Source organism: Streptococcus downei MFe28 (assembly GCF_900459175.1).
Taxonomy (GTDB): Bacteria; Bacillota; Bacilli; order Lactobacillales; family Streptococcaceae; genus Streptococcus; species Streptococcus downei.
This window is the reverse complement of record NZ_UHFA01000002.1, coordinates 1612061-1669731: the sequence shown is the minus strand read 5'-3', so window position 1 is coordinate 1669731 and position 57671 is coordinate 1612061. Positions and strand designations below refer to the sequence as shown.

General features: G+C 44.2%; 52 protein-coding genes and 3 pseudogenes (2 of these 55 running past the window's edge). 50 read left to right on the top strand and 5 right to left on the bottom strand.

The window, feature by feature from the left end; translation table 11 throughout:
* Window positions 1–2150, top strand: the 3' portion of a protein-coding gene (locus tag DYE66_RS08005) for a cation-translocating P-type ATPase (protein ID WP_002998360.1). Its footprint begins 622 nt before the window's first position; the window shows 2150 of its 2772 coding nt (coding positions 623–2772); the start codon falls outside the window, past its left edge; the stop codon is at window positions 2148–2150.
* 310 nt (window positions 2151–2460) lie between these two features.
* On the opposite strand, the pseudogene DYE66_RS08000 reads toward DYE66_RS08005, so the two are convergent.
* Window positions 2461–3325 (bottom strand): annotated as a pseudogene (locus DYE66_RS08000) (IS982 family transposase).
* A 429-nt stretch (window positions 3326–3754) separates the two neighbouring features.
* On the opposite strand from DYE66_RS08000, the gene DYE66_RS07995 reads away from it, so the two are divergent.
* From DYE66_RS07995 to DYE66_RS07935, 13 genes are all read left to right on the top strand, one after another.
* On the top strand, window positions 3755–5782 hold the full coding sequence (locus DYE66_RS07995; RefSeq protein ID WP_002998348.1) for a carbohydrate-binding domain-containing protein: 2028 nt from the start codon (window positions 3755–3757) through the stop codon (window positions 5780–5782).
* Between the two features lie 1297 nt (window positions 5783–7079).
* Window positions 7080–8129, top strand: coding sequence for a histidinol-phosphate transaminase (gene hisC / locus DYE66_RS07990; protein ID WP_002998507.1), 1050 nt, complete (start codon window positions 7080–7082; stop codon window positions 8127–8129).
* Between the two features lie 26 nt (window positions 8130–8155).
* Window positions 8156–9130 (top strand): ATP phosphoribosyltransferase regulatory subunit, encoded by a 975-nt coding sequence (locus DYE66_RS07985; RefSeq protein ID WP_002998457.1) that lies wholly within the window; start codon window positions 8156–8158, stop codon window positions 9128–9130.
* On the top strand, window positions 9127–9774 hold the full coding sequence (gene hisG, locus DYE66_RS07980) for an ATP phosphoribosyltransferase (RefSeq protein ID WP_002997939.1): 648 nt from the start codon (window positions 9127–9129) through the stop codon (window positions 9772–9774). Before DYE66_RS07985 ends, hisG begins: the two co-directional genes overlap by 4 nt.
* Window positions 9771–11054 carry a histidinol dehydrogenase gene (gene hisD, locus DYE66_RS07975; RefSeq protein WP_002997680.1) on the top strand — a complete coding sequence of 428 codons (1284 nt, stop codon included), beginning with the start codon at window positions 9771–9773 and terminating at the stop codon, window positions 11052–11054. Before hisG ends, hisD begins: the two co-directional genes overlap by 4 nt.
* Window positions 11041–11688, top strand: coding sequence for a phosphoserine phosphatase SerB (gene serB / locus DYE66_RS07970; protein WP_002997868.1), 648 nt, complete (start codon window positions 11041–11043; stop codon window positions 11686–11688). Before hisD ends, serB begins: the two co-directional genes overlap by 14 nt.
* Before the next feature lie 198 nt (window positions 11689–11886).
* Complete coding sequence (hisB, locus tag DYE66_RS07965) at window positions 11887–12471, top strand: imidazoleglycerol-phosphate dehydratase HisB (RefSeq protein WP_002998544.1); 585 nt, start codon at window positions 11887–11889, stop codon at window positions 12469–12471.
* Between the two features lies 1 nt (window position 12472).
* The gene (gene hisH / locus DYE66_RS07960; RefSeq protein ID WP_002998522.1) at window positions 12473–13099 is read left to right on the top strand and encodes an imidazole glycerol phosphate synthase subunit HisH; all 627 of its coding nucleotides are present in this window, start codon (window positions 12473–12475) and stop codon (window positions 13097–13099) included.
* Window positions 13077–13796: a 1-(5-phosphoribosyl)-5-[(5-phosphoribosylamino)methylideneamino]imidazole-4-carboxamide isomerase gene (gene hisA / locus DYE66_RS07955; RefSeq protein ID WP_002998186.1), complete on the top strand. Its 720-nt coding sequence runs from the start codon at window positions 13077–13079 to the stop codon at window positions 13794–13796. The genes hisH and hisA overlap by 23 nt, the downstream gene beginning before the upstream one ends.
* Window positions 13797–13799: 3 nt before the next feature.
* Complete coding sequence (hisF, locus tag DYE66_RS07950; protein ID WP_002997709.1) at window positions 13800–14558, top strand: imidazole glycerol phosphate synthase subunit HisF; 759 nt, start codon at window positions 13800–13802, stop codon at window positions 14556–14558.
* A complete protein-coding gene (gene hisI, locus DYE66_RS07945) occupies window positions 14555–14875 on the top strand; it encodes a phosphoribosyl-AMP cyclohydrolase (protein WP_002998366.1) in 321 nt (106 codons plus the stop codon). Before hisF ends, hisI begins: the two co-directional genes overlap by 4 nt.
* A 116-nt stretch (window positions 14876–14991) precedes the next feature.
* The gene (hisE, locus tag DYE66_RS07940; protein ID WP_002998414.1) at window positions 14992–15306 is read left to right on the top strand and encodes a phosphoribosyl-ATP diphosphatase; all 315 of its coding nucleotides are present in this window, start codon (window positions 14992–14994) and stop codon (window positions 15304–15306) included.
* 168 nt (window positions 15307–15474) lie between these two features.
* Complete coding sequence (locus DYE66_RS07935) at window positions 15475–16092, top strand: CPBP family intramembrane glutamic endopeptidase (RefSeq protein ID WP_002998181.1); 618 nt, start codon at window positions 15475–15477, stop codon at window positions 16090–16092.
* A gap of 264 nt (window positions 16093–16356) precedes the next feature.
* Here DYE66_RS07935 and DYE66_RS07930 read toward each other — a convergent pair whose 3' ends face one another.
* Window positions 16357–18510, bottom strand: a complete 2154-nt coding sequence (locus DYE66_RS07930; RefSeq protein ID WP_115325104.1) for an LTA synthase family protein — start codon at window positions 18508–18510, stop codon at window positions 16357–16359.
* A gap of 117 nt (window positions 18511–18627) precedes the next feature.
* On the opposite strand from DYE66_RS07930, the gene DYE66_RS07925 reads away from it, so the two are divergent.
* From DYE66_RS07925 to DYE66_RS07895, 7 genes are all read left to right on the top strand, one after another.
* Complete coding sequence (locus DYE66_RS07925; RefSeq protein WP_002998313.1) at window positions 18628–19788, top strand: class I SAM-dependent rRNA methyltransferase; 1161 nt, start codon at window positions 18628–18630, stop codon at window positions 19786–19788.
* A gap of 6 nt (window positions 19789–19794) precedes the next feature.
* Window positions 19795–20472, top strand: a complete 678-nt coding sequence (aroD, locus tag DYE66_RS07920) for a type I 3-dehydroquinate dehydratase (RefSeq protein ID WP_002998289.1) — start codon at window positions 19795–19797, stop codon at window positions 20470–20472.
* Window positions 20462–21328 carry a shikimate dehydrogenase gene (locus tag DYE66_RS07915; RefSeq protein WP_115325103.1) on the top strand — a complete coding sequence of 289 codons (867 nt, stop codon included), beginning with the start codon at window positions 20462–20464 and terminating at the stop codon, window positions 21326–21328. Before aroD ends, DYE66_RS07915 begins: the two co-directional genes overlap by 11 nt.
* An 80-nt stretch (window positions 21329–21408) precedes the next feature.
* On the top strand, window positions 21409–22476 hold the full coding sequence (gene aroB, locus DYE66_RS07910; protein ID WP_115325102.1) for a 3-dehydroquinate synthase: 1068 nt from the start codon (window positions 21409–21411) through the stop codon (window positions 22474–22476).
* Entirely contained in the window at window positions 22477–23643 is a 1167-nt protein-coding gene (aroC, locus tag DYE66_RS07905) for a chorismate synthase (protein ID WP_115325101.1), read from the top strand.
* 132 nt (window positions 23644–23775) lie between these two features.
* Entirely contained in the window at window positions 23776–24879 is a 1104-nt protein-coding gene (locus DYE66_RS07900; RefSeq protein WP_115325100.1) for a prephenate dehydrogenase, read from the top strand.
* A 12-nt stretch (window positions 24880–24891) separates the two neighbouring features.
* Entirely contained in the window at window positions 24892–25233 is a 342-nt protein-coding gene (locus DYE66_RS07895) for a YlbF/YmcA family competence regulator (RefSeq protein WP_002997846.1), read from the top strand.
* A 158-nt stretch (window positions 25234–25391) separates the two neighbouring features.
* Here the strand turns inward: DYE66_RS07895 and DYE66_RS07890 are convergent, their stop codons facing one another.
* Window positions 25392–26474 (bottom strand): DEAD/DEAH box helicase, encoded by a 1083-nt coding sequence (locus tag DYE66_RS07890; protein WP_115325099.1) that lies wholly within the window; start codon window positions 26472–26474, stop codon window positions 25392–25394.
* A gap of 202 nt (window positions 26475–26676) precedes the next feature.
* Between DYE66_RS07890 and udk the strand changes: the two genes are divergently transcribed.
* The 16 genes from udk (at window position 26677) to DYE66_RS07805 (ending at window position 41015) form a co-directional block, all read left to right on the top strand.
* Window positions 26677–27303 carry a uridine kinase gene (gene udk, locus DYE66_RS07885; protein ID WP_002998163.1) on the top strand — a complete coding sequence of 209 codons (627 nt, stop codon included), beginning with the start codon at window positions 26677–26679 and terminating at the stop codon, window positions 27301–27303.
* Window positions 27304–27573: 270 nt separating this feature from the next.
* Window positions 27574–28089, top strand: coding sequence for a hypothetical protein (locus tag DYE66_RS07875; protein ID WP_241208442.1), 516 nt, complete (start codon window positions 27574–27576; stop codon window positions 28087–28089).
* Between the two features lie 391 nt (window positions 28090–28480).
* Window positions 28481–30034 (top strand): 2-isopropylmalate synthase, encoded by a 1554-nt coding sequence (locus tag DYE66_RS07870; RefSeq protein ID WP_002997737.1) that lies wholly within the window; start codon window positions 28481–28483, stop codon window positions 30032–30034.
* Between the two features lie 46 nt (window positions 30035–30080).
* Window positions 30081–31118: a 3-isopropylmalate dehydrogenase gene (gene leuB / locus DYE66_RS07865; protein WP_115325098.1), complete on the top strand. Its 1038-nt coding sequence runs from the start codon at window positions 30081–30083 to the stop codon at window positions 31116–31118.
* Window position 31119: 1 nt separating this feature from the next.
* Complete coding sequence (locus DYE66_RS07860) at window positions 31120–31407, top strand: DUF1294 domain-containing protein (protein ID WP_002998338.1); 288 nt, start codon at window positions 31120–31122, stop codon at window positions 31405–31407.
* Window positions 31385–32773, top strand: a complete 1389-nt coding sequence (gene leuC, locus DYE66_RS07855; RefSeq protein WP_002998227.1) for a 3-isopropylmalate dehydratase large subunit — start codon at window positions 31385–31387, stop codon at window positions 32771–32773. Before DYE66_RS07860 ends, leuC begins: the two co-directional genes overlap by 23 nt.
* 13 nt (window positions 32774–32786) lie before the next feature.
* Window positions 32787–33380, top strand: a complete 594-nt coding sequence (leuD, locus tag DYE66_RS07850) for a 3-isopropylmalate dehydratase small subunit (RefSeq protein WP_115325097.1) — start codon at window positions 32787–32789, stop codon at window positions 33378–33380.
* Between the two features lie 108 nt (window positions 33381–33488).
* The gene (locus tag DYE66_RS07845; protein ID WP_115325096.1) at window positions 33489–34274 is read left to right on the top strand and encodes an L-threonylcarbamoyladenylate synthase; all 786 of its coding nucleotides are present in this window, start codon (window positions 33489–33491) and stop codon (window positions 34272–34274) included.
* A 627-nt stretch (window positions 34275–34901) separates the two neighbouring features.
* Window positions 34902–35705, top strand: a complete 804-nt coding sequence (locus tag DYE66_RS07835; RefSeq protein ID WP_115325095.1) for an alpha/beta fold hydrolase — start codon at window positions 34902–34904, stop codon at window positions 35703–35705.
* A gap of 7 nt (window positions 35706–35712) precedes the next feature.
* Window positions 35713–36288: a GrpB family protein gene (locus DYE66_RS07830; RefSeq protein WP_002998474.1), complete on the top strand. Its 576-nt coding sequence runs from the start codon at window positions 35713–35715 to the stop codon at window positions 36286–36288.
* Window positions 36278–36544: a hypothetical protein gene (locus DYE66_RS10820; RefSeq protein ID WP_164785577.1), complete on the top strand. Its 267-nt coding sequence runs from the start codon at window positions 36278–36280 to the stop codon at window positions 36542–36544. The genes DYE66_RS07830 and DYE66_RS10820 overlap by 11 nt, the downstream gene beginning before the upstream one ends.
* 208 nt (window positions 36545–36752) lie before the next feature.
* Entirely contained in the window at window positions 36753–37331 is a 579-nt protein-coding gene (locus DYE66_RS07825) for a class I SAM-dependent methyltransferase (RefSeq protein ID WP_002998318.1), read from the top strand.
* 178 nt (window positions 37332–37509) lie between these two features.
* Window positions 37510–38184: an MIP/aquaporin family protein gene (locus DYE66_RS07820; protein ID WP_002998247.1), complete on the top strand. Its 675-nt coding sequence runs from the start codon at window positions 37510–37512 to the stop codon at window positions 38182–38184.
* A gap of 168 nt (window positions 38185–38352) precedes the next feature.
* Window positions 38353–38850 carry a GAF domain-containing protein gene (locus DYE66_RS07815; protein WP_044123799.1) on the top strand — a complete coding sequence of 166 codons (498 nt, stop codon included), beginning with the start codon at window positions 38353–38355 and terminating at the stop codon, window positions 38848–38850.
* Window positions 38850–40550: a DNA polymerase III subunit gamma/tau gene (gene dnaX, locus DYE66_RS07810; protein WP_002997718.1), complete on the top strand. Its 1701-nt coding sequence runs from the start codon at window positions 38850–38852 to the stop codon at window positions 40548–40550. Before DYE66_RS07815 ends, dnaX begins: the two co-directional genes overlap by 1 nt.
* A 243-nt stretch (window positions 40551–40793) precedes the next feature.
* The gene (locus DYE66_RS07805) at window positions 40794–41015 is read left to right on the top strand and encodes a DUF3272 family protein (RefSeq protein ID WP_277422187.1); all 222 of its coding nucleotides are present in this window, start codon (window positions 40794–40796) and stop codon (window positions 41013–41015) included.
* Here DYE66_RS07805 and birA read toward each other — a convergent pair.
* A complete protein-coding gene (gene birA / locus DYE66_RS07800) occupies window positions 40990–41931 on the bottom strand; it encodes a bifunctional biotin--[acetyl-CoA-carboxylase] ligase/biotin operon repressor BirA (RefSeq protein ID WP_002998016.1) in 942 nt (313 codons plus the stop codon). The genes DYE66_RS07805 and birA overlap by 26 nt on opposite strands.
* 265 nt (window positions 41932–42196) lie before the next feature.
* On the opposite strand from birA, the pseudogene DYE66_RS07795 reads away from it, so the two are divergent.
* From DYE66_RS07795 to DYE66_RS07745, 11 genes and pseudogenes are all read left to right on the top strand, one after another.
* Window positions 42197–45193: pseudogene (locus tag DYE66_RS07795) on the top strand (type I restriction endonuclease subunit R, EcoR124 family).
* Window positions 45194–45315: 122 nt separating this feature from the next.
* A complete protein-coding gene (gene relB, locus DYE66_RS07790; RefSeq protein ID WP_002997994.1) occupies window positions 45316–45537 on the top strand; it encodes a type II toxin-antitoxin system RelB family antitoxin in 222 nt (73 codons plus the stop codon).
* A complete protein-coding gene (locus DYE66_RS07785; RefSeq protein WP_002998538.1) occupies window positions 45538–45801 on the top strand; it encodes a type II toxin-antitoxin system RelE family toxin in 264 nt (87 codons plus the stop codon).
* Window positions 45802–46051: 250 nt separating this feature from the next.
* Complete coding sequence (locus DYE66_RS07780) at window positions 46052–47164, top strand: ImmA/IrrE family metallo-endopeptidase (protein WP_002997951.1); 1113 nt, start codon at window positions 46052–46054, stop codon at window positions 47162–47164.
* A complete protein-coding gene (locus DYE66_RS07775) occupies window positions 47161–47664 on the top strand; it encodes a DUF4411 family protein (RefSeq protein ID WP_002998175.1) in 504 nt (167 codons plus the stop codon). Before DYE66_RS07780 ends, DYE66_RS07775 begins: the two co-directional genes overlap by 4 nt.
* 102 nt (window positions 47665–47766) lie before the next feature.
* Window positions 47767–48225 carry a type II toxin-antitoxin system HicB family antitoxin gene (locus DYE66_RS07770; RefSeq protein WP_002998207.1) on the top strand — a complete coding sequence of 153 codons (459 nt, stop codon included), beginning with the start codon at window positions 47767–47769 and terminating at the stop codon, window positions 48223–48225.
* A gap of 137 nt (window positions 48226–48362) precedes the next feature.
* A complete protein-coding gene (locus DYE66_RS07765; protein WP_115325094.1) occupies window positions 48363–49214 on the top strand; it encodes a DUF6161 domain-containing protein in 852 nt (283 codons plus the stop codon).
* A gap of 92 nt (window positions 49215–49306) precedes the next feature.
* A complete protein-coding gene (locus DYE66_RS07760) occupies window positions 49307–50872 on the top strand; it encodes an RNA-directed DNA polymerase (RefSeq protein WP_115325093.1) in 1566 nt (521 codons plus the stop codon).
* An 8-nt stretch (window positions 50873–50880) separates the two neighbouring features.
* Complete coding sequence (locus DYE66_RS07755; protein WP_115325092.1) at window positions 50881–51471, top strand: hypothetical protein; 591 nt, start codon at window positions 50881–50883, stop codon at window positions 51469–51471.
* A 13-nt stretch (window positions 51472–51484) separates the two neighbouring features.
* On the top strand, window positions 51485–52612 hold the full coding sequence (locus tag DYE66_RS07750) for a restriction endonuclease subunit S (protein WP_115325091.1): 1128 nt from the start codon (window positions 51485–51487) through the stop codon (window positions 52610–52612).
* Between the two features lie 27 nt (window positions 52613–52639).
* Window positions 52640–54169, top strand: a complete 1530-nt coding sequence (locus tag DYE66_RS07745; RefSeq protein WP_167410116.1) for a P-loop NTPase fold protein — start codon at window positions 52640–52642, stop codon at window positions 54167–54169.
* A 457-nt stretch (window positions 54170–54626) separates the two neighbouring features.
* Here the strand turns inward: DYE66_RS07745 and DYE66_RS07740 are convergent, their stop codons facing one another.
* Window positions 54627–54845 (bottom strand): hypothetical protein, encoded by a 219-nt coding sequence (locus DYE66_RS07740; protein WP_019775018.1) that lies wholly within the window; start codon window positions 54843–54845, stop codon window positions 54627–54629.
* Between the two features lie 162 nt (window positions 54846–55007).
* Between DYE66_RS07740 and DYE66_RS07735 the strand changes: the two genes are divergently transcribed.
* Both DYE66_RS07735 and DYE66_RS07730 read left to right on the top strand, forming a co-directional pair.
* Entirely contained in the window at window positions 55008–56609 is a 1602-nt protein-coding gene (locus tag DYE66_RS07735) for a type I restriction-modification system subunit M (RefSeq protein ID WP_115325089.1), read from the top strand.
* A gap of 19 nt (window positions 56610–56628) precedes the next feature.
* Window positions 56629–57671: pseudogene (locus DYE66_RS07730) on the top strand (oxidoreductase); it runs 34 nt beyond the window's last position.

Here is a 57671-nt window from a genome sequence, read left to right as displayed (position 1 = left end):
CTCGTGTTGTGGTGACCGAGATTGCCATGCAGACTGAGTTTGGGAAGATTGCTGACTTGACTCAGACAGTAGCTGATGAAAAGAGTCCTCTGCAAAAGGAAGTAGATCGCCTAACCAAGCAGATTTCGGTCATTGCTATGAGTGTTGGTATTTTCTTCTTTATTGCGTCTGTCTTCTTTGTCAAAGAGCCTATGGCTAAGGCCTTTATCTTCTCTTTGGGGATGATTGTCGCCTTCATTCCAGAAGGGCTCCTGCCAACCATTACCCTATCGCTGGCTATGGCTGTTCAAAGAATGGCTAAGCAGAATGCTCTAGTAAAGAAGCTCTCATCTGTTGAAACGCTGGGAGAAACCTCAGTCATCTGTTCAGATAAGACAGGAACTTTGACCAAGAATGAAATGACCGTTCACAACCTCTGGACTCCTAAGAAAGAGTACAAGCTGACAGGCCTTGGCTATGCTCCAGTTGGCCAAGTTCTTCTTCACGGCCAAACAGTAAGAGCCAGTCAGGATACTGATCTCAATTGGCTTTTGCGGGGAGCTACGCTCTGCAGCAATGCCAAAATCAGCAGTCCCAATGCTGATAATCCTAATTATACTGTTCTGGGGGATCCGACCGAAGCCTGCCTGGAAGTAGCTGCGCAGAAGGCTGGGATTGATTTATCGGACAATGAAGCAGAAAACTATCGCCTTAAAGAACTGCCCTTTGATTCGGACCGCAAGCGGATGACCACCTTTAATCATCTGTCAGAGGCCATTGATGGTAAAGAAACAGCCTCCTTCACCAAGGGTGCCCCAAAAGAAATTTTGGAGCTCAGTTCCTATGTTCGTGAAAATGGTCAAATCCGTCAGCTTAATGGGCAGGAAAAATCAGCCATTCTTCGAGCCAACGATGCCTACGCCCAAAAGGGCTTACGGGTCTTAGCTCTGGCCTGTCGGCTCTATGATGATGAATCTCGTATTCAGGCTGCAGCGATTGACACGGCTGAAAAGGATATGGTCTTCATGGGACTTTTGATTATGCAGGATCCTCCGCGTGAAGGAGTCAAGGAAGCTGTTGCCAAGTGTCATGCAGCGGATATCCGGATCATCATGATGACAGGTGACTATGACCTGACGGCTGTCAGCATCGCCAAAAGTATCGGCATTGTTAAGACTGAGCAGCCGCGGGTTATCAGCGGCCGTATTCTGGCTGATATGTCTGATGTGGAACTGCAGGAAGCTCTGAAAGATGAGGTCATCTTTGCTCGGATTGCCCCTGAACAAAAGTTCCGTATTGTTACCAATCTGCAGGCTCTGGGTCATGTTGTCGCTGTGACAGGCGATGGTGTCAATGATGCTCCTGCCCTCAAAAAGGCCGATATCGGTGTTGCCATGGGGATTACCGGTACAGATGTGGCCAAAGAATCGGCAGATATGATTCTGACCGATGATCACTTCACCTCCATCGTCAGGGCCATTGAAGAAGGCCGAGCCATCTACAGTAATTTACGGAAGTTCCTCAGCTATATCTTCAACAGCAACACATCGGAAGCTGTGCCTTCGGCCGTCTTCCTCTTTTCTAAAGGTCTGGTGCCTCTACCCTTGAGCGTGATGCAAATTCTGGCCATCGACCTAGGGAGTGATATGATGCCTGCCTTGGGATTGGGCGTTGAACAGCCAGAAGAAGGCATTATGAATCAGCCGCCACGAGCCAAGACAGACCGGCTCATCAATCCCAAGATGTTGGTCAAGTCCTTCCTCTGGTATGGCGGTATGGAAGCCTTAGTGGCCATGGCTGCCTTCTTTGCAGTCTTTGCTCTGCATGGACAAAGCCTAGTTAACCTGCCCGCGAATGGAGAGCTCTACCGAGAAGCGACCACTATGACTTTGGGTGCCATCATCTTTTGTCAAATCGGTCAGGTCATGAACTGTCGGACCCAAATCCAATCCATCTTTAAGCGCGGTTTCTTTACCAACCGCACCATCAACTTGGGGCTGGCTATTGAAGTTCTCCTCTTCAGCCTCTTGGCTTATGTCCCTTTCCTTAATGATCTCTTCAGCACTGCACCAATTACCAGCTTAGAATGGGGCATCCTTATCCTCTGTCCTGTCCCAATCTTCCTCTTAGAAGAAATCAGGAAGGCATGGCTGCGGAGAAAGCAGACTTGATAGATCTATCTAATACTCAATGAAAAAATCAAAAGGAGGCAAGGAACAGAGACCCCAGCTGCTAAGGAGCTCAGGTTGCAGTAGTTGACGGCTGTCTTGGTACCATTTTGAGGTACAGAAGGACAGCCAATCACCCTTGCTGGGGTAGTCAAATAGTCCGGTGGACTATTTTAGCCCGACACTTGAAATTAGAAAGTGAGGGACCACGAAGGTTTTGACGACTGTCAAAGCCTTTTTTTTTCTGTCTGACTCCCTAACGGCAACCGTCCTGGCAGTTTCCTAGCACCCTCACTAACTAGTACCCGTGGTGCTAGTTCACAATAAAATAGCTCAGATTATAGGTTAGTATAATTTGTTCTAGCATTAGCTGAATCCCAGCTAGACCTCTGGCTCATGTATGCTCGATTCCAAACAAACTACAGAGCTCGGAAAAGCGTGTCTCAATGGTTCTACGCATGGCTAGTAACTTCCAGTTGTTGTGTTCAGTTGAACCCTGCATATTTTGTCGCCAAGGTGTCCATAAGTGATAGCCCCTCTTGTTTAGTTCCTCTTTAAGGGACTGACTAAGGTAACCTCAATCTCCTAGAATAAACGGTTGCCTACAGTTTTCAAGTAATTCATCAACAGCTCTGATATCATGAACAGAGGCTGGCGTGACAACATAGTTCAAAATATAGCCCGATAAAGTCACTAACATGTGAACTTTAAAGCCATAAAACCACATCTGCTTGGAAGCATTGTAGCCAATATCCGCTAACCCATTGAGGAGGATTTTGACCCTATATTGCGAACGGGTTGACAAAGAGGCAAGGAAAGCTATCAATAATGACAATGGAATCTGCTGGTATTTGTTGGTTCAAGCCTTGTCGAATCAACTGAATGAGCCAAATCAGATTTTGGGATCGACGATTGAAGCGACTTCTTTTGAGTCTCTTTTCCAAGCAAAATAGATGACACATCTGGTAAAAGTGATGTTGTGACTTAATTCCCAGTTCTGCTTGTAGGACAAGTAAGGTTAAGAGGGACTCATCGGAGACATGAGCTAATTTGACATTATGTCGGTGCTTAATAGCTTCTGGACAATAGTTTTGATAGAACCAATGACAAATTTTGGACAATTGCTTCACCTTGTATTGTAAGTGATGACAATTAGCGGTATACTGTAAGTGGCTCATTTGGACAACCTCCTGTTTGATTTTTGCACTTACAGTATAGTCCAATTGGGCTTTTTTCGTAACTTTTTAACTAGCACAACGGGTAACTAGTATAAAATAGTATGAATAACTATTTTATACTCAATGAAAATCAAAAACAGACGAGGCAACGAACTGCAGACAGTACTGACGTACGGCAAAGTGAGTTAACAAAGTATCTTTTTGATTTTAGAAGAGTATTAGTTAATGTCTGAAGAAGGACAACTGCCTCTATTCATTAAAAACAGCGGATTATGGGTCTTTCGCAGGATGATAAGAGCTGATCTATCACCTAAGATGTCAAAGCTGTCATCATTTTGTTTTCACTTTGTTGCCGGACGTTTAACTTCTTGTAAATTATCCCCGTTAAACTGGTAACAACACTTTTAGAAAGGGTTAAGACATTATATTATGAATAAAAATTACATTTTCAACCGATCTGCGTTTTCTCAGAGCAAGGGACATGACATTAAGCGCAAGTCCTCAAAAGGCTTGGTAACAGGTCTTGTCCTAGCTGGCACCATTGTATTACTCGGAGCCAGTCAACCTGCCTCAGCTGACGAGGCAACTGCTGCTAGTGACAGCAGTGATAAGGTGGTTTCTGTAGAGGAAACCCCTACAGCAGCTGACAGCCAAACAAGCGCTTCTGATACTGAAAACACTGCAGCATCCGATCAAACAGCTGATGCTGCTGACATTGACACCGATACGGAATCTGTTGCTGCCGACACAGACAGCCCTAGCAGTCAAACAGCTGATTCAGCTATAGATTCAGATGTCATCAGAGCCGATGCGGCGCATTACCATGAGAGATACGACTGGGATGAAGCACGTGGCCGCGATAAAGATGCACAAAGAGCAAGGGTGATTACCTTTGCTGATGCCAATGCGCAGTCTAACTCGTCAAGGGTCTCCATTGATGGGAAAACTATTACCATCAATCAAGCAGGCACTTATACTCTGACGGGTTCTGGCAATGGATATAGCATCGGAATTGCAGACAATGTAACTGATGCAGTAACCTTCAATCTTAAAACGCTTGATTTAAAGGACTCTAATATTTCTGCTCGCAAAGATTTGACGCTCAATATCCTCTCGGACAGTTCTCTGGCTTCTTCAACGGCAAACACGATTGAAGCAGGAGGGGCTCTCTATATTTCAGGTAAAAATAAAGCAGCCTTGGCACTGAAAAGTACAGCAGGGCATGCCATCAAGGCAGATAACCTAAAAGTTAAAAAAGTCAACCTTGATTTAACATCTGCTAAAGACGGCATTCATGCTACTAAAAAGGTTACTATTGATGGCTCTGCCATCACGATTAAATCTGATGATGACGGTATTAAAGTTAAAGATGAGAGCGATGTCAATTCAGCAGATCTAAAAATTGAAGATTCAACCCTAACAATTAACGCCCAACATAAAGGACTGGCAGCTTACGATGAGGTAACAGTAGATGGCGCATCGACTATAACCATCACTTCTGGTCATGAAGGGATTGAAGGCCGCTTTGTGAATCTGAAGAAGGGGAACATCACAATCAATGCAGGCGATGATGGGATCAACGCTTCTGAGTGGACGGACAAGGATGATGCTGACTTGTCAAAACTGAAAAACAGTCCTTCCGATATCAAAAACGACTTAGGTATTTTTATTAAGGGGGCTGATATCTCCCTTATTGGCTATGGCGATGGCGTAGATTCTAATGGTAAAATTATTATCACCAAAGGAAGTCTCAAATCACAAAACATTACCAATTACAATTCGGCACTGGATCATGATGGTGATGCCTTGATTTCTGGCGGTACAGCTTGGGCAATCGGACATATGGGATTCTTCCAAGGCTTTTCTAATGGCACAAAGCAGGCTTATGTTTCAGCCATTGTTTCCGGACTTGCAGGCGATACTATCACCATCACTGATTCTAAGGGCAGAGTTGTTGCCCAGACAAAATCAGAAGTGGACTTTGACCATGTTGTCTTCTCAAGCAAAGATATTAAGAAGGACAAGAGCTATACAATTTCCACATCTGATGGCCATACGGCAACTGTAACGGGAACGAAAGACTATACCCAACACAGTAAAGGAAATGTGCCGGACGGAACACCACCGCTTTTACCTAATGGTAAAAAGCCTGCCTTCCCAGGTAATGGGGTGCCACCAGAAAAAAATCCAGCCAATCCTAATAAGGATCCTAAAAATGACGCTAAGGATAGTGATAATGATGACAAGCATCACGCTAAGTTAACTGAAACTGATGCCAAGTCTATTGCGCTGTCAGATGCTGGTCTTATGGAATCTGATGTGAAATCTCTCAAGGTTGAAGGTGATTCGGATGATGATATTCCTGTTTATGAAATCGAATTTAAGCGAGGGGATACAGAATACGATTATACCATCAATGCCCTTGATGGTACAATTACGGAAAAAGATATTTCATAATACTCCTTGAAGTTCAAAACTTTCAACTGACAGCTCTAACATGCTCATAGCTTGCTAAAAACGGCAGAGTTCTTTAGCCGATAATGTAAGGGCAGAGGATACTTTCTCCAAAGTGGTATTATTAGCAACAAGTACAGTTGTTGCTAATAAGGGAAATTTTGAGAGAGATTTAGTCCAGTGGACTAAATCCGCCTGATCCTAAAAACCAGAGAGAGAAGGAGCTCAACATTTAGCAATAGAACTCCGTAATTGAACACGCCTAACATCACCGTGGAAAAGAGAGGTAGCTGCTTTGACTTTAGTCAATTTACAGCCATGACTACCTTGAGCTATAAATCTGACTTGGAGCTCTGTTAGTTCCTACGCCAGATTCCCTATTTTTCTTTGTGGTGCTTAACGGCTTTGTATCCGGTCAAGAGTTTGCTTGCATCCGCACCTCTTTAAGAAAGTATCAAATTGTTAGTTTTGATTTTAACGCAGTATAAACTATTCTTCGCTTTATCGTAAGTACTTTAATGATACCCCATCATTTAAACTGTCCCTTATCAAGTCATACAAGAGGCTTCGTGCTATCCAATAGTCATGAAGCCTTTTAATCTGATTTTGATTTTCGAAGAGCTTTAATTGTGACAGCAGTCTAAGTAGATGCTGATGGGCAGATCATATAGAAAGGATATTAAACTGGCGATTATGAATATAAATTCTAAACCAAGTCAGTAAAACACGAGGAAAATTTACCACAGCCTTGCTTATTTCGCCGTCGGAATGACTATTTTTAAGAAAAAGAATTGTATAAAAATAAATTATCAGAAAATAATTTTTCGACTTGAAATTGTCAGAAAACTTTGTTATACTCGTTATATCTAAATTAAAGCGAAGATAGAAAAAGGCAGAACCAAGCAGCAGAGAGTCCCGTGGCTGAAAGAGGGACAACGGTTTAGCCGCACATTCTTGAGTGCAGGTGCGAAGTAACAGTAGTGTCTGACGGGTGGTTCCGTTAATGGCTGGGAGTCAATGACTTCATGAGGAAAGGTGGGTGACTGCCTTTCAAATCGAGGTGGGACCGCGTTTTAACGCCCTTGCAAATTTTTTGCGAGGGCTTTTCTATGTCTCTTAGCGATTGCGGAGCAGAGCCTAGAGACATTGATGCAGTTAGAGCAAGGCGAGAACTACGTTCCGCTATACCTTTAGCGAAATAAGCCGGAAAGTGAAATTAAGTTTAGAGCTATTGATGCAGTTAGAGCAAAGCGAGAACTGTATCCCGCTGGACTCTGTTCAAAATTTTTAGGAGGTTCTTATGATTAGAGGTCTAAGAGAGATTGAGCCCTATGTAGCTGGAAATCAGCCTCAGGGCAGGAATTTGATTAAACTGAATACCAATGAAAATGCCTATGCCCCCAGTCCTAAGGTGGCTGAGGCATTGGCTAAATTTGATAGTAAAGATTTGCGTAAATATTCCAGTCTTGATCAAGCTGATCTGCGGTCTGCCCTAGGTCAAGAACTAGGCATAGACCCAGACTGGATTGTGGTCGGCAATGGTTCGGATGATATCCTTTCTCTGGCTTTTCAAGCTTTTTTCAACAATGATTTGCCAATAATTTTTCCAGATCTGACCTACGGTTTTTACAAGGTCTGGGCTGATCTCTATCATATCAATTATCATGAAATTCCTCTGAATGAGAATTTCCAGATTGATACGGCAGATTATTTGGCAGACAATGGCGGCATTGTTCTTGCTAATCCTAATGCGCCAACGGGAATTTATAAACCATTGGAGGAGCTGGAAGAGATTCTCAAGGCCAATCAGGATGTCGTTGTTATCATTGATGAGGCTTACATCAATTTTGGCGGTCAAACCGCCCTGCCTCTCCTGAAGAAATACCCTAATCTCTTTATTACACGAACCTTTTCTAAGGGTGCAGCGCTAGCAGGTCTGCGGGTCGGCTACGGCCTTGGCAATCCTGACCTGATGGCTGTTATCAAGGCCGTCAAAAATTCGGTTAATCCCTACAGTGTCAACAGCTTGTCTGAAAAATTAGCGGTTGCAGCAGTCCAGGATTGGGGCTACTATGAAGACACCTGCCAAAAGATTATGACAAGCAGAGACTGGTTTAGTCAGGAATTGCAGGCTCTAGGATTTGTGGTCCTGCCAAGTTCAGCCAACTTTATCTTGACCAAGCCCCTTCTCTCGGCAGGAGCTCTCTTTAACTATTTAGAGAGCAAGAGAATCTATGTTCGCTATTTCCCTAAGGTTGAGCGGATTAAGGACTACCTGCGAATTTCGATCGGTCGGCAAGACGAAATGGAAAAGGTTCTCATGGAAATTCAACAGATACTAAGCCGTTAAGCAAGTTCAATTCAGGAGGTACTTGGATGAAAAAAACAACACTGCCAGTCGGGATGCACGATAAATTATTTAAACGGGCAACGACAACCTATCGCTTGGAGCGTGATATCAGCGATCTCCTGATGGAGCAGGGGTTTAATCGGATTGAGACCCCTACCATGGAGCACTTCGAGGTATTTGGCGATCAGCTCAAGCCTAATCATTATCATCTTTTTGATAAGACAGGGGATTTGCTTAGTCTGCGACCGGATATCACCAGTCAAATCGGTCGGGTTATCGCTTCAACTAAGGTGGAAACTCCTATCAAGTTTTCCTATTCTGGTAAGGTTTTTAAATCCAATGAAGAGCTGAGGGGACTGCTCAATGAGCACACTCAGGCGGGCGTTGAAATTGTTGGCTTTCCTGCCGATAAGGCGCTCAAGGAAGCCGTTTTGACCGCAAAATCAGCCTTGGATGTGGCTGGCGTCAAAGTTTATCAGTTTGAATTTTCTCATGCCACTATTCTTCAGACTATCACTGAAACTTTGAACTTGGACGGTAACAGCCTTGAGGTTTTACGGACAGCCATTCTGGAGAAAAATATTACAGGGCTCAACAGTTTTACTCAGGCTCACCCTAGTGAGTTTGATGACCTCTTGGCGGAGCTCCCCTTCCTTTTTGGTGAGAGCCATCAAGTATTAGCTCGGGCTCGCCGGCTGGTTAAGAACCCGGCTGTTCTAGCTGCTCTTGCTGATTTGGAAGCCATCCTTCAGGATATCCATCGCTTTCTTCCTCAGACGACAGTTGACCTAGCTCAGGTTCCTAGTATGCCCTATTATACAGGTATGATGTTCAAGGTTTTCGGTCCCCACGTTCCCGATGCCTTCGTTTCCGGTGGCCGTTATGACAAACTTTTTGAGCGTTTCGGTGCCAAGGAATTGACGGCCGTCGGTTGGGCTGTTGATTTGGATAGTGTTTATCAGGCGGTTCACGATAGTTTGGAAGGAGGTGGTCCGGCATGACTGAAAGTTTAACCATAGCTCTGACCAAGGGGCGGATTGAAAAGTCAACGCTTGATTTACTGGAAAAAGCAGGTTTTGATATGTCCTTTATGGCAGATAAGGGCCGTAATTTAATTTTTGAAAGCCCCGATAAAAAATTCCGCTTTCTTCTCGTTAAGGCTCCTGACGTCACAACCTATGTACGCCATGGTGTAGCAGACTTAGGTGTAGTCGGCAAAGATGTCTTGATTGAGCATCCTAACGGTTATCTGGAAATGCTGGATTTGAATTTTGGTCTCTGTAAATTTGCAGTAGCTTCGGTTCCTAATTTTGACCCCAATGACCATAAACGCAAGCGGATCGCTACCAAATACCCTAGCGTAACGACTGATTTTTACAATAAAAAGGGCGAGGATATTGAGATTATTTCTATCCAAGGGAGTGTGGAAATCGCCCCTGTTGTCGGTCTGGCCGATGCTATTGTCGATATTGTCGAGACCGGCTCAACTCTTAAGGCCAATGGTCTCCAAGTTTTTGAAGACATCTGTCGGATTTCGGCCCGCTTGATTGTCAATCCGGCTTCTCTAAAAAACAAGTCGCAAATTCTGCCCTTTATCAAGAAAATCCAAGAGCAAGTGGGTCAAGAGGAGGTACCTTTCCAATGAAACGTTTAAGTGGAAGTAATAAAGAAATTTCAAAAATTCTAGCGGCCGAGCAGCTGGAGCTCAGTCGGCAGAATGCAGATGTTGACGAAGCTGTTCGCCAGATTATCGAAGCCGTCAAGAAAGAGGGTGACCAAGCCCTGCGAGACTACTCAGAAAGATTTGACGGGGTCAGTCTGACTGATTTTGAGGTTGATCAGAGCTTGATTGATCAGGCCTTTGCGGAGGTAGACCCGGCTGTCTTGAGCGCTCTGGAAAATGCCAAAGCCAACATTGAATCCTACCACCGCCAACAGATGGAGAAGGGCTTTGAGGACCAACCCAGTCAGGGTGTTATCCGTGGTCAGGTCATCCGGCCGATTGAGCGGGTCGGGGTCTATGTCCCTGGCGGGACAGCTGCCTATCCTTCTTCGGTCTTGATGAACATCATTCCAGCCAAGATTGCAGGGGTCAAGGAAATCATCATGATTACGCCTCCTCAAGAGCACTTTGTGCCAGCTATTCTGGTTGCGGCTAAGTTGGCCGGTGTGGATAAGATTTATCAGGTCGGTGGAGCCCAAGGAATTGCGGCTATGGCTTACGGGACGGAAACCATTCCCAAAGTGGACAAGATTACGGGACCAGGTAATATCTACGTAGCGACTGCCAAGAAGCAGGTCTACGGCTTGGTTGGTATTGATATGATTGCCGGTCCGTCAGAAATCGGGGTCATCGCAGATGATTCGGCTAATCCTAAATACGTGGCAGCCGACCTCCTCTCTCAGGCAGAGCACGATGTTTTGGCCCGTGCCATTTTGGTAACAGATTCGCAAGAATTGGCTGATGCTGTTGAAGCGGAAATTGAGAAGCAGCTGAAAGCCTTGCCGCGTGAGGCGATTGCCCGTCCGTCAGTTGAAAATAATGGTCGGATAATTATCGCAGCCAATAAGAACGATATGTTTGACCTCATGAATCAGGTAGCGCCCGAGCATTTAGAAATCGCTATGGAGGGAGCTTATGACTATCTGGATCGGGTTCAAAATGCCGGTTCTGTTTTCCTAGGACACTATACCAGTGAGCCAATTGGAGACTATTATGCCGGAGCCAACCATGTCTTGCCGACTACAGCCACCAGTCGCTTTTCTTCGGCTCTGGGAGTTCACGATTTCATCAAGCGCATCCAGTACACCCAGTACAGTAAGACGGCAGTTAATCAGGCTGAGGCAGATATTACAACCTTGGCCTATGCTGAAGGTTTGCAGGCCCACGCAAAAGCAATAGAGGTGAGAAATGACAAAGACTAAGGGACTTTTAGTCATGGATGTGGATAGCACCCTGATTTTAGAAGAAGCCATTGATATTTTAGGTGACAAGGCTAGTGTTGGTGCAAAGGTTGCCCAGATTACTGAGCGTGCTATGAGGGGGGAGTTAGATTTTGAGGCTGCCCTAAGAGAGCGGGTTGGTCTGCTCAAGGGTCTACCAGAGTCCATTTTTGAGGAAGTTCTAGCAGAAATCCACTTTACGCCAGGAGCGGCTCAATTGGTTGATGAGCTCCATAGACGGGGCATCAAGGTTGGTCTAGTTTCAGGTGGCTTTCATGAGACCGTTGATGTCCTAGCCCAAAACTTAGGTATTGACTATGTCCAGGCCAATCGGCTGGAAGTGAAAGACGGCTATCTGACAGGCCGAGTTCTGGGACAGATTGTGACCAAGGCAGTCAAGCTGCAAAAACTGCAGGACTGGGCAGCAGAGAATGACTTAGGCCTAGAGCAGACTATTGCCATGGGTGACGGTGCTAACGACCTGCCCATGATTGGGGCAGCTGGTATCGGCATTGCCTTTTGTGCCAAACCCCTAGTGCGCCAGCAGGCTCCCTATCAAATCAATGAAAAAAATCTTTACAAGGTTATTGAGATATTGGATAGCCAGCAGGAGTAGTAGGTTAAGGCTTGAGCCCTTTTGGAGCAGTCTAGACTGAGCCATAACAATCGAAGGGCGAGTTGGCTTTTACTTCCCTTTCTGGCTCTTATTAAGTCTTTTAACTGGAGAGTGAGGTAGAAGTGGAGTTTTGTCCTGACAATTTAGACCGCCTATCCATTTCCCTTGCCAATCCAGCAAAATAGTAAAGGAGTCCGCATGAGACAAGCAAGTATTGAACGTAAAACAGCAGAGACGCAGATTAAATTAGATCTCAATCTGGATGCCCAAGAGCCAGTTGATATTAAGACGGGTGTGGGCTTCTTTGACCATATGTTGACCCTTTTTGCCCGCCACAGCCGAATTTCTCTGGTGGTGGAAGCTAATGGCGACACCTGGGTGGACAGCCACCATACGGTCGAAGATGTCGGTATTGTTCTGGGGCAGGCCATTAAGCGGGCCCTGGATGACAAGGCAGGTATCAACCGCTACGGGACCAGTTTTGTGCCCATGGATGAGACTCTGGGCATGGCCAGCCTTGATTTGTCAGGCCGGTCCTATCTGGTTTTTGAAGCCAGCTTTGACAATCCCAAGCTGGGTAAATTTGACACCGAGCTAGTGGAAGAATTCTTCCAAGCTCTGGCCTTTAATGTTCAGATGAATCTCCATCTGACCATTCTCCATGGCAAAAACAACCACCATAAGGCGGAGAGTCTTTTTAAGGCAACAGGGCGGGCCCTACGAGAAGCCATTACCCTCAACCCTGAAATTCACGGGGTCAATTCGACCAAAGGAATGCTCTGATATGAAGATAGTTGTCATTGATTACGATGCTGGCAATACTGCCAATGTCCTGAGGGCCTTGGCTAAATTGGGAATCCAGGCTCAATTGTCAGCTGACCCTCAGGTTCTGGCTGAGGCTGACGGCCTGATTTTGCCGGGCGTGGGAGCCTTTACTAGCGCCATGACTGAATTGGAAAAGCGAGGTCTGATTGAGCCCATCCAGACAGCAGTAGCAAAGGGCAAGCCCCTCCTAGGTATCTGTCTAGGGATGCAGATTCTGCTAGAGCAGGGGCTAGAACATGGTCAGACTCCTGGTCTGGGTCTTATTCCTGGGGTCTGTCGGCCCATTCCCGGCCAGCCCTCTTTTCCTGTTCCCCATATGGGTTGGAATGATTTAGAGATCAAAAAGGCTAGCTCGCTAACAGCAGGTCTGGAGGGACAGGCTGTCTACTTTGTTCATTCCTACTACACTGATGTTCCAGAAGGCTATATTGATGTCACAGCAGACTATGGCCTAGAAATTCCTGCCATGATTCATAGAGATTTGGTCTTTGGGGCCCAATTCCACCCTGAGAAATCAGGTCAGGTTGGCTTGGGTATTTTACAAGCATTTTCGGAGGTTGTTTATGCAAATTCTACCAGCCATTGATATTAAGGACGGCCAGGCCGTCCGCCTCTTTAAGGGGGATTTTGCCCAGCAGACTGTTGTAAATCCTGACGTTCTCGACCAGGCTCGCCTTTTTAAAGAAGCTGGCATCCGCTTTATCCATGTGGTAGATTTGGATGGTGCCTTGGAGGGCAAGGCCAGCAATCGCGATTTGATTGCTAAGATTAAAGAAACTACTGGTTTAGGAGTCGAGGTCGGCGGTGGCATTCGCACTTTGGAGCAGATTGAGGATTATTTGGAAGTCGGCATTGACCGAGTCATTATTGGCTCTATGGCAGTCAAAAGTCCTGGCTTTGTTCAAGCTGCCCTAGATAAATTCGGTCCTGACCGCATCGTTGTTGGAATTGATGCCAAGGCTGGTCTAGTAGCCACCGAAGGCTGGTTGGAAACCAGTCAGGTTAATTACCTAGATTTGGCTCTAGCTATGGAAAAAATGGGGGTCAAGCTCTTTGTCTACACCGATGTTGACCGCGATGGCACCCTTACAGGCCCTAATCTCCAGCACTATCAAGCCCTGATGACCAAGTTGACATCAGCCCAAGTTATTGCCTCTGGTGGCATTGCCCAGCTCTCGGATTTGGAGGAGCTGGCCAAGATTGGCCTGCCAGCCGCTATAGTAGGCAAAGCTTATTATAGTGGTAATATCAGTCTGGCAGAGCTTAAGGCGTTTGGAGGTTAGCCCATGCTTAAAAAAAGAATTATTCCCTGTCTGGATGTCAAGGACGGGCGTGTGGTCAAGGGGGTCAATTTTGTCAACCTGACCGATGTCGGCGATCCTGTTGACTCAGCTCAAGCCTATTATCAGGCTGGCTGTGATGAATTAGTCTTTCTCGACATTACAGCAACCCATGAAAAACGCGACACCACCGTCGATATGGTTAAGCAGGTGGCCGACCAGGTCTTCATTCCCTTTACCGTTGGTGGTGGGATACGCTCGGTGGAGGACATGAATCGCATGCTCAAGGCTGGTGCTGATAAGGTAGCGGTCAATTCCTCCGCCCTCAACAATCCCCAGCTGATTAGGGACTGCGCCCAGAAATTTGGCAGTCAGTGCGTGGTCTTGGCCGTCGATGCCAAGAAGGAAGCAGATGGAAGCTGGCATGTCTATCTTGCCGGTGGCCGAAAAGATACGGGTCGAGATTTGTTGGATTGGGTTCAAGAGGCTGTCCAGCTGGGAGCAGGGGAAATTCTCCTGACCTCCATGGACAAGGACGGAACCAAGTCTGGCTTTGACCTGCCCATGCTACAGGCAGTTGCAGAAGTGGTTAGCGTTCCCATCATCGCTTCGGGTGGGGCAGGGTCGCTGGAGCACATGGTCCAAGTTTTCCAAGAAACACCAGTGACGGGTGCCTTGGCTGCTTCCATTTTTCACTATGGTGAGGTCTCAATCAAGGAGACCAAAGAGGCCATGGCCCAAGCAGGATTGGAGGTTCGCTTATGACAGAGATTACCCTTGATTTTGCCAAGCAAGGCGGGCTCATTCCCGTCATTGTGACCGATTACCAAACAGGGCAAGTTCTCATGTTGGCTTATATGAACCAGGAGAGCTATGACCTGACCCTGAAAACCAAAGAAATGCACTATTGGAGTCGCTCCCGTCAGGAAATCTGGCACAAGGGCGAGACCAGCGGTCATTTCCAAAAGGTCAAGTCTATCAAGACCGACTGTGACTGTGACACCCTCTTGGTAGCTGTTGAGCAAATTGGTGCCGCCTGCCATACCGGTGCCTACTCTTGCTTTTTTAACGATATTTTATAAAGTCACAAATTCCATTAGTGGTGTCCAGCAGAAATTCTTAGGCCCATGCTTAGCATTTTTATCAACTTTGGTAGGGTCTACTTATTAGGACAGCTATATTTCATAAGGAGGAAGCTATGTTAGAAACACTTTACCAAGAAGTTCAGGACCGCAAGGCCAATCCCAAGGAAGGCTCCTATACCAATTATCTCTTTGACAAGGGGCTGGACAAGATTCTCAAGAAGGTTGGAGAAGAAGCAACCGAAGTTGTCATCGCTGCCAAGAATGGAGATAAGGAAGAAATCGCCAACGAAACAGCTGACCTCCTCTATCACCTGGCTGTCACCCTGGTTGAGACAGGCTTGAGCTTGACAGATGTCGCAGCGGTCCTTCAAGCCCGCCAGGGAAAACAATCCCGCATTCATGACCGCCCAGAAATTACGGACTACTAAGGTTGGAGAAGTGGCTTTAAGATTCTAGCCTGAGCTAATGAGAGACGTCACCAAAAATAATTAAGATTTCTGAAAGCTATAAGACTTATCATAAAAATGAAATCGGATTGAGCAGCTGAGCTGAAGAAGCTTTGCGTCATGTCAAGTCTAAATTTGAGAGGAAATCTTATGTTAGTCATCAATCAATTACTCAGTGCTTTCTTGCAACTAGGTTTAGTTATCCTGCTTTCCTTAGTTTGGTATTTCATTCGCCAGCACAAAATTCAGGGCTATTTTTCTTGGCTGGGACTAAAATCAAGCAAGTCCCTGCCCTGGAAACCCATGCTAGGGATTTTCCTAGCCTATTTTATCCTGGCAGGTCTACCCTATCTTTGGTTCTACCAAACTGGAAGCCTCCAGCTTTCTGATTTTCGAGCGCAGGTCTTTCATCAGTTGGGATGGTCCTGGCAAACGGTACTGGTCATCCTTGTCTGGTCGGTCTTTCAGACTTCCCTTAGCGAAGAAATCTTTTTTCGAGGCTTTCTCGGTAAAAGACTGATGGCCAGGCTCGGCTTTGTCAAGGGCAATAGTCTTCAAGCCTTGCTCTTCGGTAGCCTTCATACCTTGGCTTTGGCCAAGTACAATCTTTTAGCAGCCTTTCTGGTCTTTCTTTTGACAGCTGGTGTGGCCTACGCTTTGGGCTGGTTGATGGCTAAGAAGGCAGATGGGAGTATTATCTATGGTTGGCTCATTCATGCTCTGACTAATTTTTTCTCAAGTTTTCTGCTTCTAAGTCTTCCTTTTTAGAAGGAGCTTAAGCTTGAAGACCGATTTTGGGCTAGAATTAGGGAGCTCCATAAATCCTTAGATCCTAAGAGCTAGAAATAAGAGCAAAGACCCTCTAGAATGTACAATGTCATTAAGCTAAGTATTCCCCTACCATCAATTTATATGGTAGGGGTCTTTTTTGATTTGTTTCACTTTTGTAGAGGGGTCAGATTTTTGACGGTAAAAAATAAGCTGAGACTTTCAATCTCAGCTTATTTGTATTCTATCTGCTTTCTTCCAGACCTACTTGGAGCTGGATGAGGAGGAATCAGAGCTACCGTGGATTTCTTCATAGGACTTGGCCTGATAGAGATCCTCTGTTGATTGGTCTCCTTTTTTGTGGTAGAGACTGGTTGACTTATCACCCTTGTTCTTACTGATTTTTTCCATCTGCTTCAGGGCGCCGTTGTAATTGTACTGGCTGGAATCTGTCTTGCTTAGGCCTGGAATGGTAGCAAACCTGAGTAGGTCTCCTGTTTGAATAGCATCACTATTAGACAGTTGAGCAGCTGCCGCATCCTTGAGCTTATCAAGGTCAGCCTTAGTTTGGGCATTTGGTGCTGTAATTTCTTGACCAGTTTGGGTGTAATAAACCTTGCCACCATAGCTAGTATAGGTTGGACTAATGAAGTAACCAGAAGTCCGCAGGGGCACTAGATTATCATTTTGTGGTGACAGTAGGTCTTGTCCCATTTGTAGGTAACCCTTGGTATCAATTCCGAGGAGGTGCAGCAGGGTTGGTAGGGAGTCAATTTCACCCCCATAGGTATCGCTGATAAAGCCATCGGTATAGCCCGGAATATTGATGATATAAGGGACCTTCTGCATCATGGCATTATTGTAGTCAGACCAGGTCTCGGCATCCTTACCTAAGAGTGGAGCCAGGCTGGTATTACGGTCATTAGAAATACCGTAGTGGTCGCCATAGAGAACGATGATAGAGTTATCATAGAGACCGCTGGACTTGAGGTAATCAAAGAAGGATTTGAGGGCTGAGTCAAGGTAGTTGGCTGTGGCAAAGTAGCCATTAACCGTGTCATCCTTGGTATCTGCTAGAGGGAAACCGAGCTCCTTCTTGTCGCCATTGAGGCTGGTGTAGGGGTAGTGGTTGGATACGGTAATAAACTTGGTATAGAAGGGCTGTTGCATCTGCTCTAGGTACTTGATGGAGTCCTTGAAGAGGTACTTGTCATTGAGCCCATACTGAAAGGAGTTGGAATCATCTTGCTTTTCGAAGTAGGTAGAGTCGAAGAAGTAGTTGTAACCCCATTGTTTATAGGTATTATTGCGGTTCCAGAAACTTCCGGTATTACCGTGAAAGACGGCACTGGTGTAGCCACCCTTTTGGGCGAGGATGGAAGGTGTCGCATAGGCGGTATTATCACCACCGTAGTTAACCATGTAGGAACCGTTATTAAGACCATAGAGGGAGTTTTCCATCATGGTCTCGGCGTCCGAGGTCTTCCCATTTTTTACTTGGTTAAAGAAATTAGAGAAGGCGATAGAGGACTTGGAGTGATAGAGGGAATTTAGGAAGGGCGTAACTTCGTATTCCTTGTCATCTGATTTTAGCTTGTAATCGAGGAGAAATTGTTGGAAACTCTCAAGGTGAATGACGATGACATTACGACCCTTAGCGATACCAAAGTATTTGCTGTTAGGGGCGGCGTAATTCTTTTTGACATAGGTATCAACCTTCTTGAGGTCACCAGCAGTTGCAGCGCTTCTTTCTCGGTGGGCCTGATAGGTTTGATTAGCGCTATAGGTCATAAAGGCTGGAAGTCCAATCCCTCTGACCACGTAATAGTTGGCAAATCCCCGAGTCAATAATTGGGGACGAATGGTTTCGGCCACAAAGAGGTTGGCAGAAAAGAGGAGGGCTGATAGGGCTGTAACCGCAAAGCTGGCCCGCTTATTGAAGGGTCGCTTATCCGATTTCATCTTCTTGAAGAAGAGCAGAGGAACAAAGACCAGCAAATCAATCAGGAAGAAGAGGTCGGTTAGCTCAATCAAGTTGCCTGCCGTATCTCCTAGACCAGCTGCTGACTTAGAACTAGCCATCAGCGTGTTTACGGTGATAAAATCAGTAAATTCCCTAAAATAAATGGCGTTACTGATAATCAGGATATTCAGAATCAGATAAATGAGAATTTCTAGGGGATAAAAAATCTTACTCTTTTTGAAGTAGAGAGGAAGCCCCAAAAGCAAAAGTCCCAGCGGCAAGGGATTGAAAATGGCAACGATGGTCTGTGCCGTATTCTCTAGGTCGAGATTGAAGTCAACGCTATAGGCCCAGAGGGTCTTAATCCAATAAAAAAAGAGCAAGAGTAAAACAAAACCTAGGCGTGTATTGATGATTTTGCCCATTTTTCTAAAGGGACTTAAGTACTTTTTCATTTCATATCCTCGATAAAAATAATTTCAGAAAAAATCTAATTTACATTATACCACAAAATAAAATTTGGACTGGGAACGAGGTAGAAAGTTCAGACAATTTCTGGTACAATATTTAATATGAATAAGCTTATTGTGGATGCCTTGGTTGAAAAGAAAATCAATCGTGGAATCCAACTCCTTCAGGGACAGGATTTTAGTGATTTTTCCATGACCGACCAAGTGCTTGGCCTTTATAATGCCAAGCAGAAATTTTTGGGGACAGCCTATCTTTCTCAGCAAAATAAGGGAATTGGATGGCTGGTCTCCCGAAAAGAGGTCCAATTAGATAAGCCTTTCTTTATCAGTCTTTTTGAAAAGGCTAGAGACCAGCGTCGGGCCTATGAAAATGATGACTTGACCACCGCCTACCGTCTTTTTAACCAAGACGGGGATAATCTTGGTGGTTTAAGTATTGACCGATATGGGGATTATGCCCTTTTTTCCTGGTACAATGCCTATATTTATAGCCTGAAGCCTGTGATTGTTGAGGCCTTTCAGGAAGTCTATCCAGATCTGGTCGGTGCCTATGAAAAGATTCGTTTTCAGGGGCTGGATTACCAATCGGCCCATCTCTATGGTCAAGAAGCACCTGAGACTTTTACTATCCTAGAAAATGGGGTCAGCTACAGGGTATTTCTCAATGACGGCCTTATGACGGGAATTTTCTTGGACCAGCACGAGGTTAGAGCCAGCTTGGTTGATGGCTTGGCACTAGGTAAGTCGGTTCTCAATACCTTCTCCTATACCGCTGCTTTTTCAGTAGCAGCAGCCATGGGAGGGGCTCTGGAGACGACCTCGGTCGATTTGGCCAAGCGCTCTCGAGAGCTGTCTCAGGCTCATTTCCAGGCCAACGGTCTCAGCATGGACCAGCATGGCTTGCTGGTTATGGATGTCTTTGACTATTATAAATATGCCAAGCGCAAGGGCTTGAGCTATGACATCATCATCCTTGACCCACCTAGTTTTGCCCGTAACAAGAAGCAGACTTTTTCCGTTGCCAAGGATTACCACAAGTTGATTGCCCAGGCCTTGGACATTCTCAGGCCGGGTGGGACCATTGTTGCCTCCACCAATGCTGCTAATCTATCGCTGGGTCAGTTTAAAAAGCAGTTAGAAAAAGGTTTTTCTGGTCGTAAGCATCATTATCTAGATTTGAAACAGTTGCCTGCCGATTTTAGGGTTAATAGGGCTGACCCCAGCAGTAATTATTTGAAAGTATATACAATAAAGGTAGAGTAGTAAAATATGAAAATAGTAGTACCCGTAATGCCAACTTCCTTGGAAGAGGCCAATCAGCTTGATGCTGTCAAATACGACCACGCCGATATTATCGAATGGCGGGCTGACTTTTTACCCAAGGAAGCCATTGTTGAGGTAGCTCCGGCAATTTTTGAAAAATTCCCAGGTCGAGAAATTATCTTTACCCTGAGAACCCAGGCCGAGGGCGGTCAGATTTCCCTATCCGATGACGAGTATGTTAGCCTGATTAAGGAGGTCTCTTCCCTCTATCATCCAGATTATATTGACTTTGAATATTATTCCCATCAGGCTGTCTTTTCGCAAATGTTGGAATTTCCAAATCTGATACTCTCCTACCATAATTTTCAGGAAACCCCTGACAATCTCATGAGTATCCTGTCTGAGCTGACCAGCCTGACCCCTCGTGTGGTCAAGGTGGCTGTCATGCCAGAAAATGAGCAAGATGTTCTTGATTTGATGAACTTTACCAGAGGCTTCAAGGTCCTCAATCCTGAGCAGGACTATGTGACGATGTCCATGGGTAAATTGGGGCAGGTTTCCCGCCTAGCTAGTGATCTCATGGGTTCCTCTTGGACCTTTGCCAGCGTTGATGAGGAAAGTGCACCTGGCCAAATCGGTTTGGCAGATATGTTTAAAGTAAGGGAGATTCTTGATGCAGATTGATGGACATACTCGCATGGCCGCGGTCGTGGCTCGGCCAATTAGACATTCGATTTCACCTTTTATTCATAACTATGCCTTTGATGCTAGTGGTATCAACGGCGTTTATGTCGCTTGGGACATTCCTGAGGAAGACCTAGAAGAGTCTGTCCAAAATGTCCGTCGTTACGACATGTTTGGGATTAACATCTCTATGCCTTACAAGCAGGTGGTAATCCCTTTTTTAGATGAATTAGACCAGGCTGCTGAGCTGATTGGGGCTGTCAATACGGTTGTTAATCGTCAAGGACGACTGATTGGCTATAATACCGACGGTTATGGCTTTTTCAAGGCTCTTGAAAAGAATGATGGTTTTACCATAGCTGGTAAGACCATGACCATCCTCGGTGGTGGAGGTGCCGCCACCTCATTGATTGTCCAGGCTGCCCTTGATGGCGCCAAGAAAATTAATATTTTCAACCAGACTCAATTTTTAGAAGAAACCGAGGCCAAGGCTCAAAAGTATAAAGAAGCTACTGGCGTTACACTGGAAGTCTTTCCTGTTGAGAATCAGGATTTAATCCAGGAAAAAATTCTTGAAAGCCAGCTCTTGGTCAATGCGACCAGCGTAGGCATGGATGGCAAGTCCATGGTTCTTGCTGATGATACAGAATTGCCAGCAGGCTTAAGGGTGGCTGATACCATTTATCAACCCTTTGAAACATCCTTCTTAGCCTATGCCAGATCTAAGGGGCTCAAGGCCAGCAATGGTCTGGGCATGTTGCTTTACCAGGCAGCCAAGTCCTTCCAACTTTGGACGGGTAGTCAGATGCCAACCGATGCTATCTGGCAAGAGCTGGAGAAGCGTTATGACGTTTGAGCCAAAAGCTGATGATGTTTGAGCCATGAGCTGATGTTGCTGAGCCTTAAGCTAATGCAGAGATCTTAAAAGGAGCGAGTATGAAACTAGGCGTTGATTTGAGTCACAATCCCTATGATATTCTTATTGAAAAAGGAGCCTTGAGCAAGGTTGGCGACTGGGTTGCCAGCCTTTGGGATCCACAGAAAATTACCATCATCACCGATAATCATGTCGGTGGTCTCTATGCTGAAAAGGTCAAACTACGTTTGGAGGCGGCCGGTTTTGAAGTTCTGGTCTTTGATTTTCTAGAAGGCGAAGCCAGCAAAACTTTGACCACAGCCAATAAGGCCTATGAGTTTTTGATTAAGCACGGAATGACTAGGAGTGATGGTATCATTGCCCTGGGTGGTGGTGTTGCTGGTGACCTAGCTGGTTTTGTTGCCTCTACCTATATGCGAGGGATTCACTTCCTGCAAATTCCTACAAGCCTGACAGCACAAGTGGACTCTTCCATTGGAGGAAAGACTGGTGTCAATACCCCCTGGGCCAAAAATATTGTCGGGACCTTTACCCAACCCGACGGGGTTTTGATTGACGCTGATACCTTGGAAACTCTGGGAAAACGGGAATTATTTGAAGGCATGGGCGAGGTCATCAAGTATGGCCTGATTGCCGATGTCGAGCTCTGGCAGGAATTGCAAAAGATGCCAGGTAACAGGCAGGCCATCTTAGACCAGGCTGAATTCATCATCTACCATTCCTGCAATGTTAAACGCAAGATTGTCGTTGAGGATGAATTCGAAGGCGGTATCCGTATGCACCTTAATTTCGGCCATACTATTGGCCATGCCATCGAGCAGACAGCTGGCTACGGTAAGGTCATGCACGGGGAAGCTGTTGCCATCGGTATGGTGCAGATTGCAAAAGTAGCTGAAGCAAAAGGCCTTATGCCCCAAGGATTGTCTCAGGACATTGCGGACATCTGTGCCAAATTTAGCTTGCCAACAGATTTTGAACCTTGGGATCTTGACAAGCTCTACCAAGCCCTCAGCCATGATAAGAAGGCTAGGGGCAAGGCCATCAAGATTGTCCTGGTTCCAGAAATTGGCCGAGCTAGTATCAAAGAAGTTCCTTTAGCAGAAATGAAAGATTATTTGGTGAAGTAGATGAGATATTTAACGGCTGGTGAGTCACACGGCCCCCGTCTGACTGCCATAATTGAAGGGGTTCCAGCGGGTCTACCCTTGACCGCTGAGGACATTAATATCGATTTAATGCGCCGTCAGGGTGGTTACGGCCGGGGTGGTCGAATGAAGATTGAAAGCGACCAGGTCGTCTTTACCTCAGGCATTCGCCATGGCAAGACCACGGGTGCCCCCATTACCATGGATGTGGTCAATCGGGACCACCAGAAGTGGCTGGACATCATGTCGGCTGAGGATATTGAGGACCGCCTCAAGACCAAGCGTAAGATTACTCATCCGAGACCAGGCCATGCCGACCTGGTTGGTGGCATGAAGTATCGCTTTGAGGATCTGCGCAATTCCTTGGAGCGCTCCTCTGCTCGTGAAACCACCATGCGGGTAGCTATCGGAGCTGTGGCCAAGCGGATTTTGGCCGAACTTGATATTGAGATTGCCAATCATGTGGTTGTCTTTGGCGGCAAGGAAATTGATGTCCCAGACGGCTTGAGCGTCGCCCAAATTAAGGAACTAACTGCGAAGTCAGAGGTGTCCATTGTCAACCAGGACCGTGAGCAAGAAATCAAAGACTATATTGACCAGATAAAAAAGGATGGCGATACCATTGGTGGTGTTGTTGAAACTATCGTCGGGGGTGTTCCGGCAGGTCTTGGTTCCTATGTTCAATGGGACAGGAAGTTGGATGCCAAATTATCCCAGGCTATCGTCTCCATCAATGCCTTCAAGGGCGTGGAGTTCGGCCTAGGCTTTAAGGATGGCTATCTGCCTGGTAGTCAGGTCATGGATGAAATCCTCTGGAATCCCCAAGAGGGTTACACCCGTAAGACCAATAACCTGGGTGGCTTTGAAGGCGGTATGACTAATGGCCAACCCTTGGTCATCCGAGGGGTCATGAAACCCATTCCCACCCTCTACAAGCCACTCATGTCCGTTGATATTGAGACCCACGAACCTTACAAGGCAACCGTTGAGCGGTCTGACCCAACGGCCCTGCCAGCAGCAGGAGTAGTCATGGAAGCTGTCGTTGCAACAGTCATTGCCAATGAAATTTTTGAAACCTTCACCTCGGATAACCTTGAAGAATTAAAAGAAGCTCTAGCCCGTCATCGGGACTATGTCAAGAATTTCTAAATGCCAAGCTAAACTTGGAACTGACACAGATATTGTCTTGCCCTCAGTTGGCATCACTAGGAAACAAGCATAGAAAGAGTCAGCACAGGCAAACGACTGACCTTCCCGATTTTTAAGAGCTTAGGAGCACTTATGAAAACAAAAACCATCTATATTGCAGGTCTGGGACTGATTGGTGGCTCCTTGGCCCTAGGCATCAAGCGGGACCACCCCGATTATGAAATTTTAGGCTACAACCGTTCAGACAAGTCAAGAAATATTGCCTTGGAGCGAGGTTTGGTAGATGAGGCAACGGCTAATTTTGCGGAGTTTGCTCCCCGAGCAGATGTCATCATTTTAGCCGTTCCGATCAAACAAACCATTGATTTTATCAAGGTTTTGGCTGACTTGCCCCTTAAAGACCAGGTCATTATTACCGATGCTGGCTCGACCAAGGATCAAATTGTCCAGGCTGCCCAGAAGTATTTGGATCCCGCTAAGGTTCAATTTGTCGGCTCGCATCCCATGGCCGGTTCCCACAAGTCGGGGGCCATTGCTGCGGATGTCAATCTCTTTGAAAATGCCTATTATATTTTCACCCCGACCAGTTTGACCAGAGAGACAACTATTTCTGAGATGAAAGAACTCCTAACTGGTCTTCACGCCCGCTTTGTTCAAATCGATGCAGCTGAGCACGACCGAGTGACTGGTCAGGTTTCTCATTTTCCTCATATCTTGGCTGCCAGTCTTATGGAACAGGCTGGGGCCTATGCCAAGGACCATGAGCTGACCAATCATTTTGCGGCTGGTGGTTTTAGAGATATGACTCGGATTGCCGAGAGTGAGCCAGGCATGTGGACCTCTATACTCCTCAGTAATCGGGAGGCGGTTCTGGGACGGATTGCTGACTTCAAGGGACATCTTGATGCTGTCGCTGAGCTCATTGAAGCTGGTGATGACGATGGGATTTGGAATTTCTTCAATCAAGCTCGCCTTACCCGAAAGGCTATGGAAATCCATAAGAAGGGTGGCGTTGATAGTGGTTTTGACCTCTATGTCACCATCCCTGACCAGGAAGACAGTATCCTCAAGGTATTGGAAATCCTGCGAGGGATTTCTGTCATGAATATCCGTATTAACGAGGAAAACCGTGAAGATATTAACGGAATTCTGCAAATTACTTTTAAAAATCAAAAGGACCAGTCGATAGCCTTTGATTTACTTGAAAAACACCCTGACTATAAGGTAACCATTTAAAAGGAGAAAGCAATGACAACTAATATTTACGATTTGGCCAACGAATTGGAGCGGGGCATCCGTGCCCTGCCTGAATACCAGACCTTGGTAGAAAAGAAGGCTAAAATTGATGCCGACCCAGAAGCCAAAAACCTCTTTAGCGAGTTCACATCCTTCCAAGAAGGCCTCTACCAGGCCATGCAGGCCGGCCAAATACCAAGCCAGGATGAGCAAAAGAAGATGCAGGAGTTGGGTCAAAAGATTGAAGCCAATCCCATTCTTAAGGCCTACATCGAAGCCCAACAAGCTCTGTCTGTCTACCTCAGCGATATTGAAAAAATCGTCTTTGGCCCCCTAGCAGAGTTGAATAAGTAAACTTTGCTAGTGGCAAAGCTTAACCCTCCATTTCAAGGTTGGGAAATGGAAGGATTTCTCAATCCAAAGAAATAAAAGTGAAACAGCTTCTAGGACCATCGGTTCTATTCAGATTAATACCAGAAGAGCCATCCGATTGTGGATGGCTCTCTTTCTATCTATTTCACATAGAAGGTTTGGTTCTTGAAGATGATTTCTTGAACTTGGGCAAACTTCTTAAGCTTTTTGAGGTCCTCAGGATGGCTGACCAGAGTGATAACAGCCCCTTCCTTACCCATGCGGCCCGTCCGTCCAGCTCGGTGGGTATAGGCTTCCTTGTCACGAGGAACCTCGTAGTTGACTACGGTTTCCAGATTGTCAATATCAATCCCGCGAGCCACCAAGTCGGTTGACAGCAGAAGGGCCAGTTCATGGTTCTTAAATTTCTCCAAGATAACCTTGCGCAATTTAACATTGACATCGCTGGCCAGAGAGACAGCAGAAGCCCCATTGTATTGGAGACGCTCCTCGCTGGCTCCCAAATCAGACAGGCTGTTGAAAAAGACTAGGCCGCGGAAGTCAGGAATATTGGAGAGCTTGCGTAGGGTATCTAAGCGATGACGTTTATCGACCTGTAGGTAATAGTGACTGATATTGTCTAACTTCTGGTCACTCAGGTTTATCTCTAGGGTATCCTCGGCCAGTTGGCCTTTATCAATCTTGGCTGTCGCACTCATATAGATCAACTGGTGGTCTCTTGGCACATGGTGACAAATTTTGCTGACAAATTGGTACTGAGAGTCTCCCAGCAATTCATCGAATTCATCGAGAACGATGGTGTCTACATTCATCATTTTCACTTTTTTGAGCTTGACCAGTTCAAAGACACGACCAGGGGTTCCCACTAGAATTTGGGGTCCCTTTTTTAGGCGTTCAATCTGGCGTTTTTGGCTGGAACCAGACAGTAAGACTTGGGCGGTGTAGCCTAATGGGCTAGCCCAGTCCTTGGCCACCTCAAAAATTTGCCCAGCCAATTCGGTATTGGGGGCCAGAACCAAAATTTGTTGGGCCTTGGGACTAGTCAGCTTGTTCAGAAGTGGCAGGAGATAGGCCAAGGTCTTACCTGTCCCTGTTGGACTGATACCCAAGACATTTTTGCCAGACATAATAGGCTGGAAGCTTCTCTCTTGGATTGGAGTCAGCTGGTCCATGCCTTTGTTTTCTAGTAGCTCATTTATGGCCTGAGGTAATTGGATTGTCATGCTTTTTTCATCCTTATTCTCTTTAAAGTCGCCTTTAATTATACCATCTTTTAGGGTATAATAGGGATGACTTTAGATTAGAATGTTTACTCTTCAAAAATCAAAATTATCCATCGTTAACTCACTTTGCCGTACTCAAGTACTGCCTGCAGTTCGTTGCCTCGGCTACTTTTGATTTTTATTGAGTATTAGTGGGGTTCTTATGCAGAAAAAAACGATTATTATTGGCGTGACTGGTGGTTCTGGTGGTGGCAAGACCAGCGTTTCTCGGGAAATTCTCAACCATTTCCCCCACTCCAAAATTGCCATGATTGAGCACGATTCCTATTATAAGGATCAATCTCATCTGACCTTTGAAGAGCGGGTGGCTACCAATTATGACCATCCCCTAGCCTTTGATACGGATTTGATGATTGAACACATCAAGGAATTGCAGGCTGGTCGTCCGGTTGATATTCCCATCTATGACTATACCCAGCATACCAGAAGTAGCGAGACCTATCGGCAGGAGCCCCAGGATGTCTTTATCGTTGAAGGCATTTTGGTTTTAGAGGATGAACGCTTGCGAAACCTCATGGACATCAAGCTCTTCGTTGATACCGATGATGATATTCGGATTATTCGTCGGATTAAGCGTGACATGGAGGAGCGTGGTCGTAGTTTGGACAGCATTATCGAGCAATACACCAGTGTGGTCAAGCCCATGTATCACCAATTTATCGAGCCTACCAAGCGCTATGCTGACATTGTTATCCCCGAAGGGGTCTCTAACACCGTAGCCATTGACCTCATCAATACCAAGATTGCTTCAATTTTGAGCGAAAAATAAAGATTTGCAGGAGTCAGTCCATGAAAAAAGACTATTTTTGTTCCTTAGCCTAGTAGCATCCTTATTCATCCTGACCGCCTGTCTCCCCTTCCCCTTTAACAAACTTCACAGCAAAGAGAGTTCCAGCTCATCATCTAGCACGAATCAGGAGGATAAGGCCATTAGCCAAAGTGAGTTTAAGAAGTTGGCCAAGGTGGAGGAAAAGGCGGTTAAAGACAAGGAGCCAGCTGACCCCAAGCAGAAAAGGCCATCAGTTGAGCTCAGCTCAAAATGGTTTTTCCAAGACGGACGGTTCTGGCAAGGAGCTGGTGGATTGGCGCTATTATGATGTTCCTGAGAGCTGGACGGTTGATTCGTCTAGGACTAAGGATGAGCCGCAGGGATGTCACCTCTGAAGCCAATTCTTCTGACCCACAAATCTATGCCCTGCTCTATACCCTCAATGCCTATGACAAATCCCCCTTTAATGGAGGTGAGCATTATCAAGAGAGTGATTTAGATGAGAACCTTGAGCAGGACCAGCAGAAGTTTGATTATAAGACCACAGTGACCATTAAGGACAAGACCTGGCATGTCGGCTTGACCAATAGTGAGAAAAATAATTCCGCCCAGCTCACCTTCTATTATCTAGAGAATACTGGTAGTTTTTCAGATTCAATTTTAGTCGGCTCCCTGGTTTTCCCATTAGATTCTGATGCCAATGATGCTAAAGAAAAGATAGAAAGCAATGTCGCCTATCTCAAGAATATCCTCGAGCAGGTTACCCATAAGGTTGAGGCCCAGTAATAGTCATAATGAAGGAGCAGTCCCCCTGTTCCTTTTTCTTTTGCCTCTATACAAAACTTTGCTGGGGCAAATTATGCGATTTTTCAGAAAATTTCTAAAAAATCCTTGACAATGATTTTCAAATAGGTTAGGATATTAAACAAGAAAACATCGAAGGGAAAAAGTCAAATGAAGACACGTTCTATGACAGTCTTGTTGTTGAGGTGTGAGGGCTAGTGCAAAAGCATTAGTCCTGTTTGGCTTACCAAGCGGGATTGACAAACATCCTGCTTGGCGGGATGTTTTTTTATTAAGATGCAAAAGCAAGTCTTACTAAGCAGGCTTTACTTTCTGACTTGCAAATGCTTCATAAAATTTGTTATCAACTATTATCCAAAAGAAAGAGGTCATTATGCGTAAGGTAGAATTTCTTGATACCAGTCTTCGGGATGGGGAACAGACCCCTGGTGTTAATTTTTCCATCAAAGAAAAGGTCGCCATTGCCAAGCAATTGGAGAAGTGGGGCATTTCCGCCATTGAAGCTGGTTTTCCAGCTGCCAGCCCCGATTCCTTTGAAGCAGTCAAGCAGATTGCGGCAACTTTGACCAAGACCGCTGTTACAGGTTTGGCCCGGTCAGTCAAGTCTGATATTGATGCTTGCTACCAGGCCCTCAAGGATGCCAAGTATCCCCAATGCCACGTCTTTATTGCCACCAGTCCCATTCATCGGGAATTTAAGCTAAAGAAGTCCAAGGAAGAGATTTTGGAAGTCATCAAGGAGCATGTGACCTATGCTCGCCAGTTCTTTGATGTCGTTGAGTTCTCACCTGAGGATGCGACCAGGACTGAGCTGGATTACCTCCTGCAGGTGGTTCAGACGGCTGTGGATGCCGGGGCGACCTACATCAATATTCCTGATACGGTCGGCTTCACCACGCCGAGCGAATTTGGTCACATCTTTGACTACTTGATTAAAAATGTCAAATCTGATCGTGATATTATTTTCAGCCCCCATTGTCATGATGACTTAGGAATGGCGACTGCTAATACTCTAGCTGCCATTAAAAATGGTGCTGGTCGGGTTGAAGGGACAATCAATGGTATCGGCGAGCGAGCTGGTAATGTTGCCTTGGAAGAAGTGGCTGTTGCCCTCAAAATTCGGGAAGACTATTTCAATGCTACTAGTGATATCATCCTCAATGAAACGGTCAACACCTCAGCTATGGTCTCACGTTTCTCAGGCATTCCTGTGCCTAAGAATAAGGCTGTTGTCGGTGGCAATGCCTTTTCTCATGAATCCGGTATCCACCAGGATGGTGTTCTCAAGAATCCGTTGACCTACGAAATCATCACCCCAGAATTGGTTGGAGTGAAACAAAGTTCTCTGCCTCTTGGCAAATTGTCTGGTCGTCATGCCTTTATCGAAAAACTCAAAGAGTTAAATTTGGATTTTGCTGAAGCCGAAATCAAGGAACTCTTCGCCAAGTTCAAGAAATTGGCGGATAAGAAGCATGATATCAGAGATGCCGATATCATTGCCCTAGTTGATGGGACTGATATCGAGAATCCAGAAGGCTTCCACTTTGCCGACCTTAAGCTGACCTCCAACGAAGACGAGACAGTTACTGCCGTCGTTACCATGACCAATAAGGATGCCGAAGCCGTGGATGTGGTGGCCAACGGTAAGGGTTCTGTTGAAGCGGCTTTCAATGCCATTGATAAATTCTTCAATCAAACCGTTCGCCTGCTCAGCTACAGTATTGATGCCATCACCGATGGGATTGATGCCCAAGCCCGAGTAGCGGTATCCGTTGAAAATGTTGATACAGGCACCATTTTCAATGCTACCGGTGTCGATTTCGATGTTATGAAGGCTAGCTCCATTGCCTATGTTAATGCCAATGTCTTTGTCCAAAAGGAAAACGATGGCCAAATTGGTCGTCGCCTGTCAGAAAAAGACTACTAGGCAGAAATCAGCCAACGGTTCGCTAAACTAGAAAAAGGAAAATTCAATGACTAAAAAAATCGTGACCCTAGCAGGGGACGGCATTGGCCCAGAAATCATGGCAGCAGGTCTAAAAGTGCTAGAGGCTCTTACTAAGAAGATTGACTTCGCCTACCAATTGGATGCCCAGCCCTTTGGCGGAGCGGGGATTGACCAGTCTGGTCATCCGCTGCCAGAGGCAACCTTGTCCGCTGCTCGCTCAGCTGATGCCATTCTCCTAGCTGCCATTGGGAGTCCCCAATATGACGCGGCTCCAGTTCGACCAGAGCAAGGTCTTTTAGCCCTGCGCAAGGAGCTCAAGCTATTTGCCAACATTCGGCCTGTCAAGATTTTTCAGGCTCTTAAGCATCTCTCACCACTAAAGCCAGAGCGGATCGAGGGTGTTGATTTTGTCGTCGTCAGGGAACTGACAGGTGGTATCTATTTTGGTCAGCATGATCTCAAGGGAACTAGCGCCAGAGACATCAATGATTATTCGACTGAGGAGATTGAGCGTATTGTCCGCAAAGCCTTCACCATTGCCCAAGGGCGTGGCGAGAAGGTGACCAGCATTGATAAGCAAAATGTCCTAGCTACCTCCAAACTTTGGCGAAAGGTTGCTGATCAAGTAGCCCAGGACTATCCTGAAGTCACCCTGGAGCACCAGCTAGTTGATAGTGCCGCCATGTTGATGATTACGGACCCAGCTCGTTTTGATGTGGTCGTGACCGAAAATCTTTTTGGCGATATCCTGTCTGACGAATCTTCAGTCCTGCCAGGAACCCTTGGTGTCATGCCTTCGGCCAGCCATTCTCAGGATGGCCCTAGCCTTTACGAGCCTATTCATGGTTCTGCTCCAGATATTGCTGGACAGGGGATTGCCAATCCTATTAGCATGATTCTCTCGGTTGCCATGATGTTAAGGGATTCCTTTGGCCAAGAGACTGGTGCCAGTCTCATTGAGCAGGCCGTCGATAAAACCCTCAATCAAGGTGTGCTGACTCGTGATCTGGGAGGCCAGGCGACAACGGCTCAAATGACCGCAGCTATTATTGCTAACCTCTAGGATGAAGATTTTACTAGCCCTCTTGATTTTCTGGAATGCTCTGACTTTTTGCCTCTACGGGATTGATAAAAGACGAGCGATAAAGGGGCAATGGCGAATTCCAGAAAAGGCCCTCTTAATCCTTAGTCTGACAGGAGCTGGTCTGGGAGCATATCTAGCAGGAAAATTATTTCACCACAAGACCAAGAAGTGGTATTTTAGACTAGCTTGGTATCTAGGCATATTAATCCAAGTCAGTCTTATCTATTGTTTATGGAGATTTAAAAATGAGTGGACAATCAATTTTTGATAAGGTTTGGGACCGCCATGTCATTACTGGCAAGGAAGGTGAGCCTCAACTCATGTATGTGGATCAGCACTACATCCACGAAGTGACCAGTCCCCAGGCCTTTGATGGTCTGAGAGAAGCAGGTCGCAAGGTCAGACGACCCGACCTAACTTTTGGGACCTTTGATCATAATGTACCAACGGTCAACATCTACGATATTCGGGATGTCATTTCCAAGGCCCAGATGGATGCCTTGGCTCGCAACCTCAAGGAATTTGATATTCCCCATGCAGACCATGGTTCTGCCAGTCAGGGAATTGTCCATATGGTTGGCCCTGAAACGGGTCGCACCCAGCCTGGCAAGTTCATCGTTTGTGGGGACAGCCACACGGCCACCCATGGCGCCTTTGGTGCCATCGGCTTTGGAATTGGGACCACAGAAGTCGAGCATGTCTTTGCAACCCAGACTATCTGGCAGGTCAAGCCCAAGAAACTCTTGGTTAAATTTGTCGGCCAGCCCCAAAAGGGCGTCTATGCCAAGGACTATGTTCTGGCCCTGATTGCCCAGTATGGTGTTTCTGTCGGTGTCGGTCACGTTGTCGAGTACAGAGGCGAGGCTGTTCAGGCCCTCTCCATGGAAGAACGCATGACCATCTGCAATATGTCTATTGAATTTGGTTCTAAAATGGGCATTATGAACCCTGACCAGACCACCTTTGATTATGTCAAAGGACGAGATCAGGCACCTAAAGGGGAGAAGTTCGAGCAGGCTATCGCTGATTGGAAGACCTTGGTTTCAGACCCAGATGCCCACTATGACAAGGTTATCGAGATTGATGTTTCCCAACTGGCTCCAATGGTCACCTGGGGAACCAATCCCTCCATGGGCGTGGCCTTTGACCAACCCTTTCCTGAAATTCGTGATATGAACGATGAGCGGGCCTATAAGTACATGGATACTAAGCCTGGTGAGAAGGTGGAAGACCTGGACATTGGTTATGTCTTCCTAGGCTCCTGCACCAATGCTAGACTGAGTGACCTCAAGTTGGCCGCTAGGTTTGTTAAGGGCAAGCATATTGCCCCTAATCTGACGGCTATCGTGGTGCCAGGCTCGAGACCAGTCAAGACAGCTGCCGAAAAGCTAGGGTTGGATAAAATCTTTACTGATGCTGGATTTGAATGGCGGGATCCCGGTTGTTCTATGTGTCTGGGCATGAATCCAGACAAGGTTCCTGCCGGTGTTCACTGTGCTTCAACCAGCAACCGCAATTTTGAAGACCGCCAAGGTGTGGGGGCCAGAACCCACCTCTGCAGTCCAGCTATGGCAGCAGCAGCAGCCATCAACGGCCACTTTGTCGATGTCCGACAACTACCAGAAGCCCAGTAGGAGGAAGCCTAGCATGGAAAAATTTACCGTTTATACAGGGACTACCGTGCCTCTGATGAATGACAATATCGACACCGACCAGATTTTGCCCAAGCAGTTCCTCAAGTTGATTGATAAGAAGGGCTTCGGCAAGTACCTCATGTACGAGTGGCGCTATTTAGATGACAACTATACCGAAAATCCTGATTTTATTTTCAATACTGCCCCCTACCGCAAGGCAACTATCTTGATTGCCGGAGATAATTTTGGTGCTGGATCCTCAAGGGAACATGCTGCCTGGGCCTTGGCCGACTATGGTTTCAAGGTCATCATCGCTGGTTCCTTCGGGGACATTCACTACAATAATGACCTCAACAATGGCATTTTGCCCATTGTCCAGCCCTTAGAGGTTCGCCAGAAATTGGCCCGCTTAGCGCCAACCGACCAGATAACCGTTGATCTGCCGCAGCAAAAAATCATCTCACCAGTCGGTGACTTTGATTTTGAAATTGACGGTGATTGGAAACACAGGCTACTCAATGGTCTGGACGACATCGGCATCACCCTCCAGTATGAGGATCTGATTAGCGACTACGAGAAGCATCGTCCAAGCTACTGGCAGAACTAGGCCCAACGGGAATTACTTAGTTTTTGAAAATTCTGAAAAAACCTTGAAAATTCCAACTTTTCATGGTAAAATAAGCGAAGCAATTGATTAATAATTTGGAGAAGTAACATGACAAAACACATTCAATGGGACGGAAATCTTTCACAAGAAGGACTTGAGATTGTAAAAGGTGAGGGCGGCTGTATCGTCTGCCCAACCAAGGTTGGCTACATCATCATGACCAGCGACAAGGCTGGTTTGGAACGCAAGTTCGCTGCCAAAAACCGCAAGCGCAATAAACCAGGTGTTGTCCTCTGTGGTAGCATGGATGAGCTACGTGCCTTGGCTCAATTGACCCCAGAAATCGAAAGCTTCTACCAAAAACATTGGGACCAAGATATTCTGCTGGGTTGTATCCTCCCATGGAAGGAAGAAGCCTATGCTAAACTCCAAGCCTTTGGTGATGGTCGGGAAGAATTGATGACCGATAGCCGTAAGACCTCTTGTTTTGTTATCAAGTTCGGCGTAGCTGGAGAACAAATTGCTAAGGAAATGTGGGAAAAAGAAGGTAAGATGGTTTACGCTTCCTCTGCCAACCCATCAGGTAAGGGGAACCGTGGTAAGGTTGAAGGCATCGGTAGTCAAATCGAAGAAGCTGTTGACCTGGTTATCGAGGCCGATGACTATGTTGCTTCAATCCAACCAGACAAGAACGTTGAAACCCGCTACGAACAAGGCGTTATGGTTTCAATGGTCGATAAGGATGGTAAGCTCATTCCTGAACAAGGAAAGGACAGCCGTTCCATCAATAACTGCCCAGTTGTCATCCGTAAGGGACTGGACATCGACAAGATTATGATGAACCTCTCAGACGCCTTTAACTCATGGAACTACCGCCAAGGTGAATATTATTAAAAGAAATGAAGGCTGGGCAAAAACTTGTCCAGTATTCTTTGTTTTGGGATAAATTCTTGACGCAGTGGTTGGCTGGTTTTCCTTTTGTCGCAAGGCCAAAGCAGAAAAACCTAAATGCATGTGATGAACGGTGTTCATCCTATTTCCAACCTCAAAAAGTCCCCAGACGGTTTCGCCTTTTTCTAATTCAAGAGCGAAAGAAAGAGAGTGGGGCAAAAATCGGTAAATCGTCATAAAAAATGGCGATTTCGATTTTCCTCGCTCTCTTATTTTAAGGATCGGGTTGAAATCCTCCACTGGAGCATTTCAATCCCACCTCCGCACAGTTGATTAGGAAGGCCGCTATCACTTGCAAGGCAAGGGATAAGGACTTCCAATCAGCAGTGGTTCATTGGTGCTAAGGCACCTAATGAACTGTGCAGGGGTAAGACTTCTTGGCATAGCCAACAGTCATACTCCCAACCACTGCGTCAATTGTTTAGTACTACACAACAGAATCAAGCTTAGGACTTTTGTCCCAAGCTCGTTTAAGCTGTGCGGGGTGGGAATACGAACCAAAATTTTCAATTTTGGCTTCCTTCCCACTCCCTTTTTGATAGAATAACTGCTAATCTAAGGAGAGCCGCAATGTATAAAGCTAAAAACGTCTTATTCAAGAGAGATAATTTTGAGGTTGACTACCTCACTTTTGGTTTAGGACAGCAGCCACTGGTTTTGATTTCTGGATTGAGTCTGTCTCGCCTGCGTGGAAAGGCCTGGCAGATGTCCTTCATGTATCGGCTCTTTGCTAAAGATTATAAGGTCTATATGTTTGACCGCAGAAATCATATCCCAAGGGGCTATCAGGTATCAGATATGGCAGATGATTTGGCCTTGGTAATGACGGAGTTAGGGGTTAAAAATGCGGATGTCGTGGGAATATCGCAGGGCGGCATGATTGCACAAAGCTTAACCATTAAGCATCCAGAATTAGTCAGCCGCTTGGTACTGGGCGTAACATTATCGCGGCAAAATACTCTTGTTCAGTCAACTATTGGTGGCTGGATTGCCTTGGCACAAAAACGAGACCGGGAAAAATTGATTAAGGACATGTTCGCCAAAACCTATTCCGAAAATTATGTGCAAAAACATAGATGGCTGATTGCACTGCTAGCCAAATGCTTAAAGCCAAAGGAAATCGAGCGTTTTCTGATTTTAGCCCAAGCCTGTCTGACCTTTGATGTCTATGAAGAGCTAGGGGCTATCAACTGTCCGACACTGGTTATCGGCGCTGCCAAAGATTTGGTGGTATCTGGCCAAGCAAGTCTAGAGTTGGCGAATAAGCTGGGATGTCCTTTCTATCTTTATGAGAATTTAGGACACTCAGCCTACAGCGAAGCTAAAGATTTTAATCAGAGAGTCTTTGATTTTTTGCAAGGGAATGGAGGTTGACGATCAAATGAAAGTAAAATCATTAACAGAAATGACGTTAGAAGAACTTTGGCAGCTTTTTCCTATCTTTTTAGTCGAGCATCAGGATGACTGGGCAGACTGGTACGAGCAGGAAGCGGGATGCCTGCTGGCCTTGCTTTCTGAATCAAGTGTCAGTAGACTGTCCCATATTGGCAGCACCGCTATTGATGGTATTTGGGCTAAGAATATCGTTGATATCTTGCTGGAAGTGCCAAAAGGTTCAGACCTTCAGTCCATCAAGCAGAGACTTTTTAATGCTGGTTATCAGCTCATGTCTGAAAGTGGCAGCCGCCTGTCTTTTAATAAAGGCTATGAGCCAGAGGGCTTTGCGGATAAGGTTTTTCATCTCCATTTACGCTATCAAGGAGATAATGATGAACTCTATTTTCGCGATTATCTCAGAGAGTATCCCGACCTTGCTAAAGACTATGAGTCTTTAAAAAAAATTCTCTGGAAAAAATATGAACACAATCGCGATGCTTATACAGAAGCTAAGAGTGATTTTATCAAAACCTATACCCAAAAAGCTAAGGAAGAATATAAGAGAAGATATGAAAAATGACAATTTTACAGAATTGCTTAGTTGCAGCTATGCTGTCAAGCTGTTTTTGTCTATTTTGTTGGATAGCCCAAAAGCCAATTGGTTTAGCTGGAAAAGTTATGATGCAGATGTGGAACAAGGTTTATCTCCCGATGGTATTAGCTGGAGTTTAAACTTAGTCCCTTGCAGGTTTTGCCAAGGATTTTCGATATCAGAATGGCAATGGAAAATCCATTGTCTACCCTCAGTTCGGCCTTTCCTCAAACAAGGGCACTAACATTCTCCTGACAGCCATCAAGACAGCTAAAATGCTAGAAAACCCCGACCAGATACATTTCCGTTTCAGCTCTTGAGCAGGCTGATTTTCTAGTAAGAATTTTGACTTAGTTTGTGGCTTTTTTGCTATAATGAAGACATCGGCCTTCCATAAACTAACTTGTTGAAAAATTACAGGGCGATAAGATGTTTACTAAAAAGGGATATTTATGATTTTAAACTACTTAATCAATCAGTCCAAGATGCCATCAGGCTCCATTGGTAGGATGATGATGGCAATCTGGAACAAATCCTATTTACCCATGGTCAAGTGGAGTTTGCAATTTGTTAGGACTTCTCAAGTTCAGCGTATCTTAGATGTTGGGGTCGGTAACGGAAAATCGAGTGCCTATCTCAGTTCAGTCTTTCCTTTGGCAGAGGTTCATGGTTTGGATATTTCCCCAACAGCAATTCGAGAGGCTAAGAAGCTAGAAATTGCGGGTAGGCTAGATTTTACTGTCTCATCTATTGAACAGACCGATTTTCAAACTGGATGTTTTGATTTGGTCTGTGGCTTTCAAACACATTTTCATTGGGATGATTTGGCAGCAGGTTTGAACGAAATTTACCGTCTGTTGAAAGAAAGGGGGCAGTTATTGCTGGCTTGTGAACAAAGTAAATTAGCCTATTTTCTTCCTCAATTGAAAACGACGGAGGATTTTAAGGCTTTTATCCAACCTTTGGGCTTTCAACTTATCGCCACCTATCAAAAGGGAGGTTGGATAGCTTATTCTTGCCAAAAGAACTAGAATTAAAGGGCCACTTGGTGGTCTTTTGTTGTTTACTAGCTTTGCGTTTTTTTCTGAAAACCATCAAGTCAAACTTATTACAAACTCATTGCGTTTTCAAGTCGTATTATTTGATTCTTCAAAGAAGGAAGGCTATAATAATTCCCGTACTAAATAACTAAACTTTTGGGAGGGAAAAATGAAGAAATTTTTCGCAGAATTAATCGGTACATTTATCCTAGTTTTCGTTGGGACGGGAACTGTCGCTTTTGGTAATGGTATGGAGGGGATCGGCCATGTCGGTATCGCTCTTGCCTTCGGTTTGTCCATCGTAGCAGCAGTTTACTCAATTGGCACGATTTCAGGTGCCCACCTCAACCCAGCGGTTTCAATCGCTATGTTTGTCAATAAACGCCTTAATGCTAAGGATCTGGCTAGCTATATTGTTGCTCAAGTGGTTGGTGCCCTCTTGGCATCTTCCTTCCTTTATTTCTTGGTCAGCAACTCAGGTCTTTCCGTTGATAAGGTCGGTCTTGGTCAAAATGCCTTGGCTGATGGCGTAACGGCTCTTGGAGGTTTCCTCTTTGAAGTAGTGGCTAGCTTTATCTTTATTTTGGTTATTGTTACCGTAACTTCTGAAAGTAAGGGTAACGCCAAGATTGCTGGCATCGTTATCGGACTTACCTTGGTGCTGATGATTCTTGTCGGCCTCAACATCACAGGACTTTCGGTCAACCCAGCTCGTAGCTTGGCACCAGCCCTCTTTATCGGTGGCTCTGCTTTCAAGCAAGTTTGGATCTTTATCCTGGCACCAATCGTTGGTGGTATCTTTGCTGCTATTGTTGGTGATCAATTGTTGGGAACTGAAGAATAATATTAAGCGCCAAGTAACTTCCTTCTAGACTTGAAATCAGGACGATTTCAGGTCTTTTTAATGGTCTGCGAAGAAGTCGGGAGCCTGCCCCTAAATTCGCTTTTTACTTTTACCAATCTACGACTTGGCCAGCTCGCCTCTGGTCCCAATTTTTGCTATAATAACCTTATGACGAATTCAGAGAAAAAATCCCTTTATGACTTGTTGCTTGTCCAGTTGGAGTCCCTCTTAGAAGGGGAGACCAATGTTCTCGCTAATCTGGCCAATGCCTCGGCCCTGATTAAGGAAGCCCTGCCCAATTCGGTATTTGCCGGCTTTTATCTTTATGATGGCCAAGAATTGATTTTGGGACCCTTCCAGGGTAAGGTCTCTTGTGTTCATATCCAGCTTGGCAAGGGTGTCTGCGGCGAGTCCGCCCATAAAAATCAAACGCTGATTGTGGACGATGTGACCCAGCACGCCAATTATATCTCCTGTGATTCAGCTGCTCTTTCAGAAATTGTTGTCCCTATCTATCAAGACGACCAGCTCCTCGGTGTACTGGATTTGGATTCCAGTTTGGTTGGCGATTATGACCAGATGGACAAGGATTATTTGGAGCAATTTGTGGCCATTCTGTTGGAAAAGACAGACTGGAATTTTGCTATGTTTGGAGTTAAGAACTAATGTACCAAGCCCTTTATCGAAAATACCGCAGCCAGACCTTCCAGGAATTAGTTGGTCAAGAAGTAGTGGCCACCACCCTCAAGCAGGCGGTAGCTTCTGGAAAAATCAGTCATGCCTATCTCTTTTCAGGCCCACGGGGGACTGGGAAAACTAGTGTGGCTAAAATCTTTGCTAAGGCTATGAACTGCCCTAATCAAGTAGATGGTGAGCCTTGTAATGACTGTGACATCTGTCGAGACATAACCGAAGGTAGTCTGGAAGATGTCATCGAAATTGATGCAGCCTCCAACAATGGAGTCGATGAAATCCGAGAAATTCGCGATAAGTCGACCTATGCGCCCAGTCGGGCTACCTACAAAGTCTATATTATTGATGAAGTTCATATGCTCTCAACAGGGGCTTTCAACGCCCTGCTCAAGACCTTGGAAGAACCGACGGAGAATGTTGTCTTTATCCTGGCGACAACCGAGTTGCATAAGATTCCAGCGACCATCCTCTCTCGGGTTCAACGTTTTGAGTTCAAGGCTATTAAGCAGACTGCCATCCGCCAACATATGGCTGAGATTTTGGACAAGGAAGGCATCGCCTATGAGGACCAGGCCCTCAATTTGATTGCTCGACAGGCCGAAGGAGGAATGCGCGATGCCTTGTCCATCCTAGACCAAGCCCTCAGCCTTTCGGCCGACAATCAGGTGACAGCAGCCATAGCTGAAGAAATCACAGGTTCTGTCGGTCAAGCGGCTCTGGATGATTATCTAGCCAACCTAATCCAGCATGATAGCCTAGCCGCCCTGACCAATCTCAATACCATCTTTGATAGTGGCAAGGGCATGAGTCGTTTTGCCACCGACCTACTGGATTATCTGCGAGATATCCTTTTGGTTCAGGCAGGTGGTCAGGTTAGTCGGAGTTCGCAGGCTTTTGAGGAAAATTTGACGCTGGACCAGAGACGGCTCTTTGCCATGATTGACATCATCACCCGGACCATGCCTGAGCTAAAGAACGGCACCCAGCCGAAAATCTATGCGGAGATGATGACCATCCAACTGGCTGATGCCCAGCAAGCACCAAGTCAAGACCGAGCTGGAAACTCAGAAGAATTAGAGAAAGAAATTCAAATCCTCAAAAGAGAAGTAGCTCAGCTTAAGGCTCAACTAGAGACGGGGAATTTCACAGCTTCCGCTCCAGTCAGCAAGCCCAAGGCTTCCACTAATTTCAAATTCAAGGTGGACAAGGCCAAGATTTTGACCATCATGGAAGAAACGGTTGCTGATAGTGAAAAATCTCGCCAATATCTGGATGCCCTCAAGTCCTCCTGGAATGAAATTTTAGACTCTATCGGACCCCAGGATCGCGCCCTGTTGCTGGGTTCTGAGCCAGTCCTAGCCAATAGTGAAAATGCTATTTTAGCCTTTCGAGCTGCTTTCAATGCCGAGCAGGCCATGAAACGCAGCGACCTCAATACCATGTTTGGTAATATTATGAGCCAGGCCGCCGGCTTTTCTCCGCAGATTATGGCCGTGCCCAAGGCTGATTTTGAAGAAATCCGTGCCGAATTTGCCCAAAAGATGCGAGGTCAAAAAGGTTCAGAGGTTTCATCAGACTCCCCAGATGATCAAGTAGAAGCTAAGGAAGAGGATGGCCTGATTCCAGACGGCTTTGAATTTCTCTCTGATAAGCTAGAAGTGGAAGAAGACTAGACGAACTGAGACTGCTGGCCGATTCAGCAGAGCAAATACCGATTGTCTGCAAGAGGTCTCAGTTGTTGATAACCTTTCACTAATTAGTAATAACCAGCCCTATCAAATCAGGTCTGACTGGGCTAGTCACCAATCAGAAAATGTGCTTTCCTTCTTAACAAGCGGTCAATAAAATCCCACTAAATAGTAATAAGCGTAAAAAAATCCACCATTGCGGTGGAATTTCTGCTATAATGACCTTATATGAATCGATTACAGTTTATCAGCATGGCTCTCTGGTGTGCTGTTGAAAGTTACTTTTTCAGCGATGCCTTGCTTACAGGACATTTTTGGTTGGCGGCCTTTTGGGCCTTCCTCATTATTCGCAATTTGCAGAATGCCTATCTGGCAGACCGTCTGCTCAAGGAATTGCTTAAATCCCTATCTCATGGCCAAGGGACTAATAGTCCCAAGAAGAGAGACTAATTTCCCCAGAATTAAGGACTTTTTCTTGACCATCATCCAGCCGGACGACTAGCTGGCCGCTGTCAGTAATGTCAGTCGCTAGACCAGTATAAGATAATTGATTTTCCACAAAGGTCACTCGTTTATCCAGAACGAGTGATTTTTCTTTGTAAACTTTTATGAGATCTCGCTCAGGAGTATTTTGGAAAATGTTCCAGATTTCAGCAATCAGCTGATTGCGGCTGATAGGTGCTTGTTTGGTGAAGAGGCTAGTAGCCTTGTCCTGCAAGTCCTCAGGAAATTCAGGCACTAGGAAGTTAAGCCCAATTCCAATAATGACATCAGTAATCAGTCCCGTCTCAATGGAGGAAATCGCCTCGGTCAGGATGCCAGCTAGCTTTTTTTGACCCAGATAAATATCATTGACCCACTTAATCTGGCAGTCGATGCCCGCCAGTCGAGAAATAGCCTTGACAATACTGGAAGCTACCATGAGGGTATAGGCAGGAGCCTGGTCGTAGGGCAGGTTGGGTTGCAGGTGGAGGGACATATAGATGCCGCCCGATTCAGGAGAAAAGAAGGGGCGTGAAAAACGACCTCGAGCCGACCTTTGATTGGGAGCTAGATAAATGGCAGGAGAAGGCTGCCCTTTTTTAATGCCCTCCTTGGCATCCTCTTGAGTGGAGGCAGAAGTCTCATTGAGATAAACCTTTAGGCCTGTGGCTGATGTAATTTCGTCAGGCAGGAGCAGGTCACCAAGAAGCAGCCGGTAGCCTCGGTTCTTGATGGGCTCAATAACCAAGCCCTTGCTTTCAAGAGTTTTCATAGATTTCCAAATGGCCGTCCTTGAGACATCTAGCTGGTCAGCCAAATCCTGTCCACTAACGAAATCGTGAGCCTCCCACAAAATTTGGTAAATTTTCTCATAGGTTTTCATAGTATTTCCTCATTCCTCTTCTCTTATTGTAGCATAAAACCGCCCATGAAATGACTTGGCCGAGAATGAAAGAAGTAGAGTAGGTCTGACCATCATGAAAAAGGGAGCTTATAGTCATTTTGGATGCAGGGCTAGGAGTGGTCATCAAGTCCTTATGGAGCCTTGTTTCGGACTTCTTCCTTGCCTAAAATTATCTGAGGCTGGCCTTCCAGCAATTCTGGATATGCTATAATTAAATTATCAAACTAGATTAGAAAGGCATAAGATGCCCCAATATCAAGAAACCCAGCAAGAAAAGCGTTTAATTCAGACCCTAATAAGTGGCGACAGTCAATGGACCTATCGGCCAGATCTCAAGACTCCAGCAGAGCTGTGGGATAATTTTTTCCTCAAATTGGAGCAAAATAATGTCCCTGCCCTAGATGGACACCCCTTGACCCAGCAGGAGAAGTCGCAAATTCAAAACCAGCTCAACTTTGTCAACTACTATGAAGCAGCCAAGTGGCTGGTCGGAGAAAATGGCATTGCCAAGGTTCGGATTCAAAGAGAAGATGCCCGTCTGGGCACCATCAATCTAGATGTCCTCTTTCGTGACCATGTGGCTGGCGGAAAATCTTCCTACGAGATTGTCAATCAAGTTAAGACCTTTGCGGAAGACGACTTGGACCATAACCGCCGAGGGGATGTCACCTTCCTCATCAATGGCCTGCCCTTGATTCAATTAGAGCTGAAAAGTCAGCACAGCCCCTTCATGGATGCCTTTCATCAACTCAAAAAATATGATAAGGAGGGCAAGTTCCGTGGCATCTTTTCCAGCCTGCAGATGTTCGTCATCTCTAATATAGAAGACACCCGCTATATTGCAGCAGCCAAGGAGAATAAGCTCAATCCTCGCTTTTTAACCAAGTGGGTTGATACAGAAAATCAGCCCGTTCTCAATCTATTTGACTTTGCCCAAGCGGTCCTATCCATCCCTCAAGCCCACCAGCTGGTCATGCAGTACTCTGTTCTGGATAATAGCAAGAAGAGCCTGATTTTGCTGCGGCCCTACCAGATTCATGCTATTGAGGCGGTCAAGGAAGCCAGCTATTGCGGAGAATCCGGCTATGTCTGGCATACGACCGGTTCAGGCAAGACCCTGACTTCCTATAAGGTAGCCAGAAACCTCCTGACTATCCCTTCCATTGATAAGACGATTTTTATCGTTGACCGCAAGGATTTGGATGACCAGACAACCTCTAGCTTTCTCTCCTATGCTCAGAATGATACCATTGACATTGATGAGACCAATTCCAGCAAGGATCTGATTAAGACTCTGGCCGGTAAGGAACGGCGGGTGGTGGTAACCACCATTCAGAAAATTTCTGCCATGATGCGAAAGTTTGATCAGGGTCATTACCAAGCAAATCAGGATAAGATTCGTCAGCTGCGAGTCGCTTTCGTTGTTGATGAGTGTCACAGGGCAGTAACGCCTCAGGCCAAACGCTCCCTGTCCAAGTTCTTTATCCATTCCCTCTGGTACGGCTTTACCGGTACCCCTATCTTTGGTGAAAATCGCCGAGCAGCCCTAGGTGATCTGGCACAGACTACCGAGGAACTCTACGGCAACTGTCTGCATACCTATACCGTTAAAAATGCCATCCATGACGGGGCTGTTCTCGGTTTTCGGGTGGAATACCAGACCACGGTTGGTGAAGAGCTGGATGAAAAGTCCATCCCTGACTCGGTTTATGAGTCCCAAGAGCACATGCTGGAAGTTCTTCGCTATATCCTAAGCAAACCCGCCCGTCTTTTCGGATTTCGCAATGGTATCGGCAAGACCTACAATGCCATTTTGACAGTCTCCTCCATCAAGCAGGCCCAGGCCTACTATGACCTGATTAAGGCTGTCAAAGAAGGTCGAAGCAGTGTGAAAATTTCTGAAAAGACCAAGCAGCTCTTACCTGATTTTCCAAAGATGACCATCACCTAGTCTCTGACAGAAAATGAGGAAGATTCTTCTTACAACCAAGACAAGATGAAGGAGACCCTAAAAGACTATAATCAGGAATTTGGGACCCATTTTGGTCTAGCGGATTTGGCTGGCTTTAATACCGATGTCAATAAACGTCTGGCCAGAAAGGAAGACCGCTATCTCAACCGCAAGGAGCAGTTGGACTTAGTAATCGTTGTCGACCGGCTCCTGACTGGTTTTGATGCTCCCTGCCTTCAGACCCTCTTTATGGACCGCAATCCCCTCAAGCCCCAGCACTTGATTCAGGCCTTTAGCAGGACCAATCGGATTTTTGACAAGAACAAGAAGTTTGGTCAGATTATCACCTTCCAACAGCCCAAGGCCTTTAAAGAAGCTGTGGATAAGGCCCTCTGGCTCTACTCCAAGGGCGGGGAGAACTATGTTCTGGCCCCTGAATGGGAGGATGAGAAGGCTAAGTTTGATGATAAGCTGGCGCAATTCCGCAGCCATATCTCTGAACAGGCAGGTCTGGGCATTGATCCTGACTTGGCGGATACCGCCCAGCTCAAGCAGTTTGCTAAGGCCTATCAGGAGTTTGACAAAGCATTTGCCTCCATTCAAGTCTATGGTCAGTATGACCAAGACCAGGTCTATAGTGAAGCTGGGCTAAGCCAAGATAAGTTAGATAGCTACTTAGGTGTCTATCAAAATGTTCTAGCGGAGTTGAAGCTCAGACGGCAAGAAGATGACGAGGAGACTGATGATGACTTACTGGATATCCTGTATGAGCTGGAGGCCGTCCAGGTTGATGACATCAACTACGACTATATTATCAACCTGATTCAGGCCCTGATTGGTCAAGATGCTAAGGAAGTCAAGTCCTTTTCACCAGATGACTTGACAACTATTGATAGCTATATCGCCGATCTAGCCAAGCGCCGGCCTGAGTTGGCCAAGGTGGTCAGCCAGCTCTGGCAGTCCATTCAGAAAGACCCACAGAGCTACCAAGGTCAGTCGGTGACTGAGCTCTTGGAAGAAATGATTGACCAGGTCATTGAACAAGAGGTCACCCAGCTGGCAAGGAAGTGGTATATCGGTGAGGAGGAACTCTACTATCTGGCCAAGCACTATAACCCTAAGGCGCAAAAGCAAGCGGGCGAAAGCGAACTGATCGCCAGCCAGCGCTATCAGGACTATAAGGCCCAAGTCGCTGAACCCCTCAATCCCCTCAAATACAAGAAGGCCATCAAGGAAGACTATCTTAAGCTCATCCAAGAGGTCATCTATCCCCTGTTAGCTAAGCAATAGGAGCAAAAAAATCGGATTAATTATGAATAAATAATGAAGGCACTCGATAGGGTGTCTTTTACAGACTTAGTTTGACTTTTTCAAAAGGGGGTGCTACAATGTGTTACACAAGGAGAAGCATGATGAGTACAGTAACAGTCAGATTAAACAAAGATGAAGAAGACTTCTTTAAAACCTATGCTCAGATTACAGGAGTCAGTCTTTCAACCCTCTTTAAAAAGTCTCTGGAAAAGGCCATTGAAGATGAGTATGATTTGAAACTCTATCAAGAGGCCTATCGAGCCTACCAAGAGGATCCAGAGACTCTTTCTCACGCAGATTTTAAAAAGGAATTAGGTTTCTAAATGTATCAGGTTCGCTATTCCAAGAAAGCCCAGAAGCAAATTAAAAAGTTGGATAAGTCTGTTCAGAGATTCCTCTTTTCTTGGATTGACAAGCATATAGACGGAAGCGACAACCCTAGACAGTTTGGGAAAGGACTGACGGGCAATCACGCTAGAGAGTGGCGGTATCGTATCGGCGACTATCGCTTGATTTGTGATATTGAGGACGACAAGTTGATCATTCTGGCCTTAGAGTTTGGTCATAGGAGGGACATCTATAAGTAGGCTAGAGTCCTGATTTTGCCAGCCTAGGCTTGGCCCTATCACTTATTCAAAAGTCCTGAACTTGAGCAAAGTCAAAAATAAATCCGAAAAAATAAATGAAGTGATTGGATACCAAGGATTAAACCTCAATGGTTCCCGCCAACAAACTAGCTAAGGTTTAAGAAGGAGTCCAATTACCATAATATCTATGTTAAAATATAAGTAGTATAAGTCTTGCTTTTACGACAATCATGAGATAGGAGGTGGAGACATGGCTAAGGAAGTGGCTATCAATACGGAAAATTTAAAAAGCTATATCAAAGCATCCAATATCCCAATGGAAATAATAAGAAAAGATGTCCCTAAAATAGAGGATATATTGGAGGGCAAGAAGAAGCCAACTTTTAATCAGATTTCTAAAATTGCCAAGCGTCTTAATCTACCTACAGGTGTCCTGCTTTTAAAGCAAAAGATTGACTCAACTGCAACAAGCGTTAATTTCCGAACAATTAATTCGCAGACTATTGATGATATGAGTCCGGAGTTAAGAGATACTATTTTAGAAATGCAAGAGAAGCAAGAATTCCTAAAATCTGAAATCGAAGATAGCTTGGATTTTGTTGGGTCATTCACAATTAATGACAGTAGTGAGGATTTATTGCATGCTGTCCAGGCTCATCTTGGGATGGATGACCGTAAAAAAAGATTAGAAAAATATCGGGAAAAAATTAGTCAAGCTGGTGTATTCGTATTTTTCAATGGAAAAGTGAAAGATAATAGCCATCGAAAGCTTGATTTGTCAGAATTTCGAGGATTTGCTCTATCAGACTCCAAAGCACCTATTATTTTTATTAACCAAAGGGACTCAAAGACTGGACGGCTCTTTACTTTAATCCATGAGTTTGTCCATCTCTTTCTAGGAGATAGTGATTTATATACATCAAAGGAAGCAAGGTCAAGCAATTCTTTGGAGGCTTTGGTAAACAAAGTTACTGGTGAAATTCTAGTACCCAAGCAGGAACTAAATAATTTACTAACAGCAGACCAGACTTATCGGCAACAATTAAGCCATCTGGCTCATTCTTTTGAGGTTAGCCAGTATGTTATTACAAGGCGGTTGTTGGACTGTCAGTTCATAAGTCAAAAGGAATATGATGCTATTATCAAAGAACTTGACCTGGAATTTGAATCCAGCCCCAAGCGCAAGGAAGATTCTGGCGGTAATTACCGATTAAATCTTAATTTTAGGATGGACCACAACTTCTTTAATTATGTAAACAATGCTGTCTTACAAAATAAGATAACCTATACCGATGCTTTCAATATTGTTGGAGTAGGCTATAAGGGTTATCAAGCTCTACTTAAAGGAGGGAAGATTGCTTGAAATACCTATTAGATTCAAATATTTACATCAACTTCTATGATAGATATTACCGAAAAGAATTCTTTCCCAGCTTTTGGCAAAAATTACCAAAGCTATTAAATGAAAATGTTATCATCCCTAAAATAGTTGTCTCTGAAAATTATCAAAATGAAGCTTTTAAAGCTTGGTTATCCGAAAACTACAATAAAGATCTTTTAGATCATCGTGATTATGCTCAAGAATGGGGAGAAGTTCTGGAGCATATCCAAACATGTGGCTTTTATAAACAGGAAGCCTTAATAGCTGATAAGGGATGGGCACATGAAAAAATTGCGGACCCTTGGTTAATCGCTATTTCTAAAGAAGAAGGCTATACTGTAGTGACGAGTGAGCAACCGGTTACCAATCTAAATCAAGGACGCCCTAGTCGAAATGCAAAAATCCCTGATGTTTGCCACCAATTGAATGTGAACTGTATTGACATGAATCAATTTTTTAGGGAAATTAACTTATCTGTTTAGAGGGAAGAGGCAGAAATCATTAAGCTTTGGTGGGGTAAACCTATCATCAAAACAAGCTGGCCTCATCTAAGTAGTCCAGCCCCATCCAGAAGGAGGTCTATCATGCTAGTCGCTTATCCCGCTCTCTTTTACTACGACCCAAACGAGGAGTCAGCCAATCCTTACTTTGTCAGCTTTCCAGATATTGAGCTCTCAGCCACCCAAGGGGAATCACCAGCCCATGCCATCTTCATGGCTAGTGACTATCTGGGAATAACCCTGGCAGATGCCCTAGAGCAGGGCAGAAGCTTGGCTCAGCCCTCAGACATCAACAGCCTGTCTCTGGAAGTCAATAATCCCTTTAAGGATGACGAGGACATGACCCTCAACTATGACCCTGATAAGTCCTTTATCTCCATGGTCAGCGTGGACCTGGCCAACTATCGGGGTAACCAGGAGCCCATCAAGAAAACCCTGACCATCCCCCGCTGGGCCGACAGACTAGGGCGTCAGTTAGGACTTAATTTTTCCCAGACCCTAACCGACGCCATCGCCAATAAAAAGCTAGGCAGTAATAGTTAATCTTAGTAGCAATGATATGAATCAACACGACGAGGCTGTCGTGTTTTTTAGTTAGGATAAGTGGTGGGAGGACTAGAAGAGGTGTATAATAGAGGATGAGAAAAAAGTTACAATTCTAATTTTAGGAGGGAGATAATTTGACTTACACAAAGCAGCAGATTGCTAATCTTATGGATAGTAAAATTAGGTTTGAAATTGAAGTTGATGATGATTACTCTATAAACTATGAGAAGAAACAATTAACCTTTATTGAACTCGAAAGGATTTCAAAACAAAATTTGGATATTTGGAAGTCTATAGAGCATGAAGAGATTCCAATTGACATTACAAATAGTTGGAATGATATCAATTCTAAGATAAATGAAATCAGAGGCCACTTTTCAAAGATTGAAGAGTTTAATCTCGATGAAATTAAAAGTTTCATTTATCAGCAGTATTTGAATAATTTTACTGAAAACATGGAGAAATGGGAGGAAGAAAAAGAAAATAAGTTAAGAGAGCTTGAAGAAACATATAAAAACAAATTACAATTAGAAGAGCCTGAAAAACTTTGGAATTTACGTGCTGAAAATTATCGGAAGAAGGCTAAGTTTTGGACATATTTCCTCGTTGGAGCCTCAATAATGTTGGCATTAATTTTTTCAATGCTAGTATGGTTTCTATATGAATTTCCACTGGATATAAGTAAAAAGATTCCGTTCTTATCACAATCTTTCTTTGTAGTTGCTATTATTTCCTTCTTTATTTACATCATTAGAATACTTGTGAAATTGTCAATGTCAAACAACCATTTGGCTATTGAGTATGAGCAAAAAGCAGCTATGACACGCTTCTTCCAAGCCTTGACTTATGATGGTGAATCAATCAATGAAAATGAACGTCTGATTATCATTAACTCACTATTTAATAAAGTTGATACAGGATTGGTCAAGACAGATGGTGTTGAAATGGAAAATATGTTAGCGATATTAGCGAAGAATTTAAAATAAAATTAACTAATACAGCAGACAACAATCACATAAGCCACTAAGATGATGGTATAATAAATAGTGAAATTTTCAGGAAGGTGGCTCTAATAAGTATGAATCAAAAGAGTGTATTGGATATGTCGAATAAGGAAGCTCAAGATTTCTTTCTCAAACCGACATCCTATTCTAACATCAAGCTACCTCCTTATTTTAGTGTTGAGAACTTATTAGAGAATGCCAAAAATATATTGGGGAGATCTGAGTTAAAAAGTATTATATACACAAAAAAGGCATTAAAAAGATTTGCAACGGATGTAAATTTAACAATAGTTACCAACAAAGATGCAAAATACGCTTGGAGGAGTTTACAACTAATTCACCCCATATTGTATGTTGATTTAGTTCGTTTGATAACAAAGGAAGAAAACTGGGATGAACTAAAAAGCAGGTTTCGTGATTTTCAATCGGACGAGAAAATTATCTGTATATCTGTACCTCTTGAGTCAACAGGAAAAAAACAAGATCAAGCTGAACAAATACTAAATTGGTGGAAAAATTTAGAGCAGGCACAAATTGAATTAGCATTAGATTATAATTATTGTTTGCAAACTGATATCACAGATTGCTATCCTTCAATTTATACACATACAATCCCATGGGCTATTCATGGTAAAGAGTGGGCAAAGAAAGATAGAAGTAAAGGACTTGGAAATACTATAGATTCCAAAATACGACAAATGCAGAATGGTCAAACTAATGGAATTCCTCAAGGAAGTGCCTTGATGGATTTTATCGCAGAGATAGTTCTAGGCTATGCTGATATCCTATTGTCAAAAAAAGCAACAGAATGTGGTATTACAGGTTTCAAAGTTTTACGATACCGGGATGATTATAGAATTTTCACCAATCAGCTTGATGTAGCTGAGAGATTAATGAAGCTTCTTTCTGAGATTTTACTAGAATTAAATTTAAAAATTAATTCAAAGAAGACCTTTTTATGTAAGGATATTATTGTAGATGCTATTAAGCCAGATAAACTTTACTGGACAAGTCAGAATGTTGGCTTTTATAATAAAATTACTAAAATAAATTTTGAGACTGCAAGAGAATCACATATCAGAGAATATAAGCTTTCTATGCAGAAACATTTACTGCAAATAAAGTTACTAGGTGATAAATTTCTAAATTGTGGACAATTGAAAAAAGCTCTGACTGAATTTTTTAAATATAGAATTAGCACGTTAGACTCACAAGTAAATCAACTTTCGGATATTCCTCAACTGATTAGTATAATAGTCTCTATTATGATTAATAATCCAAAGACGATTGAAATATCAGCAACTATCCTAGCAAAATTGTTTGAATATGTAGCTCCAGAAGAAATTCCAGCTTTGATTGATAGGATACTGAAAAAGTATCAATCACTCCCAAATTCAGATTTTGTAGAAATCTGGCTTCAACGTATCTCTTTAACTGTTGATAGGACCAAAGACTACAAAAATAGGATGTGTAAAAAAGTAAGTGACAAAAATTCTGTTAAACTTTGGAATTCAAACTGGCTAAAAAGTGATAAGAGGTTAGATGAGAATTGTTTTATTGATGAAGAAAAAATTGAAAGTTTGACGCTTAATACAGATATTACAGATATTGATAGCTTTATGGATATTTATGGAGAGTGATAATTTTAATGAAATCATTTTTTGAAAATCCTCAATATCAATTGTTGTTAATCGGTGGGGTAGTATCTTTTGTGTCTACGCTTATAGGTATGTTTGCACAAACCCTGTTTAATAGTTTTCTGTCGCATAAGGGAAAAGTGAAACTATATATTAAATCCGTCTATAATCGTTCCAATCAGAAACCTTGGGGATTTTTTCAAGGGATTTCTGATATGCTATTTCAAGTTCCCTTATGGTTAGAGATTCATAATACGAAGTCCGTAAAGCAAGTCGTGAGAAATTTGAATTTGACTCTTTACTTGGACAATAAAAGAGTTGGTCAAACAATTCAGATAACCTCTACTTCAAATGATGAAGAAAAATTTATTTTTGGTAATGAAGAGTCTTATTCTTTTTTGATTCGGGGTAATGAAATTAAACGTTTCAATCTATACTTTGTCGTTGGAAAAAATGAACTGAATAGTGATTTCGATGAAGTGAGATTATCTTATTTTGATACAAAAGATAGGTATCACGAGTATAAAATCTTTGACATCTCTAACCCTTGGGAGATTAGCAATAATAAAATTGATGATGACTGGCAATTAGTGAATAAATAGAAGTGGAGTAGTAATGACAAAGCAAAAAATTCCAAAGATAAGATTTAATAATTATACTGACGCTTGGGAACAGCAGAAGTTGGGGGAAGTGGCGAAAATAGTTATGGGACAATCGCCAAGTTCTGAAAACTACACAGAAAACCCAAATGACCATATTCTTGTTCAAGGGAATGCAGATATAAAAAATAATCGGGTTGTTCCTCGTGTTTGGACGACTCAAATAACTAAGCAAGCACAAAAAGGGGACTTGATAATTAGTGTTAGAGCACCTGTAGGAGATGTTGGGAAAACGGATTATGACGTTGTTATTGGTCGTGGTGTGGCTGCAATTAAAGGAAATGAATTTGTTTTTCATATACTTGGAAAAATGAAGCAGTCAGGTTATTGGAATGCACTAAGCACAGGTTCAACATTTGAAAGTATAAATTCTACTGATTTAAATAATGCTTCAGTCATATTACCAACTTCTACCGAACAAACCGTCATTGGTGACTTTTTCCGTCAGTTGGACACCCTCCTTACTCTTCATCAGCGTAAGCTAGAAGAGTTAAAATCTTTCAAATCTACCATGCTTTCTAAAATGTTTCCCAAGCATGGTCAAACAGTCCCTGAAATCCGCTTAACTGGATTTGATGGCGAGTGGAAAACAGATAAACTGAAAAATAGGATGAACATTAGTGCAGGGGGCGATATAGATAAATCAAGAATTAAAACTATCGACAAGTATCCTGTTGTTGCAAATGCCTTGACCAACAAAGGTATTGTTGGATATTACGACGATTATAAAGTAAAAGCTCCTGCGGTTACTGTCACAGGTAGAGGAGACGTTGGCCATGCTATCGCACGTCATACTAGTTTTACTCCAATTGTTCGATTATTGAGTTTGCAATCAAACGATTTTGATGTTGATTTTTTAGAAAATATGATAAATTCTATCAGGATATATAATGAATCGACGGGAGTTCCTCAATTAACAGCTCCACAATTAGGAAATTATTATATACAATTTCCTAGTCTTGATGAACAACGTGTTCTGGGTACTTTCTTCTCCAACTTAGACAATTTAACATCATCAATCCAATCTAAAATCGAAGAACTTAAAACTTTGAAGAAGAAACTTTTACAGGACATGTTTGTCTAATATTATTAGAGGAGCTTTATAAAACTATTGGAAAAAAACAAAGATACAAGATTTATTGAATTAAACCATATTGATACAAGGGAAGCAGCTAAAAATGTTGCTAAACTTTTTGAAGAAAATAAAACCTATTTTCTGAATGGAGCTTGGGGTTCAGGAAAGAGTACCTTTCTAAACGAGGTTAAAAGTTATAGTAATATGGACTTTGTAGTATTAGATTTATGGCGATTATCTGATAATAGATCGATTATTGAAGTCGGTTTTTCAAAGATACACCCACAATTATACAGGTCATATAAGGGATTACTTGTTGCCATAGTTGCCATAGCTTTGCTATTTACGACCCAATTTAATTTTGGATTACAAAGTTTTATTAATGAAAGATTTGGAGCATGGGCAAACTTTATAACCCTTTTATTCGGGGTTATTGCATTAGGAGCTGCCATCTATCAATTTTTTAAACCCAAATCTGATATTTTTTATGCTAGTCAATTTGAAAGGCTTGAAATAAAAAATAAGCTCCTAATCATTGACGACTTTGATAGATTAACCGAAGGACAGCAAAAGGAATCGTACAAATTATTTGCATTATTAAATGGAAAACTTCCAATAGTTTTTGTTGGAGATATTGAAAAAGTTTACGATAATGCACCAGACAATTTTCTTTCAAAAGTTATCGATAGAAGGATTGATTTACCATTTGGACTTCACCCGTCAAATATTTGGAATGGATATTTCAAAGAGTTTGAAAGAAAATATGATATTGCTTTAAGTAAGGAATTTAAACAACTTTTTATAATAGAGAGACGGAATTTAAGAGATAGAGTTCATTTTAATGATTATGTTACCAAGGAATTTATTGATAGAAATAAATATGGTCGTGTACAGGTAGAACAAATACTCGTAGTAATATACATTTATTTATTTTATCCAGGCGGGTATACAAAACTTTTTAACGACGAAATCGTGTTACTATTACCAGATGAAGAACTTGGAGATGATATAATCCCAAAAATTCTCAAAACAATCCTGAGAACAGAATTACACCAACTCCCAAGAGACTTCCTAACGAATAAGAAAGATTACTATGTTTATGAGTCACCGAGTAATTTGACAAACGAAGAACTAAAAAATATCTTTGATAATGAAAAAGCTCTCAGTTCTTACATTGCAGATTCTGAAATTATTAGTGACTTTTATATTTACCTTCAAGATAAATATGATAACTTTCCTGAAACTACGAAAACAATGCTTCTCAAAATTGCGTTGGGAGAGCCTGCGAAGACCGGTAATGTGAGTTATTCTGTGGATTTTATACTTAGGAGAGTAACCGAAAAGTACATCAGGGAGAATGATGTGGAAGTTGACTTTGAGGAGTTATTATATATTTTTTGGAAAACAAAACTCGAAGAATTTAAAATCAATGATTATAGCATCTTATTATTTATTTTAGTAAATTATTGTTACTACCGCGATAATATTGCTTTTGAGCGCATTAATATAGACTTTCCTGAGCTATCAAGATCAGATTTTAAAACATATCAATTTAAGCTATTTTAAATATTATGGAACTTCTTGGAAAGATCTAGGGGAAAATTCTGGAAAGCTGTTAATATTTTTAATGATGATAATTTTATTAGATATTGGCTTGACCGAGATTTTTTGAAAGAAATCGAATTCAATATTTTTCAATTCAATCCAGACCAGAATAGTGATGGACCGCTTATTTTATCCCATATTAGGAAAAAATAGGTTCATTAGAGAAAAATAATTTCACTGTAAAAATTAATAAATTTGACTCTGATAAATTAAGGTTTATGGACCAGACAAATTTGAGTAATAAATTGTCATGCCAGTGTTCGTCGCTATCTGACAAGCTTTGTCGAAAAAGACCTCTTAGCCATGTCAGGTTCTACACGAGACAGACAATACAGCTTAAAATAATATAAAAATCCGCTCATAATCCGCTCAAAAATCCGCTCAGATGGGTGAGCGGATTCTCTGGGAAGGGTTGAGATTACTGGATTTCTTGGTCTAGGAGCCTGATGTCCTCGAAGTCGTCAGTCATTCTTAAGTCATCGTCCCCCTGAAAGGGATTGCTTGGGAGAGGGATTAGTCTAATGACACCGTTTGCTTTGACTTGGAGGTCAAATTCTTGTCCTGTCTGGATGCCTAAGTCTTCTGGCAGGACTAGGACGAGGTTCTCTCCCACTTGCTGGATTTTAATGCTTTTCATGGTCTACCTCCTGGGCTTATTAAATCTACTGGATTTACGTTCAAGTCTATTTTATCATAAAAATGGGGCTGAATTGGTCAGATTTTAAGTCCCTTCATTTAGAGCGGTCTCCTTCAAGAGTCAGCTCTGCTATTTACCATCAAACTAAAGGAAACAACACCTATGTCAGAAATACAAACCTCGCAGTCGCTTTATCAGGCCCTCTGGAACTCGGCGGATATTCTGCGCTCCAAGATGGATGCCAATGATTACAAGTCCTATCTTTTGGGCATGGTTTTCTACAAGTACCTCTCAGATAAGATGCTCTTTCATGTGGTAGAGACCATGCAAGAGGAGACCGATGATTTGGAGCAGGCTCTAGAGATTTATCGGGGCTACTATGAAGATGAATCCACTCATGATGACTTGCTTCTTGTAGTCAAAGATGAGCTTTCCTATGCCATTGAACCAAATTTGACCTTTACGGCTCTGGTGCAGGAGATTAATGCCGGGACCTTTCAGCTGGAGCACTTAGCCCAAGGTTTCCGCAATATCGAGCAGGATGATGAGCTCTTTGAGAATCTTTTTGAGGACATTGACCTCTATTCCAAAAAGCTAGGGGCCACACCTCAGAAGCAGAACCAGACTATTGCCAATGTCATGAAGGAGCTGGCAGTTCTGGATGTGGCTGGTCACGCTGGTGATATGCTGGGGGATGCCTATGAGTATCTGATCGGTCAGTTTGCGACCGACTCGGGCAAGAAGGCGGGTGAGTTCTATACGCCCCAGCCTGTGGCCAAGCTCATGACCCAGATTGCCCTCATGGGGCGCGAGGACAAGCAGGGCTTTAGTCTCTATGACCCGACCATGGGGTCAGGTTCCCTCCTCCTCAATGCCAAGAAGTATAGCCACAAGCCTAATACCGTAGCCTATTTTGGCCAGGAGCTCAACACCTCCACTTTCAATCTGGCTCGGATGAACATGATTCTGCACGGGGTTCCTATTGAAAATCAGAAGCTCCACAATGCCGATACCCTGGATGAGGATTGGCCGACCCAGGAGCCGACCAATTTCGATGCGGTTCTCATGAATCCGCCCTATTCGGCCAAGTGGTCAGCGGATGCTGGTTTCCTTCAGGACCCTCGTTTCTCACCTTTTGGCAAACTGGCGCCTAAGTCCAAGGCAGATTTGGCCTTCCTCTTGCACGGTTATTTTCACCTCAAGCAGGACGGTGGCGTCATGGCCATCGTTTTGCCACACGGGGTTCTTTTCCGGGGCAATGCCGAAGGTACTATTCGCAAGCACCTCTTGGAAGAAGGGGCTATTGATACCGTAATCGGCCTGCCAGCCAATATTTTCTTTAATACCTCGATTCCGACGACGGTCATTATTCTCAAGAAGGACCGCCAAGAGCGGGATGTCTATTTCATTGATGCTTCCAAAGAATTTACCAAGGGTAAGAACCAAAACATCATGGAAGACAGCCATCTTGAGAAGATTCTGGAGACCTATCGCAAACGCAAGGATTCGGATAAGTTCGCCCATCTGGCCAGCTTTGAGGAAATCGAAGAGAACGACTTCAACCTTAATATCCCTCGCTATGTTGACACCTTCGAGGAAGAAGAAGTGGCACCTCTGACGGAGATTGTCGCCAATATCAAAACAACCAATCAAGCCATCGAAGAAAAGACGTCTGAACTCATGGCCATGCTGGGCCAACTCAAGGGCACCAACCCCGAAAGCCAAAAAGAACTGGATGACTTCCTGAAAGATCTGAAGTTGTAGAGTACATAAAAAACATACAATTGATGGAAATCTGTATTTAAATATATTACAGCTAATTGTTGAATATCACTACGTGAGTGAGATGGGTGATCATTGCCTGCTCGCCGGTATTCGTATTCCTGAGCAGTTAGGGATTTATGATGATACTAATCTTGAGTCCGTCAAGTCTATTGCTCAAGCCCTCAAGAAGGATGGCAATAAGGCCATTTTGCAATCCATCAGGATAGGCGTGAAGCTACAGGGCAGGCTGCCAAAGGCAAAGAAGTTCTAGCCCCCTCAGCAATTGATTTCTCCTTCCTTTCTTATCCGGTTCGGGAAATGACTGGTGAAGAGATTGAAGAAATTATCAAGGACTTCGGACGGGCCACCAAGCGAGCTATGGATGCTGGCTTTGATGGGGTGGAAATTCACGGGGCCAATCACTATGGTATCCAGCAATTCTTCTCAGCCTATTCCAATAAAAGGATTGATAAGTGTAGGACAGCCTTGAAAAAAGCATGGCCTTTCCCCTTGCTGTGCTTGAAGAAATCAAGTGCGAGTTGTTGCCCAATATGCCACTGATGATTTTATCGTTGGCTATCGGATTAGTCCCGAAGAAATTTACGGCGACACGGTGGGTTATACCTACAGAGATGCCATAGCTTTAATCAAGGAAGTCATCAAGCATGATTTGGACTATATTCACCTCTCCCTCTGGGATGGTTATGCTTCTAAGCCTCAAGGGGCTGACCGACCATTTGCGGACTACTTCAAGGAAATTCTCGACGACCAAACCAAGTTGCTGGTTGTCGGTGGGGTCTTTTCAGAAGAAGCGGCCAGGGATGCGGTTGAAAATCATACCGACCTGATTGCCGTCGGTCGGGGTACCCTGGTTGATCCTCTCTTTGGTAAGAAGATTGATGAAGGCAAGGGCGACAACATTGTCCATGAAATCTCGCCAGAACAGTTGGCAAAGGCCCATTGGACCCCTGGTCTGCTCCAAGCCTTTACTTCGGAAGGTTCTTTCGGCCTCTCACCAATCCCAGGTAGCGATTCCATCAAGCACCTCAACAAGGGCCTGTC

What these genes read in the sequence shown, in the direction of transcription:
- DYE66_RS07995 (WP_002998348.1), top strand. Translation starts at nt 3,755, where the DNA reads ATGAATAAAAATTACATTTTCAACCGATCTGCGTTTTCTCAGAGCAAG.
- hisC (WP_002998507.1), top strand. Translation starts at nt 7,080, where the DNA reads ATGATTAGAGGTCTAAGAGAGATTGAGCCCTATGTAGCTGGAAATCAG.
- DYE66_RS07985 (WP_002998457.1), top strand. Translation starts at nt 8,156, where the DNA reads ATGAAAAAAACAACACTGCCAGTCGGGATGCACGATAAATTATTTAAA.
- hisG (WP_002997939.1), top strand. Translation starts at nt 9,127, where the DNA reads ATGACTGAAAGTTTAACCATAGCTCTGACCAAGGGGCGGATTGAAAAG.
- hisD (WP_002997680.1), top strand. Translation starts at nt 9,771, where the DNA reads ATGAAACGTTTAAGTGGAAGTAATAAAGAAATTTCAAAAATTCTAGCG.
- serB (WP_002997868.1), top strand. Translation starts at nt 11,041, where the DNA reads ATGACAAAGACTAAGGGACTTTTAGTCATGGATGTGGATAGCACCCTG.
- hisB (WP_002998544.1), top strand. Translation starts at nt 11,887, where the DNA reads ATGAGACAAGCAAGTATTGAACGTAAAACAGCAGAGACGCAGATTAAA.
- hisH (WP_002998522.1), top strand. Translation starts at nt 12,473, where the DNA reads ATGAAGATAGTTGTCATTGATTACGATGCTGGCAATACTGCCAATGTC.
- hisA (WP_002998186.1), top strand. Translation starts at nt 13,077, where the DNA reads ATGCAAATTCTACCAGCCATTGATATTAAGGACGGCCAGGCCGTCCGC.
- hisF (WP_002997709.1), top strand. Translation starts at nt 13,800, where the DNA reads ATGCTTAAAAAAAGAATTATTCCCTGTCTGGATGTCAAGGACGGGCGT.
- hisI (WP_002998366.1), top strand. Translation starts at nt 14,555, where the DNA reads ATGACAGAGATTACCCTTGATTTTGCCAAGCAAGGCGGGCTCATTCCC.
- hisE (WP_002998414.1), top strand. Translation starts at nt 14,992, where the DNA reads ATGTTAGAAACACTTTACCAAGAAGTTCAGGACCGCAAGGCCAATCCC.
- DYE66_RS07935 (WP_002998181.1), top strand. Translation starts at nt 15,475, where the DNA reads ATGTTAGTCATCAATCAATTACTCAGTGCTTTCTTGCAACTAGGTTTA.
- DYE66_RS07930 (WP_115325104.1), bottom strand. Translation starts at nt 18,510, where the DNA reads ATGAAAAAGTACTTAAGTCCCTTTAGAAAAATGGGCAAAATCATCAAT.
- DYE66_RS07925 (WP_002998313.1), top strand. Translation starts at nt 18,628, where the DNA reads ATGAATAAGCTTATTGTGGATGCCTTGGTTGAAAAGAAAATCAATCGT.
- aroD (WP_002998289.1), top strand. Translation starts at nt 19,795, where the DNA reads ATGAAAATAGTAGTACCCGTAATGCCAACTTCCTTGGAAGAGGCCAAT.
- DYE66_RS07915 (WP_115325103.1), top strand. Translation starts at nt 20,462, where the DNA reads ATGCAGATTGATGGACATACTCGCATGGCCGCGGTCGTGGCTCGGCCA.
- aroB (WP_115325102.1), top strand. Translation starts at nt 21,409, where the DNA reads ATGAAACTAGGCGTTGATTTGAGTCACAATCCCTATGATATTCTTATT.
- aroC (WP_115325101.1), top strand. Translation starts at nt 22,477, where the DNA reads ATGAGATATTTAACGGCTGGTGAGTCACACGGCCCCCGTCTGACTGCC.
- DYE66_RS07900 (WP_115325100.1), top strand. Translation starts at nt 23,776, where the DNA reads ATGAAAACAAAAACCATCTATATTGCAGGTCTGGGACTGATTGGTGGC.
- DYE66_RS07895 (WP_002997846.1), top strand. Translation starts at nt 24,892, where the DNA reads ATGACAACTAATATTTACGATTTGGCCAACGAATTGGAGCGGGGCATC.
- DYE66_RS07890 (WP_115325099.1), bottom strand. Translation starts at nt 26,474, where the DNA reads ATGACAATCCAATTACCTCAGGCCATAAATGAGCTACTAGAAAACAAA.
- udk (WP_002998163.1), top strand. Translation starts at nt 26,677, where the DNA reads ATGCAGAAAAAAACGATTATTATTGGCGTGACTGGTGGTTCTGGTGGT.
- DYE66_RS07875 (WP_241208442.1), top strand. Translation starts at nt 27,574, where the DNA reads ATGGTTTTTCCAAGACGGACGGTTCTGGCAAGGAGCTGGTGGATTGGC.
- DYE66_RS07870 (WP_002997737.1), top strand. Translation starts at nt 28,481, where the DNA reads ATGCGTAAGGTAGAATTTCTTGATACCAGTCTTCGGGATGGGGAACAG.
- leuB (WP_115325098.1), top strand. Translation starts at nt 30,081, where the DNA reads ATGACTAAAAAAATCGTGACCCTAGCAGGGGACGGCATTGGCCCAGAA.
- DYE66_RS07860 (WP_002998338.1), top strand. Translation starts at nt 31,120, where the DNA reads ATGAAGATTTTACTAGCCCTCTTGATTTTCTGGAATGCTCTGACTTTT.
- leuC (WP_002998227.1), top strand. Translation starts at nt 31,385, where the DNA reads ATGAGTGGACAATCAATTTTTGATAAGGTTTGGGACCGCCATGTCATT.
- leuD (WP_115325097.1), top strand. Translation starts at nt 32,787, where the DNA reads ATGGAAAAATTTACCGTTTATACAGGGACTACCGTGCCTCTGATGAAT.
- DYE66_RS07845 (WP_115325096.1), top strand. Translation starts at nt 33,489, where the DNA reads ATGACAAAACACATTCAATGGGACGGAAATCTTTCACAAGAAGGACTT.
- DYE66_RS07835 (WP_115325095.1), top strand. Translation starts at nt 34,902, where the DNA reads ATGTATAAAGCTAAAAACGTCTTATTCAAGAGAGATAATTTTGAGGTT.
- DYE66_RS07830 (WP_002998474.1), top strand. Translation starts at nt 35,713, where the DNA reads ATGAAAGTAAAATCATTAACAGAAATGACGTTAGAAGAACTTTGGCAG.
- DYE66_RS10820 (WP_164785577.1), top strand. Translation starts at nt 36,278, where the DNA reads ATGAAAAATGACAATTTTACAGAATTGCTTAGTTGCAGCTATGCTGTC.
- DYE66_RS07825 (WP_002998318.1), top strand. Translation starts at nt 36,753, where the DNA reads ATGATTTTAAACTACTTAATCAATCAGTCCAAGATGCCATCAGGCTCC.
- DYE66_RS07820 (WP_002998247.1), top strand. Translation starts at nt 37,510, where the DNA reads ATGAAGAAATTTTTCGCAGAATTAATCGGTACATTTATCCTAGTTTTC.
- DYE66_RS07815 (WP_044123799.1), top strand. Translation starts at nt 38,353, where the DNA reads ATGACGAATTCAGAGAAAAAATCCCTTTATGACTTGTTGCTTGTCCAG.
- dnaX (WP_002997718.1), top strand. Translation starts at nt 38,850, where the DNA reads ATGTACCAAGCCCTTTATCGAAAATACCGCAGCCAGACCTTCCAGGAA.
- DYE66_RS07805 (WP_277422187.1), top strand. Translation starts at nt 40,794, where the DNA reads ATGAATCGATTACAGTTTATCAGCATGGCTCTCTGGTGTGCTGTTGAA.
- birA (WP_002998016.1), bottom strand. Translation starts at nt 41,931, where the DNA reads ATGAAAACCTATGAGAAAATTTACCAAATTTTGTGGGAGGCTCACGAT.
- relB (WP_002997994.1), top strand. Translation starts at nt 45,316, where the DNA reads ATGAGTACAGTAACAGTCAGATTAAACAAAGATGAAGAAGACTTCTTT.
- DYE66_RS07785 (WP_002998538.1), top strand. Translation starts at nt 45,538, where the DNA reads ATGTATCAGGTTCGCTATTCCAAGAAAGCCCAGAAGCAAATTAAAAAG.
- DYE66_RS07780 (WP_002997951.1), top strand. Translation starts at nt 46,052, where the DNA reads ATGGCTAAGGAAGTGGCTATCAATACGGAAAATTTAAAAAGCTATATC.
- DYE66_RS07770 (WP_002998207.1), top strand. Translation starts at nt 47,767, where the DNA reads ATGCTAGTCGCTTATCCCGCTCTCTTTTACTACGACCCAAACGAGGAG.
- DYE66_RS07760 (WP_115325093.1), top strand. Translation starts at nt 49,307, where the DNA reads ATGAATCAAAAGAGTGTATTGGATATGTCGAATAAGGAAGCTCAAGAT.
- DYE66_RS07755 (WP_115325092.1), top strand. Translation starts at nt 50,881, where the DNA reads ATGAAATCATTTTTTGAAAATCCTCAATATCAATTGTTGTTAATCGGT.
- DYE66_RS07750 (WP_115325091.1), top strand. Translation starts at nt 51,485, where the DNA reads ATGACAAAGCAAAAAATTCCAAAGATAAGATTTAATAATTATACTGAC.
- DYE66_RS07740 (WP_019775018.1), bottom strand. Translation starts at nt 54,845, where the DNA reads ATGAAAAGCATTAAAATCCAGCAAGTGGGAGAGAACCTCGTCCTAGTC.
- DYE66_RS07735 (WP_115325089.1), top strand. Translation starts at nt 55,008, where the DNA reads ATGTCAGAAATACAAACCTCGCAGTCGCTTTATCAGGCCCTCTGGAAC.